Here is a 57,671-nt window from a genome sequence, read left to right as displayed (position 1 = left end):
ACTTGATCCGCGGGCGCTCAGGGCGCAACTTGAACCTTTGTGGCAGGTCGAAAGTGAAAGCGGCATACGTGTTTTCCATGACTACATGCCCAAGGAATTCCAGGACCGCGCCGAGCTGCTGGACGTGCTGGAAATGGAGCTCGCTCACCGCCGCCATCCGAGTTTCGCCGGCCTGGGCCGTTACCTGCATTGGGTCTGTCGCCCACGTTGACCTGCCGTGAGGAGCAAGCATGCCGTACCGTCTGTTGCCACTGGCCCTGCTGGCTTTGGTTCTGACCGGGTGCCAAGGGACCAATCCCTACGTCGCCAGCAGCCGCCCACTGCCACCGGCCCCGCCTCAGGCAGCGACCACGTTCGACGCAAGCGCTTATCCCGCACCTGCAAGGGACTACGGCCGCTACCGCAGCTGGAGCTGGCGTGACGGGCGCCTGCCCAGCGGTTCGGCCAATGCCGACCCTGCACAGCTGGCCGATGCCGTGGCCGCAGCGCTCGATCAGCAGGGCTTGCGCCCCGCCCGCAGCGGCGTTGGTGACCTGCTCGTCGGCGCCGATATCCGCCTGGAAAAACGCCTGCGCCAAGTGCGCGACTACGACAGCTACGACCCTTACCATGGGCCCTACGGCAACGTGGGCTATGGCGGTTACCGCAACGGATACGGGGGTTACGCCAGTGTTCCGGTCGTACGCACCTATCAGGTTGAGGTCATGGTAGTGCGCATCGACCTGTACGACAGCCGCAGCGGCCAGGCCATCTGGAGCGCAAGTGCCGAAAGCGGCAACGACCAGGGTTCACCGCGGGACCGTGAAAATGCCGTGCGCGACGCCGTGCGCAAGGCCCTCAGCGGCTATCCTCCCAGTTAACGCCTAACGGAGAATCATCATGTTGCGCCGCCTGTTACTCGTGTCGTTTGCGGCCTTGCTGGCTGCCTGCTCAAGCCATAACGTGCAGCAGGACTACGACGCGAGTCGTGATTTTGCCGCCTACCGCAACTGGGCCTGGCAGGAGCCCGGCCTGCAATATCGTCCTGACGATCCACGCATCAAGAGCGACCTGACCGAGCAGCGCATCCGCCAGGCGGTCAGCGACCAGCTTGATCAGCGGGGCCTACGCCCAGCGCCCCCTGGCACGCGTGCTGACCTCAATGTGCGCACCTACCTGATCGTGGAACAGCGCCAGCAACAGGTCACCACCAACTATGGCGGCGGTTGGGGTGGCTATTGGGGAGGGTACTGGGGCGGGCCGATGTACAACGAAACCCGCAGCGTCGACTACAAGGTCGCAACCATTCAAGTCGACTTGCTTGATGGGCGCGATGGCAAGCTGGTCTGGCGCGGCAGTGCCGAGCAGATCATGAACAACTACCCGCCAAGCCCGCAGGAACGCAACGAGGCTATTCAGAAAACGGTGGCTCAGGTGCTGGGCAACTATCCACCTGGCAGCAAACGCTAGCAGAGGCCCCGCAACAGACGACGACTGCGACAAAACCCATTCTCCCAACGCCTTTTCCTTGCGGCACACGGCCGTCACGCAGGTTCCGGTCTATCTTGACTAAGGAAACCTGACTGCACGGGTAAGTGTTCATCTACTAGGAAAGGCGACCTGTCGATGCAAAGCATTGTTCTTCTTCTGTGGCTTGCCTTGTGTACCGAACAGGATGTGCGCCAGCGCCAGCTCCCGGACCTGTTGACGCTGGGCGTAGCTGTAGGGGCCCTGCTGTGGCTGTTCGCAACCGGCCACACCTGGCTTGGCGCCGATCCCAGTTCGGCAGGCTGGGGCCTGGCCATCGTCATGCTGCTCACCTTGCCCGGCTACATGCTCGGCCACTTCGGCGCCGATGACGTCAAACTGATGGGCGCGCTGGCATTGGCCACCGGCACCGATCATGTGCTCGGGACCTTCATCGGGGCCGGGGTCGCGCTGTTGATCTGGCTGACCACCCGAAGGCGCTTGTGGACGCTGCTCAACCCCAAGGTGAAAAAACGCCTCCAGGCCTTGACCGAAGCCATGGGCGACAAGCAGGCATTCGTCCCCTACGTGCTGGCAGGCTACCTTCTGACAGCTGTATGGATCCAATGAAGAATCCAGCGGTCCCTAACCTTGTACACACCTTGTACAACTACGAGAGGTACGGCTACTTTTAATCTGCCAGAGCGTCTAGCCCGGGAGCAGGGCCGTATATTCACAGGGAGTTGATCGTGTCCAAACCTGTAAGTGAAATGAAAGTGCTGGTAGTCGATGATCAGCCAGTCATCGTCGAACAGCTATGCGAGTTCCTGGAAGCCAAGGGATACAGTTGCGTATCGGCACTCTCCACAGATGAGGCGGTAAAACGCTATGAGGCCGACCCCGCCATCGGTCTGATCATCTGCGACCTTCACATGCCCGGACGCGATGGCATCGAGCTGATGCGCGCCCTGAAGCAGATCGACGGTAGCCACCGCATGTTCGAAGCCATCATGCTGACCGGCCGTGCCGAAAAGCAGGACGTCATTCGGGCGCTGCGCGAAGGCTTTGCCGACTACTACCAGAAACCGATGGATCTCGACGAGCTGCTCGAAGGGGTACGCCGCCAGGAGCAGGTGCTGCAGGAACGTCAGCGCGACTTCCACGACTTCAGTGGGCTCAATCAGCGCCTGCAGGATCTGGCAGAGTCCGTCGACGAGTTGTATCAAGACCTGGAAAAAGCCCGCGGACAAGGGGCTCACCGGCGCGCCGGCGACATGGAGGAAGCCGAGGCCGAGCTGCCCTCGGTATTCGAAAAGCTGTCGCCACGTCAATTGGAAGTGGCGCGGCTGGTGGGCAAGGGCAAGACCAATTACCAGATCGCCTGTGAACTGGGTATCACCGAAAACACGGTGAAACTGTACGTGTCCCAGGTGTTGCGCCTGACCCATATGCACAACCGCACGCAACTGGCCTTGGCACTGACACCAGGCTCATCCCCGGTGAATCAACGGTTCACGGCGCACTGACAGGTGCCGGTGCCACGGCACCGGCACACCGCCATACTACTCATTGACCTGAAACACCACCCGCGCCGTTTCACCACTTTCGTCCAACGCACTCAACTCGGCCTGCCCTGCCTGCGGCAGGCGCACCATCAGGCTGTCCTGCCCTTGGGTTTCGCCCAGCGGTTGTCCATTGAGGAACCACCAACGCCGCCCACTACCGCCCAGCGCCGACACCGCCACTTGCAGCGGTTCCCCACTGGTGGCGGGGCGACGCAGATGGTCGCCAGAACGAATACCGACGATGGCCAGCGGCGGGGCACTGACCGGGCCTTGCGGTGGGCATGTGGGGTCCATGGCCGGTAGACGGGCAGCCCGCCGTTCAGTCCGAGGCAACCAGGGTTCCAGGGGGGCGGGCCACAGGGCCACCTCGCGCGCCTGAGCGCCTGGGCAATTGCTGTCCACGCGCAAGCCGCGGTCGTTGACCCAGATGTGTTCGCGCAAACCCAGGCCCAGCGGCTGATCGGCCGCCTGCAACGTGGGAGGAACAGTGCCGTCCAGGGTCCAGGCAAAACGCTGGCGCCTGCAATTGCCGTCCTGGCGGCTCATCGCCTGCCCCAGAGGCCAGCAGATCGCCGCCACCCCGACATTGGCAGGCGTTCGCTGCACCGGGGCCTCTAACCCGCGCTGGCTGTCCCGGTTGCTGAGCAGGTCGTGCACTTGCAGCATCAACGGGGCGGCCGAGGCCAGGCCGAACTGCCCGGCCACAGGGGTGCCGTCGGGCCGACCAATCCATACCCCGATCAGGTAGCGAGGGCCGACGCCAATCGACCAGGCGTCTCGAAAGCCGTAGCTGGTGCCGGTTTTCCAGGCCAGCTGGGGACGGCGTACCAGTTCGGCATGCGGGTCGCGGTCGGGCCGAGCCTGGCCGCTGAGAATACGCCGGATGATCCACGCTGCGCCCGGAGACATGAGCCGGTGCTCCACCAGGGGTGCCTGGGGCTGCAACCGCACCTGGGCGCTTCTACCCTCCCGGGCCAAGGCCGCGTAGCCACCTACCAGGTCTTCCAGACGGCTACCGGCACCGCCCAGGATCAGCGAAAGATTGGGCTCGGCCAACGGAGGTAGCGTGAGCGGCAAGCCGCCCATGCGCAGTTGTGCGGCGAAGCGCTTCGGGCCGTACGCTTCGAGCAGTTGCACGGCGGGCAAGTTGAGCGACAGGGCCAGTGCCGAACTCGCTGACACCGGCCCACTGAAGCCGCTGGAAAAATTGCCCGGACGGTAGTCACCGTAACGCCGTGGTACGTCCTGCAACAGCGACTCGGAATGAATGAGCCCATCGTCCATCGCCAGGCCGTACAGAAACGGCTTGAGCGTGGAGCCAGGCGAGCGCAACGCCCGCACCATGTCCACGTGCCCGAAACGCCGGGCGTCCGTGAGGTCGACCGAGCCCAGATAAGCGCGTACAGCCATGGTTTGCGCATCGACCACCAGGATGGCGGCAGACGTACGCTCCGGCAGACGCGCGCGCCATCCCAGCAGCAAGTCTTCCAGCCGGCGCTGCAACCCTGCATCCACGGTGGTACGGATCAACGGCGGGCTACCCGGGGTGTTCAGACGGCGGGCCAGCAAAGGCGCCAGTGCCGGCTCCTGACGCGGCGCCAGCACCAGCGGCTCTTCGGCCGCTTCACGCAGGCGCTGCTCGGGCCACACCTGATACTGCGCCAACCGTTGCAGCACCTTGTTGCGTGCGCGTTCGGCGCGCTCGGGGTGGCGGTCAGGGCGTAGCCGGCTGGGGGCTTGCGGCAGTACCGCCAGCAGGGCTGCCTCCGACGGCGTCAGATGCAAGGGCGACTTGCCCAGATAAGCCCAGCTGGCAGCGGCAACACCTTGCAAGGTGCCGCCGAACGGCGCGCGGTCCAGGTAAATTTGCAGAATCTCCCGCTTGGACAGGTGCCACTCCAGCTGCAGTGTGCGCCACAGCTGCCGCAGCTTGCCCGCCACGGTGCGATCATGGGGATCGAGCAGGCGTGCCACCTGCATCGACAACGTGCTGCCGCCTGACACCACACGCCCTCCCCGCGCGTTCAGCCACGCCGCCCTGACCAGGGCCATCGGGTTCACGCCCAGGTGCCGGTAGAACCAGCGGTCCTCGTACGTCAGCAACGCTTGCAGGTACAACGGCGAGACCTGCTCGGGGCTCACCGGATAGCGCCACACCCCGTCGGCATCGGCGAATCGCCACAACGGTGTGCCATCTTCTGCCAGCACGACCCGGGCCAGGTCGTCGGACGGCATGGGCAAAGGCCAGATGCGGTCGGCCAGCCACAGCAGGCCCATCAAGGCCACCACGCCAATCACCAGGGCACGCACTGCTTTGCATGGTCGCGATCGCCACCAGCGGGCTAAGCTTGGCATCGGGAACCGACCTGCCCTGAAAAGGGCCAAAGCACTGGAAACGGCAAGAACGCCGCCATGTTGATCAGGAAGCAACTATGCATGTAGAAGGTTTTTTCGAATGGCTGGGGCAAGCACTGGGATCGCTGATCCGCATCGTCGTCGACGCGCTGAGCGGGTTGTTCAACCTGTTGGCCAATGCCGGCGGCAATTTCGTCGATGGCCTGTCGCGCACCTTGGGCATGGACACCTCGCTGGTCAGCATCCTGGCCCTGATCGTTGGCCTGATGCTGCTGTTCTCGGCGATCCGCGCCTTCATGCGTGCCTCGATCATCCTAGGCATCATCTGGCTGGTATTGGGCCTGTGGGTAATGAGCTGGGTGATCCATTGAGTGGCCGTGCGACGAACAGGTGAAAGCCTCTGCTCGTCGCACAAGGCCTGCCTCTAGCGAGGCTTGACCGTCATCTCACCCTGCCCTTCCCCCACGGCCTGCAGATTCGGGCGGTACATCGACTCGACCTGCGGCGGTGGTACCCGGTAGGTGCCAGGGGTCACCGCTCGCGCCAGGTACAGCAGATGCGTAGTTGCGTAGCTGTCCAGCTTGAGCGCTGCGACGTAACGGTCGTCGCGATACTCCTGGTGAACCACGTTGGCATTTTGCATCGATTCGCGCCATTGCTTCACGACGCCGCTGGCGTTATCCAGGCTGGCTGCACTTTGCGCAAGGTTCTGGTTTTCGAGCTCCAGGCCCGCAGGCAATAGATCGACCACCAAGGCATCGGGAACGCGCTCATCGGCCTTGAGGGCAAGGTGTACGAGTACCAGGTCGCCGCTACGCAGGTTCGCCAGGTCCAGCGGCTGGCCCTTCATGCCCAGGTACTCGCGGCGGATTTGCATGCCATTGCTACTGGCAGGCGGCGCCTGACGCGGGTAACCCGACAGGGTCAGCTGCTGGTAGACGGTCTGGCTGCCCTGGTTCTGCACCGTCAGCGGCGATGCCAGCAGTGGCCCTTCCAACTTCATGCCGGCTTCGGCGTTATTGAAGTCACGCAGCTCACCGGCGCTGTCCAGGCGGGCCTGCCACTTGACTTCCGGCGTGCCCAGCAGGCCACGCCCGGCCAAGAACAAGGCGTTGCGCTCCTGGGTGGACAGCCAGCGATTGGCAGCCACTTCATCGGACAGGGCGAAGAGCCGCTGGTCCACCTGGCCACTGGCAAGCTTATTCTCCTGCAGCAGTGCCAGGATCAACGCCTGGTCACGCAGGGGGCTGCCGTAATCTGCCATCCAGTTCTTGCCGCGGCTGACGGCAAGCCCTGCCTGCAGGGCCTGGTCGGCACGAGGCTTGTCACCCATCTTGTCCAAGGCCACGGCCAGTTGCACCAACGGCAGACCTGAACGCGCGTCGGCGCGGCGCTCGAACAACCCGCGCAGCGCGCCCAAGGGCGCCTGCTGACTGCGCGACAGCACCAGCGCGGCGTAAGCCTGCACGGCAAAACGGGTGTGATCGGCATCGTCGCTGTAGTCCACGTCGATCAGGTTGCGCTCCTGCAGGTAGCGCAACAACCGCTCGTTGGCTTTCTTCAGCGCCTCGGCGGGTACGCCATAGCCTTGGTCGCGCGCGCGCAGGAGGAAGTCGGTGACATAGGCCGTCAGCCAGTATTCCTCTTCGCTGTCGGCACTCCACAAGCCAAAGCTGCCGTTGTAGCGCTGCATGCCCAACAGGTGCTCGATGCCCATTTCGATCTTGCGCTTGCGCACCTCGGCCGGTTCACCCTCGATGCCGAGCCGCTTGAGGGTATCGGCGTCCGCATACAGCGACGGGTACAGCCCGCTGGTGGTCTGCTCAAGGCACCCATACGGGTAAGCCTTCAGCGCCCGGATCTGTTCGGCGAGGTTGAGCGGGGGTCGGCTCGACAGGGCCAGCGTGCCCTCGAGGCCGGCAGGCTCGAAGGCCGCGAGGTCCGCCTCGGGCAGCGTCCAGGGCTGATCCTTCAAGGCCACGCGGAATTGCTTGAGCATGGCGGGATAGGCCGGACGCACGCCCAGCGTCCATTCGCGCTCGAACGTGGTCGGCGCCTCGCCGGCCAACTGCAGGCCGGTCACCTGCACATGCACCTTACCCTGCCCCAGGCCACCTTGGGCCTGCACCGGAATCATCAGGGTCGACCGCTGGCCTTCGGCCAGCGCTACAGACTGCGTGGCATTGCCGGTCATGCTCACTTGTCCTTCGGTGGTCACCTGCACGGTCAGCTGCTGGGCAGCTCCCGACAAGTTGGCCAGGTCCAGCGCCAGGCGCGTCTGATCGCCGCCTGCCAGGAACCGTGGGGCCGAGAGTTCGGCAATCAGCGGTGCGGCCACCACGGTCTTGCCCTCTGCCATGCCGAAGTGATCCTCGGTCCAGGCCTGAGCCATGAGCCGCAGCTCGCCGTTGAAATCAGGGATATCGACCGTGGCCTGCCCTTCTCCCTTGTCGTTCAGGGTCACCGGCAGGCTCTGCTGGGCCACGATGGTGACGGTGGTATTGGGGCGTTTGCCACCCTTGGCCATGGCCGCATCACCACCGAATGCCAGGCTGGCCAGACGCCCTTGCCCGGCTTCGATCAGTTGCCCGTAAATGTCGAGCTGGTCGGCACCGTAGGCCTTGCGGCCAAACAGGCTTGCGAATGGATCCGGGGTCTTGAAGTCGGTGATATTGAGAATGCCGACGTCCACCGCCGACACCAGCACCCGTATCTGTGCAGGCACGCTGCCGTCGGCGTTTGCCGCCTTGATTTTGACCGTCAGCGGCTGCTTGGGACGCATTTTTTCCGGTGCCTGCAAACTGACTGCCAGCTTGCGATCGGCACGGTCGAGCGGCAGGTGCAACACGCCTACCGCACGCTTGGGCGTGGCATTGGCTTTGCGTTCACCTGGGCGCACCACCAAGGTGCTGAGGTAAAGGTCGTGGCGTGCCCAGGCTTTGTCCAGCGGGATATCGAAGGTCTTGCCTTCTGCAGGTACCTGGATTTCCTGCCACCACAACGGGCCGTCGCTGGACTCGATCATCAAGTAACCACTGCCTGCGGCCGGCGGCGTAACCGTGACCTTGGCCGTTGCACCGTCGGCGTAGGAGGGTTTGTCCAAGGCCAGCTTGACCTGGTCGGGGCGTACAGCTCCGCCTTCGGCATTGTCCTGGGCGCGGTAGCCTGCCCAGAAGCGCTGACTGGACACCAAGCCGGTCTGCGGGTCTTCGACTTCCACGCGATAGGGGCCCCACTCGACCGGGAAGCTCAGCTTGGCCGTGGCGTCGGCCTTGACGCTTACCGTCTCTTCCACTTGGGTCAGGAATTTTTCGTTGTAGGCGTAGCTCCAGCCGTCATCTTGCGAGTAGTTCCAGTAGTAATCGCGTCGCTCGCGGATCAGCCTGACCTTGAGGTCGTCGGCGGCCAGTTTCTTGCCCTCGCGGTTAGCGACCAGAAACTCGAATTCCACCGGGCCTTCACTGTCAGCTTCATCGCCGTCGAACAGGCCACGCAGGCCTGGCAGGCGTTCGGCCGGCCAAACAGGTTGCTCGAGGCGGCGCGTAATGGGCCTGCCGCCGGACTCCTGCAAACTTGCCTGCACGGTCAGTTGCAACGGCGAACGCGCCTCTGCCCAGCGGCTGGAAATATCCAAGACCGCCTTGCCCGCCTGGTCGAGGGTGACTTCATCGAGCTCCAGGTCCTGCTCCAGTTCGCCTTCGGTAACCGACCCGAACTGGTAGCCCGGCAGTGCAGGTACCGCTTCACGCAGCGGGCGCACATAGGCCTGGCCACTCAGGCGATTGCCAGCGGCCGGCGCACCGTACAGGTAGCGGCCAGTCACCTCGATGCGCGCGTCCTGCTCAGGGGCCAGGGGCTTGCTGCTACCCTTGAGGTCGAGGGCCAGCCGCTCAGGCAGAAAGTCCTCGACCAGGAACTCGTAGACCTGCTTGCGTCCACCGCCCAGGTCGAGCAGCAGTTGCCAGCGGCCGGTCGGCGCCTCGGTGGCCAGTTGCAGCTGGTACTGGAACAGACCCTTATCGTCTGCTTCCCAGACGAACTTGCGGCTGACTTGTTCATCCGGCCTGCGTACTTCAACGTTCACCGGCTGAGCCTTGACGGGCTTGCCGTCCTGGTCGCGCAGCAGGCCGTTCAGCAGCACCGTTTCGCCTGGGCGATACAGGTCGCGCGGGCCGAAGATAAAGAGTTGCAGCGGATTGGCCTGGGGGCCGGTGATGTCGAACTCTGCCAAGTCCAAGGCCGCAGTATTGAGCTGCAGCAAGGTCGTGTGCACGCCTTGGGTGGCGATGAGGGTATCGGCCTTGGACGTGATCGGCAGTTCAGCATGACCTTTTCCATCAGTGCTGGCCTGGGCCAGCAGCTTGCCTTTCTTGTCGTGGAGCTCGATGTTCACGCCATCCATCGCCTTGCCCCCTTCCAGGGCCTGGGCGAATACATCGATGCGATCACGGTAGCGATGGGCCGATATGCCAATGTCGCTCAAGGTGAACAGGGTGGCTGGCTGGGAGTAATTGTAGGTTCCCGAGGCGCGCATTACGGCCAGGTACACACCGGGCTCCTGCAGCGGCTTGATGCCGGCAATGGGCAACAGCACGGTTTCGCGCGTGTTGCGTGCAGGGTTGAGGTCGAAGCGGCCGCTGTAGACCAGTTCGGCCATGCTCAGCGTGTCCTTGGACTGGTAGTACTCCAGGCTGCTGCTGCGCCCCCAGTTGGCCATGAACGAGGAAATCATGCCGGGTTTGACGCGGAAGAATTCCACATCCACCTTGTTCACATTCAATGCGATGACCGGCAGGCCCTCTGCCAGCCGCGTCGGCAGTAGCGAGCCCCTGCTGGCGAAGCCAACGGTGGGTTGCATGTCGCGGGTTTCAAGGCGAGTGATCGACTCTTCCTGCAACGCCTTGCCGTTGACGGCCAGCAGCCCCTTGTCCACCGTCAGCACCAGCTTGCGCTGCGGTTCCAGGTGACGCAGGCGCAGCTCCATCTGGCTGTCGGACAGCTCCCAGGCGCCGTCCAGCTTGCCCTTGACCGTGTCCACCAGGTGGACCTTGTTGGTGAAATCCTGGTCGGCATCCAGCGGCGCCGAGAAACTGACCGACAGTGTGGCCGCGCCATCGAGCTGTACTTCCGACACATCCAGTACCGTCAGCTCACGGCCCTCGTAGCGTTTGGCAAGCACCGCAGGATCTTCGCGCTGTGGCGTCTTGGCGGCGGCGCTGGCGCTGGCGGTTGGCTTCTGGGCAGGCGCTGGGGCGTCAGGCGTTGAGGAGTCACAGCCGCTGAGCAAGGCCAGCGCGCAGGCCAGCAACAATCCTTTGTTGAACATGGAGTAGACACTCGAAGGCAGGGTGTAGATGAAGGCAGCAACTATAGCGCAAGGCCAGGTGCTACACCCAGCGTTGTGCGCCAGATGAGACCTTGGTCGCACGCAATGGTTGCGTGGCCTTTACACTGTCGCCCTTGGCTTGCATTGCCGCCCGGCGGGCGCCCCGATCAAGCGCTTGCAGTCCTCGTTTTCGCTGGAATGAACATGCCCCGATTCTTCGCCGACTGGCACCACCGCCCCACCCACCGCAAGGTGTGGGGGCTGGCCGCGCCCATGATCCTGTCCAATGTCTCGGTGCCACTGGTGGCGCTGGTCGACAGCACCGTCATTGGCCACCTGCCCCATGCCCATCAGCTGGGCGCAGTGGCCGTGGGCGCTACGCTGTTTACCTTCATGGTCGGCTTGATGGGCTTCTTGCGCATGGGCTCGACAGGCTTCGCCGCCCAGGCCGCGGGCCGAGGCGATGGCGCCGCCCTGCGCCAGGTGTTGGTTCAGGGCCTGTTGCTGGCAGTAGGCTTCGCATTGCTCATCGGCCTGCTGGCCCTGCCCTTCAGCCAGTTGGCCCTGCATGCCATGCAGCCCAGCGCGGCCCTGGGGCAAGCCACACAAACCTTCTTCCACACCCGGTTGCTGGGCCTGCCGGCGGCACTGGCCAGTTACGCCTTGGTCGGGTGGTTTCTGGGGACCCAGAATGCCCGGGCGCCCTTGGCGATCCTGCTGACCACCAACCTGCTCAACATCGTGCTGAACCTGTGGTTCGTGCTCGGCCTGGACTGGGGCGTCCTGGGCTCGGCACGCGCGTCGGTGATTGCCGAATGGTGCGCGGCCCTGCTGGGCCTGGCGCTTACCCGCCCGGCCCTGCGCGCCTATCCGGGCCACATCGCCTGGGCAGCACTCAGACGCTGGCAGGCCTGGCGCCCGCTGTTGGCAGTGAACCGCGACATCTTTTTGCGCAGCCTTGCCTTGCAGCTGGTTTTCCTGCTGATCGCCGTACAGGGCGCACGCCTGGGCGAGGCGACGGTAGCGGCCAATGCACTGCTGCTCAACGGCCTGCTGCTGACGGCCTATGCCCTCGATGGCCTGGCCCACGCGGTCGAGGCGCTGTGCGGTCACGCCATTGGCGCTCGGGACCGCGGCACCCTGCGCCGTGCGCTGGTGGTAGCCGGTGGATGGTCGCTGATTGCAAGTTCGGTCTTTGCCGTTCTGTTCTGGGTGGGGGGACACCTGTTCATCGATCTGCAAACCGATATCGACAGTGTCAGGGCGGCGGCTTATCCGTACTTGCCCTATCTGGCGTGCCTGCCGTTGATCGCCGTGTGGAGCTATTTGCTCGATGGGCTGTTCATCGGGGCCACACGCGCCCGGGAAATGCGCAATGCCATGCTGACATCGCTCGCCATTGCATTGCCGTTGGCCTTTGCCCTGAGCGGGCTAGGCAACCATGGGCTGTGGTTGGCGTTTCTCGGCTTCATGGGCGTGCGCGCCATGACCTTGGCCTGGGTGGGGTGGCGCCTGCAAGGCAAGGACGCCTGGGTGGCGTGAGATGACTGGCATGGGCCAGCGAGCAACCCAAGGCGGTGCTCACCGCCGCCACGCTGCGAAGGCGTGACGGCGATGAGCCCCCTCAGGGGCTGAGGCTTCTCAGGACGAGAGGTAGGACGAACGGGTCAAGCCCAGGCGCAGCGCATCAAGGTACTGGGTACGCTCGCGCGCGGTGATCTTGGCGCTGGCCACCTTGTCGCGGTAGTGAGTCATCAGTTCCTCGGGAGACAGGTGCACGTAGCGCAGCATGTCCTCGATGGTGTCGTGGGTCTCGATACCGGCGTGGTACACGCTACCATCGGCATTCTGGTAGATGTTCACCGAGTCGGTGTCACCGAACAGGTTGTGCATGTCGCCCAGGATCTCCTGGTAGGCCCCGACCAGGAACACGCCCAGCAGGTAGTCCTCGCCCTCGTTCAGGGCATGCACCGGCATGCTGGTCTCGATGCTCTGCTCATCGACATACTGGTTGATCTTGCCGTCGGAGTCGCAGGTCAGGTCTTGCAACACGGCGCGCCGCAGGGGCTCTTCGTCCAGGCGGTGCAGCGGGATGATCGGCAGCACCTGGCCGATGGCCCAGGTATCGGGCAGGCTCTGGAACACCGAGAAGTTGCAGATGTACTTGTCCGCCAGCTTGTCGTTCAGCTCATCGAGTACCTGGCGGTGCGAGCGCTGGCGAGCCTTGAGCGAGTTGTACAGGCGACGGCACACCGCGTAGTAGCACTGCTCGGCCAGGGCTTTCTCGGCCAGGCTGATCTTGCCGTCGGCATACTGGGCGGCCACGTCGCCCATGTAGTGGGTGGCGCGCCAGTAGGTTTCGGTCACCATCTCAATGTCGGTGGGCCCCAGCAGATCGGCTAGCCACTGCACGGTTTCCGGCAGCGCGTCCTTGTTCTCGATGGTCGGCACCTGGTCGTTGTGGCGCTCTACATCAGTGACCTGGATGACCAGCATGGCATGGTGAGCCGTCAGCGAACGGCCGCTCTCCGAGAAGATGTGCGGGTGCGGCAGGCCCTGCGCGTCGCAGAACTCCTTGAGCATGCCCACCACCACGCCGGCATAGTCATCCATGTCGTAGTTGATCGAGCTGGCGTTGCGCGAGTGGGTGCCGTCGTAGTCCACACCGAGACCGCCGCCCACATCGATGTGGTCCACCGGCAGGCCCAGGGCGCGCAATTCGCCGTAATAGCGGATGGCTTCCTTGAAACCGTGCTGGTAGTCCGCCAGGTTGGCGATCTGCGAGCCCATGTGGAAGTGCAGCAGGCGGATACCTTGGTCGAGGCCGGCATCGCGGAAACGCTGCACCACGGAAATCAGCTGCGCGGCAGAAAGCCCGAACTTGGACTTCTCGCCCCCGGTGTCAGCCCATTTGCTCGATGCCAGCGACGACAGGCGCACGCGTAGGCCTACTTGCGGCTTGACCTTCAGGTCGGCCGCTTCCTCGATCACCAAGGCTACTTCGGACTCTTTCTCGATGACGATGAAGACGTTGTGGCCCAGCTTCTGCCCCATCAGCGCCAGGCGGATGAACTCACGGTCCTTGTACCCGTTGCAGACGATGGTGCCGCCCTTGGGCGCCAAGGCCAGCACTGCCAGCAATTCAGGTTTGGAGCCGGCTTCCAGCCCAATGGACACGTTCTGAGTGGCGATGATGTTTTCGACCACCGCCTCCTGCTGGTTGACCTTGATCGGGTAGAGCGCGGTGTACTGGTTCTGGTATTCCAGGCGCGCAATGTTGGCGTCGAAGGCGCCGGTCAACTGGCGCACGCGGTCCTGCAGAATGTCGGGAAAGCGTACCAGCAAAGGCAGCGACAGGCCGCTCTGGCGCAGCTGATCAACCTGCTCGTACAGGTCGATCGGCGAGCTGTCAGGGCCGTTGGGGCGTACTTCGACGCGCCCGGCTTCATTGATGGCGAAATACCCTGCGCCCCAATGGCGGATGCCATAAACACTGCGGCTGTCGGCCACGGTCCATTGGCTACCATCGTCTTTGCGTGTGCGTCGTACGGACATTCAAGTCCCCTATAAATTGAGTCAAGACACTGCTGGGCAAACCGGGAAGGCAGTGTAGAAGCCAAAAATGACGGTTCGTCCGTGCTCTGGGGTAGACCCTGGTCACTGCGACGAGTTTAGAAAGCGCAGGACGAAAACCTGCCGAGCGACTCAGCCGCCCGACTTTTTCGCCTTGAAGCCCTGCTTGATAAGCTCGTCGATCAGCAATTGCACATGATCGCCCTGGATCTCGATGACGCCGTCCTTGAGCGCGCCACCGGTACCACAGCGGCGCTTGAGGGTGGCAGCCAGCTCCTTGAGCTGATCGGGCGGCAACGGCACACCCGTGACGGTGGTCACGGTCTTGCCGCCACGGCCTTTGCTCTCGCGGCGCACGCGGGCGATGCCATCACCCTCGGGGATGACCTGCTGCTTGCAGGTACAGGCATCCACAGGCTGGCCACAGTCAGGGCAATGACGACCGGCATCGGTCGAATAAACAAGACCGCCGAGGGCGGAGAGGGAAGAAGCTTTCTTGGCCACTTTTGTGCCTCGGTGCTGAGGACAAAAACTGGTCGTACCTGCACATGAGGCCGACCGCGAAGCCCCACTCTGGCAGGGGCGGCGCTACTGCCGCAACACGTGCGGCAGCCCGAAAAGGCCGCGCAGTGTAACGATAAACGGTGCAGTTGCTAAGTACCGGATTGCGCCATTTTGCGAATGTTTTGCGACCCTACGTGAATGGGTTAGACAAGGCGGTTCCTGTAGCGCATCAACGCGGCCATCGAGTCGGGGCAATAAGGCCTGAGCCGACTGTCCTCTAGCGCTTGGTCCACATCGATGAACCGTGCCTCGATCACTTCCTCAGGCTGCAGCCGCAGCGGCGCATCGGAGACTGCCGAGTACAAGGCGCACCACAGGCGATTGTCAGGCTGATCGAAGAAGAATCGCTCGTGAAAACGCAAGTTTACGTCAGCTATGCCCAGTTCCTCGGCCAGCTCGCGCGCGGCCGATTCGGCGTAGGTTTCACCGGCGGCCACCATGCCGCCGGCGGCAACGTCCCAATAGCCGGGATATAGCGCCTTGCTCAGGGTACGCCGGTGCACGCACAGTTCACCGGCACCATTGAACAGCAGAATGAACGTGCAGCGCCCGATCAGCCCGCGCTCGCGCAACTGTGCCCTGGGCAATGCGCCGAGCACTTGGTCGTGCTCGTCTACCCAGGTGACCCGTTCCCGGTCCGAAGCCGCCCGGTGGGCGGCTTCATCAGGGCTGAAGGTCATCTCAGCCCTGCGACAGCAGCTGGCGCAGGTCGATGACCGCCGCGTTGGCGCGGGAGATGTAGTTGGCCATGACCAGCGAGTGGTTGGCCCACATGCCGAAACCACTGCCGTTGAGCACCATCGGGCTCCACAGGGGCTCTTGCGAGGCCTCCAGTTCCCGGATGATCTGACGCACACTCACGGTCGCGTTCTTCTTGGCCAGCACGTCGGCGAAATCGACTTCGATCGCACGCAGCAGGTGCGACAGTGCCCAGGCCTGGCCACGGGCTTCGTAGAACACGTCGTCGATCTTCAGCCATGGGGTTTCCACGACTTCCTCGTCCACCTGCGGCGCCTGACCAGCCACCACGGACTCGGTCTTGAGCGTGGTGTTGAGCTTCACGCGGCCTACGCTGGCCGAGAGGCGTTGCGACAGCGAGCCCAGGCGGGTAGCGACGTCGCCCAGCCAGTTGTTCAGGTTGTCTGCGCGGGTATAGAAGATCGCGCCCTTGTCACCCGAAGCCAGGCGAGCCTGGTAGCGCGTCAGCGACTTGATGCCTTCTTCGAATTCCGATTCGCTGGACGGCAGGATCCAGCTCTTGTAATCGAAGTTGAAGCGCGGCTCGGCCTTGGCCAGGTCGGCATCTTCGGTCGATTGCGACTGGGAGCGGGCGAAGTCCTTGCGCAGCGCGCGGGAAAGGTCACGCACCTGGACCAGTACGCCGTACTCCCAGTTGGGCATGTTGTCCATCCACAAGCCAGGCGGGAGACGGTCGTTGGCAATGTAGCCACCTGGCTTGTTCAGCAAGGTGCTCGCCACGGTCTTGAGCGTTTCGACAGTGGTGTAGCCCACTACCATCTGCTGGCCATTACGCTCGGCTGCGCTCTGCGCGCTCTGCTGAACCGGGAACAATTCGGGCTCCTGGCTCCAGTACCAGGAAAGGCCGATACACACCAGCAGGTAAAGCCCAACCAGGGCTAACAGTGAGCGGCCCAACAGGCCACCAAAATAGCTACGGGCGGCAGCGCCGCGGCCGTCGACACGCTCGCGGGGCTCGGCTTTGGCCTCGCGGTTTTTCCAGTCCAGCATGGCTATATCCTTGATCAGTCACGACGGTTCAGGGGCTTTGACCACAGGCCTACGCCAGGGTGCCACGGCAAGCCCGCCTGACAGCACTATAAAGCAGACACCGCCTTACGCATAAGCGACCCCTTGGTCGGTAACTGAATAGTCATTCAGCCCACTTTGTTGAAAGGGGGCACGCCTACGCAGCTCAAGAACTGCTAGCATAGAGCCATCACTGCCCCTGCATACCCCTAACGACAAGTAGCCAGGACATGAGCCAAGCAGTTGAGCCGAGCCCGCAGTGCCCCCCTGAGCATCTTGTGCGTAGCGGCCTGCGCAAGGACGACCCACGCGACCAGTTGCTGCTGGCGCCCCAGCGCAGGCCGGTCTATATCCTCTTGCAGGACCACGACCGCGCCGAACGCCTGGCCCAGCAACTGGAGTTCTTCGGCCTGGGCGTACAGGCCTTGCCCACTGCCGATGCCTTTCGCGCATCGGTAGGCGAATGCCCGCCTTCGGCGGTCATCATGGACGTCGACTTCAATGGGGTCGGCCAGGGCCTGGCGTTGGCGGCCGAAGTCCAGGCGCGGCAGGCCAAACCCCTGCCGCTGCTGTTCTTCAGCCACCACGAAACCGACACTCCCACGCGCTTGGCCGCCGTGCGGGCCGGCGGGCGCGATTTCCTCACCGGCACACTGGAGGCTTCCAGCCTGCTGGAGAAGGTCGAGCGCCTGACCGATGCCGCGCCGTACGATCCCCTGCGCGTACTGATCATCGATGACTCACGCACCCAGGCCCTGTTCACGGAACGGGTGCTGGCAGGCGCCGGGATGATCACTCGCAGCCTGACCGACCCGATCGCCACCATGGCCGAGCTGGCTGATTTCCAGCCTGACCTGATCATCCTCGACCTGTACATGCCGGCGTGCACCGGCCCTGAACTGGCCAAGGTGATTCGCCACAACGACCGCTACGTCAGCGTACCGATCATCTATCTGTCGGCCGAGGATGACCTGGACAAGCAGCTCGAGGCCATGAGCGAAGGCGGCGATGATTTTCTGACCAAGCCGTTTCGCTCGCGCCACCTGATCACCACCGTGCGCAACCGCGCTGCCCGCGCTCGGCATCTGAAGGCGCGCATGGTCCGCGACAGCCTGACCGGGTTGTACAACCATACGCATATTCTGCAGTTGCTCGAGGATTGCAGCTTCCGTGCCCGCCGCGAACAGCAGCCGCTGAGTTTTGCCATGCTCGACATCGACCGGTTCAAGAAAATCAACGACCGCCACGGCCACCCCATGGGCGACCGGGTGATCAAGAGCCTGGCGCTGTTTCTCAAGCAACGCCTGCGCAAGACCGACTTCATTGGCCGCTACGGCGGCGAAGAGTTCGCCATCGTCATGCCCAATACCGCTCTGGAGGCGGCGTACAAGGTGCTCGATGACATCCGCGGGCGTTTTGCCGAAATCCTCTACCCGGCCCAACCCCATGACCTGCGCTGTACGTTCAGTGCAGGCGTCGTGCAACTCGATGACGGGCTCGATGCCCTGACCATGGCCAGCGCGGCCGACGAGGCGCTATACCGGGCCAAGCATGCAGGACGTAATTGCGTGGTGCGTGTGGAGCCCTGAAGGGGTGGGCAAAGAATAAAGGCACTTTGCCATTCAATTGCGTGCCGCCGTCATCATCGCGTCACACGAACGCAATAACTTCAGGCCCCTGACTCTTCCCTCCCCCGCAGGAAGCACGCGGCTATGCGCCTGAAATGGCTAACCAATTTGAATACATTGTTGCTGGTGACGGTGTGCATTGCTCTGGGCGTCACGCTGTGGTGGTCGCAGCGGGCGCTGGAGCGTCCCTACCAGATGATGGAGCGCTACCTGACCCTGTCGCGCCATTTTCAGACTGAGGCTGCCCAGAACATTCAGGCTTATCTTGGTAGCGGCGATGCCGTGCGCCATGCGGCGGCACTGCAGGCCACGGAGCAACTGCAAGCTTCGCTGGCCGACTGGCCCGAGGCGCTGGCCAGCCAACTGCGCCCCAGCCTGGACCACCTCCAGGCCTTCAGCGCGGGCGAGTTGCTGGCAGCCGGAAAGCTGGCCGGTGACCCCCAGGCGCTGTTGCTGCAAGCCGAACGCGAGCTGGGGGCCAACCTGGAGCAACTGACCACCTATGCGCGCGACAGCACCAACCCCGACGCTGGGCGCTATCTGCTGCCGCTTGTTGAGGCAACCCTGCACCTGAGCAGGCTGGGCCTGGCGCGGGAGAAGCTGGTGGGCAGCGGCCGGCCCGAACTGGCGACTGAGCTGGAGCGCGAGCTGCAATCGATCCAGGCCCAGGCGCAGGTCATCGAAGGCTTGCCGCTGCTGGGCGTGACCCGTATTGCCGAATCGGACGCGGATGACTTTGCCGCGCTGATGGGTTTGCAGAACGATACCCGCGCCCAGCAAGAAGACGTCGCCGTGGGCCTCAAGCGCGAGCTGCAAAGCCTGGTTGGGCGCTACCCGGCCGAGCTGCAACGTACCCGTGCCCAGATCGCCCAGCGCGCCGCCCTGGCGACCCGCGCCACGCAACAGCTGGAGGCAGTGCGCCAGGCCATCGCGGCCCTGGAGCCACAAGTGCGCAGCCTGCATGGCACCATCGCGGGGGAAGTGCGCATCCTGCAAGGGGCGATGATCGTGATGATCCTGCTGATCGCCCTGCTCATCGACACCCTGCAACGTCGCCTTGCACGCACCCTCACCGGCTTGGTGCCTGCGCTGTCGCGCTGGGCCGAGGGCGATTTTACCCAGCCTGTCGAAATGGGCAGGACCAACCGCGAGCTGCATGACATCCAGGCTTCGCTCAATCGCCTGCGCCAGTACCTGGTCGAACTGGTAGGCGCCTTGCGGCACAACGCCGAGCAAGTGGCCGGCAGCAGTCATGCGCTGGCCGACATGAGTGCTGCCTTGCACGATGGCGCACAACGACAGGCCGGGGATACCGGGCAGATTCGCGACGCGCTTGGGGAACTGGAAGCGACCATCCAGCAGGTGGCTGGCGACGCCAGCGCTGCGGCCCTGGCCAGTCGTGACGCAGGCCGGGCAGTGGAACAGGGCCAGGCTGTGATCGGGCAGAGCCTGTCGGGTCTACGCACGCTGGTCGACGAGGTACAAGGCAACGCCCGCATGATCGAGCAACTGGCAGAGGAATCGGCCACGATCGGTGGCGTGCTGACGGTGATCCGGTCCATTGCGGAACAGACTAACCTGCTGGCACTCAATGCCGCCATCGAAGCCGCCCGCGCTGGCGAGATGGGTCGCGGGTTCGCCGTGGTGGCCGACGAAGTCCGCACCCTGGCCCAGCGCACCACCGGCGCCACTGGGGAAATCCAGACCCTGATCGACAGGTTGCAGCAGGCAGCCAAGGGCGCCGTGGACGGTACGCGGGTACAACTGGAGCATGCCGAGGCCACTGCCAACCAGGCCCAGACTGCCGATGGCGCATTGGACGAAATCGTGTGTGCGATCCGTACTATCGCCGACACTGCCCTGCGCATTGCCGAAGTGACGGCGCAACAAAGTGATGCGGTCAGCGATATCCGTGACCACAGCGAGCGGATTCATCAGCTGGGTGGCGATAACCTGCAACGCATCGGTGAGGGGCGTGAGCAAGGCGATCACCTGCTCAGCCTGGGCAGCGCGCTGAACCAGGCGGTGGGTGCCTTCAGGGTCTGAACCGGCCGCCCGCCCTGGCTCCACGAAATAGCCTTAGACCATCACCGGCAAGGCGGGCGGGCCCACACATGGTTCCTTGAGCGCCAACTCCGTTATGATGCGCGGCACGTTCGATCTTGCGAGTTCACCATGCGCCGCCTGTTTTTCCTGTTGTGCCTACTGCTGGCCAGCCCGGTGTTCGCCACGGGGCTGCTGGACAATCGCCCCAGCGCTACCCTCGGGGCCTCCTCACTGGCCGGCAACGCCGATTTCCTCCCGGTGCACGAAGCCTTCAAGCTGAGCCTGATCCAGGCCAACGCCCATGCCATCAAGCTGCGCCTGGTGGCCACCGACGGCTACTACCTGTACCGCCACCGCTTCGTGTTTCGCACCGAGCCGGCCGACATCGCACTGGGCACGCCGGTCATCCCGAAGGGCGAGGCCAAACATGACGAGTTCTTCGGCGATGTGGAGGTGTATCACGGCATCGTCGACATTGAATTGCCACGCAATGACCCCAGGGCCTTCACCTTGCAGGTGGGTTACCAGGGCTGCGCTGACAAAGGCTTGTGCTACCCACCTGAAACCGAACACCTGAGCATTGAAGGTGAAGGTGCGCCGAGCAGCCAGGCCGCACACGCCTGGGAGTGGAAAGCGCTCTTGCTGTTCTTCATCGCCGGCGTGGGCCTGACGTTCACGCCGTGCGTGCTGCCCATGCTGCCCATTCTCTCGGGGGTGGTTTTGCGCGGTCAGGCAGGTGGGCTGCGTGGGCTGTCGTTGTCACTGGCCTATGTGCTGTCCATGGCCGCCAGCTTTGCCGCCCTTGGGGCCTTGATGGGCCTGTTCGGCGCAGGCCTCAACCTGCAGGCGCGCCTGCAGTCGGCCTGGGTGCTGGTGCCTTTCGCGCTGTTCTTCGTGGCTTTCGCCTTGGCCATGTTCGGCTTGTTCGAACTCAAGCTGCCCCAGGCCCTGAGCAACCGCCTGGACGGGGTCGCCAATCGCACCCAAGGCGGCTCGCTGCTGGGCGCGGCGGCCTTGGGCGTATTGTCCAGCCTGTTGGTTTCACCTTGCGTTTCGGCGCCGCTGGCGGGTGCGTTGCTGTATATCAGCGCCAGTGGAGACGCCTTGGGCGGTGCGCTCAAACTGTTCGCGCTGGGCCTGGGCATGGGTGCCCCGCTGCTGCTGGTCGCCACCGGTGGCGCCGCCTGGTTGCCGAAAAGCGGCCCATGGCTCAACAGCGTGAAGAACGCCATCGGCGTCCTGTTGCTGGGGCTGGCCATCGGTTTGCTCAGCAGGGTCTTGCCAGGGCCTGTCACCCTGGGGCTGATCGGTTTGCTCGCTGCCGGGGTGGCCGTGTTCCTGGGGACCCTGGAGTTCGTCGTGAAGACGCCTCGCCAACGCCTGGCCCAACTGCTTGGCCTGGCACTGCTGGTCTACGCCCTGGCCTGCTGGTATGGCGCCCTCAGCGGCCAGGGTGATCCGCTGCGACCGTTGCCCCCTACAGGAGGGAGCACGGCTGGTCAGGCTGCGTCCCCTGCCCAGGCGTGGCGAACACTGACCACCGCCCAGGCGCTCGATGCTGCACTGGCCGATGCCAAGGCCGCAGGCCAGCCAGTGCTGCTGGACTGGTACGCAGACTGGTGCATCAGCTGCAAAGTCATCGAGCACGAGGTGTTGAATGCACCTCAGGTGCTGCCCCAGCTGGCGGGTTTCAAACTGTTGCGCTTGGATGTGACGCGCAGCGATGCGGCCCAGCGTGCCCTGCTGGACCGCTATCGATTGTTCGGCCCGCCGGCATTGATGTTCTTTGCCGCCAACGGCAGCGAACTGACCGCTGATCGGGTGATTGGCGAGATAAATGCCGAGAACTTTGCGTCCATTTTGTCCCGCGTTCGCGGCCAGGCAGGCCTGTAACGGCCCGCTGGCATGGGAACATGTCGGCGATCAGTGACCGGATCCTGCTATCTGGTCACATACTTCGCGCGAATCTCGCTCATCGTGCTGGCTATTGCCGGGAACTGGACACTTGCCGTCGCTTTAGGCACACTCGCCGCGCTGTGTCGAATTGCCCTACAAATCCAAGGAACTCGCAGATGGCAACGCTACTGGTGCTTCACGGCCCCAATCTGAACCTGCTCGGTACGCGCGAGCCCGGCCATTACGGCGCCGTGACCCTGGCCCAGATCAACCAGGACCTGGAGCAACGTGCTCGCGCCGCGGGCCACCATTTGCAGTATTTGCAGAGCAACGCCGAATACGAGTTGATCGATCGTATTCATGCGGCACGCAACGAGGGTGTGGATTTCATCCTGATCAATCCGGCTGCATTCACCCACACAAGCGTTGCATTACGTGACGCATTGCTTGCGGTGAGCATCCCATTCATCGAAGTGCACCTGTCCAACGTGCACAAACGCGAACCGTTCCGTCATCACTCCTACTTTTCCGATGTAGCCGTAGGAGTGATCTGCGGTCTGGGCGCCAGCGGTTATCGCCTGGCCCTGGATTCCGCGCTGGAACAGCTGGCTGCCAACGCACAGCCCAAATGATGAAAGCCCTGGCCTCGGTGGCCAGGGTCAAGAGAAGCGTGTCGACACGCTTTAACAATTTCGCCCCCTGACCGAACCTTTGGGAGTTGATGATTAATGGATATCCGTAAAGTCAAGAAACTGATCGAGCTGCTGGAAGAGTCTGGCATCGACGAGCTGGAGATCAAGGAAGGCGAAGAGTCGGTTCGCATCAGCCGTCACAGCAAGACCCCAGCTGCCCAGCAGTTCTACGCACCTGCCCCGATGGCTGCGCCTGCCGCTGCCCCGGTCGCCGCTGCCGCACCTGCTGTCGAAGCTGCCGCCGCGGCACCGGCCCTCAAGGGCACCGTCATCCGCTCGCCAATGGTAGGCACCTTCTACCGCAAGCCTTCGCCGACCTCGCCGAACTTCGCTGAAGTGGGCCAGAGCGTGAAGAAAGGCGACACCCTGTGCATCGTCGAAGCCATGAAGATGATGAACCACATCGAAGCCGATGTCGGCGGTGTCATCGACGCCATCCTGGTAGAAGACGGCCAGCCGGTTGAGTTCGACCAGCCGCTGTTCACCATCGTTTGAATCGCGGAGAGCCAACGATGTCTGGGAAGCTCGAAAAAGTCCTGATCGCCAACCGCGGGGAAATTGCTCTGCGGATCCTGCGTGCCTGCAAAGAGCTGGGTATCAAGACCGTCGCCGTGCACTCCACCGCCGACCGTGAACTGATGCACCTGGGCCTGGCAGACGAGTCGGTCTGCATCGGCCCTGCGTCGTCCAAGGATTCGTACCTGCACATCCCGGCGATCATCGCCGCTGCCGAAGTCACCGGCGCGACCGCGATTCACCCCGGTTACGGCTTCCTGGCGGAAAACGCCGATTTTGCCGAGCAGGTCGAGAAGTCCGGCTTTGCCTTCATCGGCCCCAAGGCCGACACCATTCGCCTGATGGGCGACAAGGTCTCGGCCAAGGACGCGATGATCAAGTCGGGCGTACCGACCGTGCCGGGCTCCGACGGCCCGCTGCCGGAAGACGAAGAAGTCGCGCTGGCCATCGCCCGCGACGTCGGCTACCCGGTGATCATCAAGGCCGCCGGTGGCGGTGGTGGTCGCGGCATGCGTGTGGTGCACAAGGAAGAGGATTTGATCGCCTCGGCCAAGCTCACCCGTACCGAAGCCGGTGCAGCCTTCGGCAACCCGATGGTGTACCTGGAGAAGTTCCTGACCAACCCACGTCACGTGGAAGTACAGGTCTTGTCCGACGGCCAGGGCAATGCAATCCACCTCGGTGACCGCGATTGCTCCCTGCAACGCCGCCACCAGAAGGTGCTGGAAGAGGCCCCGGCCCCAGGCATCGACGAGAAAGCACGCCAGGAAGTATTCAAGCGCTGCGTAGACGCGTGCATCGAGATCGGCTACCGCGGTGCGGGGACGTTCGAGTTCCTGTACGAAGATGGCCGCTTCTACTTCATCGAGATGAACACCCGTGTGCAGGTTGAGCACCCGGTGTCGGAGATGGTCACAGGCATCGACATCGTCAAGGAGATGCTGAGCATCGCCGCTGGCAACAAGCTGTCGTTCCGTCAGGAGGACGTGGTGGTCCACGGCCATTCGCTGGAATGCCGTATCAACGCCGAAGACCCGAAGAAGTTCATCCCGAGCCCTGGCAAGGTGAAGCACTTCCACGCACCGGGCGGCAACGGCGTGCGTGTCGATTCGCACTTGTACAGCGGTTATTCGGTTCCGCCGAACTATGACTCGCTGATCGGCAAGCTGATCACCTGGGGCAAGGACCGTGACGAAGCCATGGCCCGCATGCGCAATGCCCTGGACGAGATCGTCGTCGATGGCATCAAGACCAACATCCCGCTGCACCGTGACCTGGTGCGTGATGAAGGCTTCTGCAAAGGCGGCATCAACATTCACTACCTCGAGCACAAACTGGCCAACCAGGACTGATCGCGTAGTGTGAAGTACAAGAACCCCGGACTGGCTCCGGGGTTTTTTATTGCCTGTTTGGGCTTGATCAATGGCTGATGCGGCCCTTCAGGGTGCTTGTGGCCAAGTCCGACCTAGCAGAGCAATCTGCGCATCCCCGTGACCCTCTCTGACTGGCGTGAATTAATGATCTGGCTTGTATGTTCAATCTGAAGACCGCAGGAGTCCGAACGCAGGTTCTGTGTAGAAAGGCCCCCCTGAAGTCGCGATCAGCGGTGCCTGAACTGTCGCGCGGGCAGAAGCCACAACAAGCGCAGCTGCGACTCTACCCCTTCATACGAGGCATCTCGATGCGGTGCTCGTGCACCCGGCGATACAGCGTCGCACGCGAAATACCCAACGCCTGGGCAGCCTCGGCGGGCTTCCAGCGATGGCGTATCAACGCATCCAGCAACCGTTGCCGCGCCGGGCAGGACGCCTCGCTCGTTACCCGGCCAACCTCCTGCCCACGAACCTCCTCCGGCAGGTCAAGCAGGCGCAACTGCCCTCCCTCGTTCACGGCGCAGGCATAACGCAACACCTGCCGCAATTGGCGCAGGTTCCCCGGCCAGCGATACTCCAGCAATGCCTGCAAGGCATCATCGGCCAGCGCCACGCTCACCCCACACGCATCGGCCTCTTCGGCCAGCAACTGGTGAATGAGCCCCAGCCGGTCTTCGCGCTCGCGCAGCGCCGGCAACGCGAAGCGGGCGTTGGCCAGGCGAAAATACAAGTCCTCACGAAACTGCCCCTGCTCCACCCTCGCCGCCAGGTCGCGGTGCGTAGCGCAGATCACCTGAATGTCCACGCGCTGGCGCCGCGCAGCCCCCAAAGGTGCTACCTCACCCTCAGCCAGCACCCGCAACAGGCGGGTCTGCAGGCTCAGTGGCATGTCGCCAATCTCGTCCAGAAACAGCGTGCCGCCATCGGCCTGGTGTACAAGCCCTTGCATACCCTTGCTCGACGCCCCGGTGAAGGCTCCCGCGACATAACCAAACAGCTCGCTCTCGATCAGGTTCTCGGGGATGGCGGCGCAGTTGAGCGTGACGAACGGGCCGTTGCCGCGCTTGCTTTGCTGGTGCAGCTGGCGAGCGAAGACTTCCTTGCCTGTACCCGTCTCGCCCTGCACCAGCACGGCAAGGTTACAATCCTTGACCCGCGTGGCCAGGCGCAAATGTTGTTCGATGCGTCGGTCCAGGCCTTGCAGCAAAGGCTCGACCGGCGGCTTGCGCTGTGGGGCGCTGACCCGGCCATACAGCTCGCCCAACCCTGGCAGACGTTGCGCCGACGCGTTGCTGACACGTCGCAATTGCACCTGGTCGAACAGCTCACCAATGTGCGCAGGCAAGCGCCCCAGGCGTTGCATCAGGCGTTGCCGTGTCAGGCTGTTCATCGCCTGCAGGCGGCCGTCGGCGTCCCAGGCCAGCAGGTAGTCAGGCTGGCTTTCCACATAGCCTGGTGTGCCGTGGGCACGCATCACCCAGTGGCCCTGGGCGCTGTGCATGAAAAAGGCGTTTTCGATTTCGCGTGCGGTCTGCTCGACCAGTTGCCGGATCAGGTGCTGGCTGCGGCGGTCGTCGGGCGAGCGCAGGGCAGAGACGTCCAGCACCCCCAGCAACTCGCCAAAGGGGTCGAAAACAGGCGCCGCGCTACAGGTCAGGCCGATGAAGGCAGCGCGAAAGTGATCGCGCTTGTGCACGGTGACCGGTGCCTTGGCGGTCAGTACTGCCGCTACCCCGCAGGTACCCTCCTCCCCCTCCGACCAGCAGGTGCCCAGGTACAGACCGGCCTTGCGGCAGTCAGTGCGAATGGTCGATTCGACCCGGTAATCGATGGTGCGGCCCTGTGCATCGGTCAGTAGCACGCAGTAGTCGGCCTCACGCACCTGTTCGTGCAGGCGCGCCACGGCGTCCCCGGCAATGCGCAGGAACAGCTCCGAGCGCTCTCGGCATTCATTGAGCAGCGCCTGGGAAAGAATACGCGGCCCTTGCTCGGAGGCGGGATCGAGACGGTACAGCTCCATGGAGCGACGCCAGGAATCGAGGATCAACGGCGGTACTGGCGCCTGGGGCAGACGGTCGGCGTTCTTCAGTACCCTGCTGACGCAGTCGACGTGAGCGCGGGAGTTCGCGGCAAGCATTCAGGCCCTCCGGTTCTCGTTGCTGTTCTTGTGGTTGTGCAGCCATTAAGCGCCTGCGCGCAGGCCTGGACAAGCACGGTGTGATCAAAGGTGTGGTTGAGACGCAGCGTCTCAACGTCTCGCCGCACAACGCCCAGGCCGGCACCTGGCGTCTCAGCACGGTAGCCCGCCTGGCAGCGTTAAAGACCATGCAAGGCCTCTGCGACGGGCCTTTGCGAGGTTTCGTGCAAAGCTGGCACCGCGCTTGCTCTGGTCCTTGCAAACAAGAACACGAGGTGCGCCATGCCGCTACCTGCCCCACTGGTCGGCATCATTGCCAACCCTGCTTCAGGCCGAGACCTGCGTCGCCTGACCGCCACTGCCGGGTTGTACTCCAGCACCGACAAGGCCGCCGCCATCGCGCGCCTGCTCGCCGCATTCGGCGCCACGGGTGTCGGCCACGTGCTGATGCCCAGCGACATGACCGGCATCGCCGCTGCCGTGGTCAAGGCCTGCGCCGGGCCGATGGCGCGCGATCAGCACTGGCCTGCCCTCGAGATACTCGACCTGCCCCTGACCCAGACCGTCAGCGACACCCGGCTTGCCACGCGCAACATGGTCGCGCGGGGGGTGTCGCTGATCGCTGTGCTGGGGGGCGACGGTACCCACAAGGCCGTGGCGGCAGAAGCTGGCGACGTACCCCTGCTGACCTTGTCCACCGGCACCAACAACGCCTTCCCGGAGCTGCGCGAAGCGACCAGCGCGGGGCTTGCAGGCGGCCTGATCGTCGGCGGCAAGGTGCCAACCTCCATCGGCCTGCGCCGCAACAAACGCTTGCTGGTCAGGGTGCCCCAGCAGCAACTGAGCGAATGGGCGCTGGTGGAGGTAGCGGTGTCGCCTCAGCGTTTTATCGGCGCGCGGGCGCTGAGCCGCAGTGAAGACCTGAGCGAAATCTTCGCCTGCTTCGCCGAGCCCCACGCCATCGGCTTGTCGGCACTGTGCGGCCTGTGGAATCCGGTCTCGCGGCAAGCGCCCCACGGCGCCTGGGTGCGCTTGGACGAGAACGCCGGGCAGGCGCTGCTGGCCCCTGTGGCCCCTGGCGTGCTGCAAGGCTGCGGCATCACCGCCTCCGGCCACATGGCGCCCGACGAATCGTACCGCCCGGCCCTCGTCCAGGGCACCTTGGCCCTGGACGGCGAGCGGGAAATCGAATTCTGCGCCCATGACACCCCCACCATCACCCTCGATCACCTAGGCCCGTTGAGTGTGGACGTGCAGGCCGTGCTCACGCATGCCGCCCAGCATCGTCTGCTGGCTGTACCCCTGGGCCACCCGCTGCACCCCGCGACCCGTTGAGACAACCCCGGAGAACAACAAGATGTCCAATCAACCGAGTTCCGCACAACTGCTGCATGCCTATGAAGTGATGCGCACCATTCGTGCCTTCGAAGAACGCCTGCACGTCGAGTTCGCCACAGGCGAAATACCCGGCTTCGTTCACCTTTACGCCGGTGAAGAGGCCAGCGCTGCGGGGGTGATGGCCCACCTGCGCGACAGCGATTGCATTGCCTCCAACCATCGCGGCCATGGCCACTGCATCGCCAAGGGCGTGGATGTGTACGGCATGATGGCCGAGATCTACGGCAAGAAGACCGGAGTCTGCGGCGGCAAGGGCGGCTCGATGCACATTGCCGACCTGGGCAAGGGCATGCTCGGCGCCAACGGTATCGTCGGCGCTGGCGCACCTTTGGTGGCAGGCGCTGCGCTGGCAGCCAAGCTCAAGGGTCGCGACGATGTGTCCGTGGTCTTCTTCGGCGATGGCGCCTCCAATGAAGGCGCAGTGTTCGAAGCCATGAACATGGCTGCGATCATGAACCTGCCGTGCATCTTCGTCGCCGAGAACAACGGTTATGCCGAAGCCACCGCGTCCAACTGGTCAGTGGCCTGCGATCACATAGCCGACCGCGCCGCCGGCTTCGGCATGCCAGGGGTCACCATCGACGGCTTCGATTTCTTCGCGGTTCACGAGGCCGCCGGTGCCGCCATCGAGCGCGCACGTGCCGGCCAGGGGCCGTCGCTGATCGAGGTCAAGCTCAGCCGCTACTACGGCCACTTCGAGGGCGATGCGCAAACCTACCGCGCCCCCGATGAAGTGAAGAACCTGCGCGAAACCCGCGACTGCCTGCTGCAGTTCCGCGACAAGACCGTGCGCGCGGGTCTGCTCGAAGCAGGCCAACTGGACAGCATCGATGCCCGCGTCGAGGACCTGATCGAGGATGCCGTGCAACGCGCCAAGTCCGACCCCAAGCCACAACCTGCCGACCTGCTCACCGACGTCTACGTCGCCTATCCCTGAGCCGCTCAAAACAAGAACAACAGGAGAACCACCATGGCAAGAAAGATCAGTTACCAGCAGGCCATCAACGAAGCCCTGGCCCAGGAAATGCGCCGTGACGATACCGTGTTCATCATTGGTGAGGATGTGGCCGGCGGTGCAGGCGCGCCTGGCGAAGACGATGCCTGGGGTGGCGTGCTGGGCGTGACCAAGGGCCTGTATCACCAGTTTCCAGGCCGCGTACTGGATGCGCCGCTCTCGGAGATCGGCTACGTAGGCGCCGCCGTCGGTGCGGCCACCCAGGGCCTGCGCCCAGTCTGCGAACTGATGTTCGTCGACTTCGCCGGCTGCTGCCTGGACCAGATCCTCAATCAGGCGGCCAAGTTTCGCTACATGTTCGGCGGCAAGGCCGTGACCCCGGTGGTCATGCGCACCATGTACGGCGCCGGGCTGCGTGCCGCGGCCCAGCATTCGCAGATGCTCACCTCGCTGTGGACGCACATCCCGGGCCTGAAGGTGGTGTGCCCGTCCTCGCCTTACGACGCCAAGGGCCTGCTGATCCAGGCCATCCGCGACAACGACCCGGTGATCTTCTGCGAGCACAAGCTGCTGTACGGCATGCAGGGCGAAGTACCGGAGGAGGTGTACACGGTGCCGTTCGGCGAAGCCAATTACCTGCGCGATGGCAGCGATGTCACCCTGGTGACGTATGGCCGCATGGTGCATGTGGCCATGGAAGCCGCCAACAACCTGGCCCGTCAGGGCATCGACTGCGAAGTCCTGGACCTGCGCACCACCAGCCCGCTGGACGAAGACAGCATCCTTGAAAGTGTCGAAAAGACCGGGCGCCTGGTGGTGATCGACGAAGCCAACCCCCGGTGCTCGATGGCCACGGACATCAGCGCCCTGGTTGCGCAGAAGGCATTCGGTGCGCTGAAAGGGCCCATCGAAATGGTGACGGCACCGCATACGCCCGTTCCGTTTTCCGACGCTCTGGAAGACCTGTATATCCCCGACGCTGCCAAAATCGAAACAGCCGTGCGCACCGTTATCGACGCTGCAAGGAGCGCCGCATGAGCCAGATCCATACCCTGACCATGCCCAAATGGGGCTTGTCGATGACCGAGGGCCGGGTGGACACCTGGCTCAAGCAGGAAGGCGACGTCATCACCAAGGGCGACGAAGTGCTGGACGTGGAGACGGACAAGATCAGCAGCAGCGTCGAGGCGCCGTTCAGTGGCGTGCTGCGCCGCCTGGTGGCCAGGCCGGACGAGACCCTGCCGGTGGGCGCGCTGTTGGCCGTGGTGGTAGAAGGCGAAGCCGACGACGCCGACATCGACGCTGTGGTACAGCGCTTTCAGGCCGAGTTCGTGGCCGACGGTAGCACCGACCAGGCCCAAGGCCCGGCGCCGCAGAAAGCCGAGGTGAAGGGGCGCTTGTTGCGCTGGTTCGAATTGGGCGAAGGCGGGACGCCCTTGGTGCTGGTACATGGCTTTGGCGGCGACCTCAACAACTGGCTGTTCAACCACCCTGCCCTGGCCGCCGAGCGACGGGTAATCGCCCTCGACCTGCCGGGCCATGGCGAGTCGGCCAAAGCCTTGCAGCGCGGTGACCTGGAGGAACTGAGCGAAACGGTGCTGGCCCTGCTCGATCACCTGGACATTCCACGTGCTCACCTGGTCGGTCACTCCATGGGCGGCGCGGTTTGCCTGGGCCTTGCGCGCCTGGCACCGCACCGGGTGGCCAGCCTTGGCCTGATCGCCAGCGCGGGTCTGGGCGAGGCCATCAATGGGCAGTACCTGCAAGGGTTCGTCGCGGCCAGTAGCCGCAACGCCCTCAAGCCGCAGATGGTGCAACTGTTCGCCGATCCGGCCTTGGTCACGCGGCAACTGCTCGAAGACATGCTCAAGTTCAAGCGCCTGGAGGGCGTAGACCAGGCGCTGCAGGTGCTGGCCTCGGCCCTGGCCGACGGCGACCGGCAACGCCACGACCTGCGCAGCGTCCTGGGCCAGCACCCGGCCCTGGTGATCTGGGGCGAGAAGGACGCGATCATTCCGGCCAGTCATGCCCAGGGTCTGGAGGCCCAGGTGGTCGTCGTGCCGGAAGCTGGCCACATGGTGCAGATGGAGGCCGCCGACACGGTCAACCAGCACCTGCTCGCTTTCCTGCGCAGCCATTGACCCTTCCTGGCTTCTGGAGATTCCTATGAACGACTTGAGCAATCCACACATGCGCGCGGCGGTCTGGCACGGGCGCAACGACATCCGGGTCGAGCAGGTGCCCCTGCCGGTCGACCCTGCACCTGGGTGGGTACAGATCCAGGTGGACTGGTGCGGCATCTGCGGCTCGGACCTGCACGAATACGTGGCCGGGCCGGTCTTCATACCGGTCGACGCTCCACACCCGCTGACCGGTATTCAAGGCCAATGCATCCTCGGCCATGAGTTCTGCGGCCGGATCGCCAAGCTCGGCGCAGGCGTCGAGGGCTATGCCGTGGGCGATCCGGTGGCGGCAGACGCCTGCCAGCACTGTGGCACCTGTTATTACTGTACCCACGGGATGTACAACATCTGTGAGCGCCTGGCGTTCACAGGCTTGATGAACAATGGCGCCTTCGCCGAGCGGGTCAACGTGCCGGCCAATCTGCTCTACCGGCTGCCGTCCGGTTTCCCGGCCGAGGCAGGGGCCCTGATCGAACCGCTGGCGGTCGGCATGCACGCGGTCAAAAAAGCAGGCAGCCTGCTGGGCCAGACCGTGGTGGTGGTGGGCGCCGGTACGATCGGGCTGTGCACCATCATGTGCGCCAAGGCGGCAGGCGCGGCGCGGGTGATCGCCCTGGAGATGTCTTCGGCGCGCAAGGCCAAGGCATTGGAAGTGGGCGCCAGCGTGGTCCTGGACCCCAACCAGTGCGATGCGTTGGCCGAGATTCGTGCGCTCACCGCCGGGCTGGGGGCTGACGTGAGCTTCGAGTGCATCGGCAACAAGCACACGGCCAAGCTGGCCATCGACACCCTTCGCAAGGCCGGCAAGTGCGTGATGGTGGGAATTTTCGAGGAGCCGAGCGAATTCAACTTCTTCGAACTGGTGTCCACCGAGAAGCAGGTGATCGGTGCGCTGGCCTATAACGGCGAGTTCGCCGACGTGATCGCCTTCATCGCCGACGGTCGGTTGGATATACGCCCGCTGGTGACCGGCCGCATCGGGCTGGAGCAGATCGTCGAACTGGGGTTCGAGGAACTGGTGAACAACAAGGAGGAAAACGTGAAGATCATCGTGTCGCCGGGATTGGGTCGCTAGGCGCACGGTATCGAAGTTCCCCTGGGGCGGCCTGATCAGGCCGCCCCTACCCGAGGCCCCATCGCTTGCAAACGTGGCGCAAAGCCCCCTCGCCCCACCCGCCACTCGCTGTTTCAGGCGCTCGATCTGAGTCATAATCGGCACACTCACTGCCCGGTCCTCGCCATGCGTCCACTGCTTCCCCTGACCCTGCTCCTGTTGCTCGCTGCCTGTGGTGATGGCGAATCCCTGAGCCCACCCGATGCCCGTCTGCCAGACGGCGGTCGCTACCGAGGCCAGGTCGTCGACGGCTTGCTGCAGGGCCAGGGCCGTATCGACTACCCCAATGGCAGCTGGTATGCCGGCGGTTTCAAGGATGGCCAATGGCACGGCCAGGGGGAATGGCACGGGCAGAACGGCGAAGTCTACCGCGGCCAGTTCGTTGCCGGCCTGTTCGAAGGGCTTGGCGACCTGACCACACCAGGTAGCCACTATGCGGGCACCTTCCGCCATGGACGGCGCGATGGCGAAGGCACCCTCAAGCAGACTGGGCAAACCTACCGCGGGCAGTTCAAGGACGACCTCTACGAAGGGGCAGGCGAACTGGAGCTGGCCGACGGCAGTCGCTACCGGGGCCTGTTCGCCAAGGGCAAGCCCAACGGCGCCGGCGTGCGCAGCGATGCTAGCGGTAATCAGTTCAGCGGCAGGTTCGTGGACGGCCAACTGCAAGGCACTGGCACCTACGACAGTGTCGAAGGCGAGCAGTACATCGGCGAGTTCAAGGACAACCGCCTCGAAGGCCGCGGGCGCTACGAAAACGCCGAAGGCGATGTGTGGATCGGCCAGTTCAAGGACGGTTCGCTCAACGGCGAAGGCGAAATGCTGGGCAGCGACGGCAGCCATTACAAGGGGACTTTCCTCGACTGGCGCATGTCGGGCCAGGGCAGCCTGCAACTGGCTGATGGCAGTCAGTACGTGGGCCATATGCTCGATGATGCCTACCACGGGCAAGGGCGCCTGACACTGGCTGACGGCAAGGTACAAAGCGGTACCTGGGCCAATGGCGTTCGGGTTCGCGATGAGCGTGGCACCTTGCTGCCGGACCCGCTCGATATGGCACTGCTCAATCAAGGGCGCTTGCTCAAGGAAGCCTTGGCCACCGTGCCCCGGTCCCAGCCGGCAATCGAGCTGTACAGCCTGGTGGTGGGGGGCGACGGGCAGCAGAGCGTTTTTCTGCGCGAAGCCGATTACGTGAGCAACCTGCTGAAGGTACGCTTCGGTGCCAAAGGCCAGGTCACGCTGGTCAACCATCGTGACTTCATGGCGACGCGCCCCATGGCCACGCGGCAGAGCATCACCCGAGCCGCCAGCACCCTGGCCGAGCGCAGCGGCCCGGAAGACCTGCTGTTCATCTACCTCACCAGCCACGGTAGCCAGGACCACCAACTGGTCCTCGATCAACCACGCCTGCAGTTGGCCGACATTTCCGCCGACGAGTTGGCCGATGCATTGGCCCCCTTGAAAAATCGAGACAAGGTCATCGTCATTTCCGCGTGTTATTCCGGTGGCTACATCAATGCCCTGAAAGATTCGCGCACGCTGCTCATGACAGCCGCCCGAGCCGACCGGGTGTCCTTCGGTTGCTCGGAAGAAGCCGACTTCACCTACTTTGGCGACGCCCTTTTCGCCCAGGCCCTGAATCAGACGGACGACCTGAAACAGGCGTTTGAACTGGCGCGTACCCATGTTGCCGAACGTGAACGAAACGAAGGCTTCGAAGCGTCCGAGCCGCAGCTGTGGGCACCGCCAAACGTGCTGGAGCACTGGCAGCGCCTACGCCGGAACCAGGCCGAAGAAGCCTTGCGCAATACGACACAGGCAGCGGTGGGGGCACAGGCAAAAACGCCGCGCAGCCACTAAGCTTGTGTGTAACAAGGGAGAGACATCATGTACTTGACGCCTCAGCATGTCCTGCTTGCCGGAGCGACCGGCCTGACTGGCGAGCACCTGCTCGACCGCCTGCTCAATGAGCCCACCATCACCCGCGTGCTGGCGCCTACACGCCGCCCTTTGGCAGAACATCCCCATCTGGATAACCCCGTAGGCGATCCGGCTGTATTTTTGCCCCAGCTGGAGGGCCGCGTAGACATCGCGTATTGCTGCCTGGGCACGACATTGAAGCAGGCAGGCTCGGAGTCCGCATTCAAAGCCGTGGACCTGGACATGGTAGTGGCCTTCAGCAAGCGAGCCCGTGAGATGGGGGCCAGGCACTTGCTGGTGATCAGTGCCGTGGGCGCCGACCCGACATCCTCGATCTTCTACAACCGCGTCAAAGGCGAGATGGAAGAAGCCCTCAAAGCCCAGGACTGGCCTCAACTGACCATCGTCCGCCCGTCGCTGTTGTTGGGAGAACGCACCGAGCCAAGGCTCACCGAAACCCTCGCCGCTCCCTTTTCCAAGCTGATGCCTGGCAAGTACCGGGGTATTGAGGCCTGCACATTGGCCCGAGCGCTGTGGCGCCTGGCGCTGGAGGAAGAGGACGGCATCCGGATCGTGGAGTCGGACGAGTTGCGCAAGCTGGGGAAAAACTGAGCCGCTGCCGGGTTGCTAGCGGCTGCATGCAGCACTCAAAAGCCGCCGCTGCCGTGATAGTAGATGCCGGCGGCAGCTGGCAGGGTCAACGGCAGTAACAAGGTATCGAGAATAAAACTGACCGGCAGATCGAGGGAGGCGAACCGGGGCGCGTCGACACCGAAGCGCGCCTGGGGGCAACAGCCACCGCTGATCGCATACCAATCCAGACGGGTGCCTGCATACACCACCGGCGCCCCTGGCTTGGTGCCATCCAGGGTGCGTACCGTGGCGCAGCCACCGAGCATCAACACAGCCAGCGTACCGGCCAGCCCTCTTTTCAATCATCCACCCCATAATGATGCTCACCCCAACGCGGCAGCATGTCCTGTGGAATGTTCAGCAGGTTGAGGATGCGCGCCACCACGAAGTCGACCAGATCGTCGATGGTCTGTGGCTGATGATAAAAACCAGGCGAGGCCGGTAGCATCACCGCACCCATCTGCGACAGCTTGAGCATGTTTTCAAGGTGAATGGTGGAAAACGGCGCCTCACGAGGCACCAGGATCAACTGCCGACGCTCCTTGAGGGTGACATCGGCAGCCCGTTCGATCAGGTTGTTGCACGCACCCGTGGCAATCGCCGACAGCGTGCCGGTAGAACACGGCACCACCACCATGGCCGCCGGTGCGCCGGACCCCGACGCCACGGGCGACATCCAGTCTTCCTTGCCGTACACCCGAATCTGCCCGTCGGCAGCGCCAGTGTATTCGGTCAGGAACGCCTGCATCGCCTGCGGCTTGGCAGGCAGCAGTACGTCGGTTTCGGTCGCCATGACCAGCTGTGCGGCTTTGGAAATCAGAAAGTGCACCTCCCGATCTTCGCGCACCAGGCAATCGAGCAAGCGCAGCCCATACTGCGCACCCGATGCCCCGGTCATGGCCAGGGTAATGCGTTCCGGCCCGCTCACTTGAGCGCCTCGGCCAGCTTGCCGTGCAGGCCGCCAAAACCACCGTTGCTCATGATCACCACCTGGGTACCTGGCCGCGCCTGGCGCTTGACCTGCTCGATGATCGCCTCGAGACTGTCGGCCACTACGCTAGGCACCTTGCATTGCGCGGCCGTGGCTGCCAGGTCCCACCCCAGGTTGGCCGGGGCGTACCAGATCACCTGGTCAGCATCGTTGACGCTCTCAGGCAGGCCATCGCGATGTGCGCCCAGTTTCATCGAATTGGAGCGCGGCTCGATGACGGCAATCACCGGTGCATCACCCACGCGCTTGCGCAGGCCGTCCAAGGTGGTGGCAATGGCCGTGGGGTGATGGGCAAAATCATCGAAGATGGTCACGCCTTGCACTTCGGCGACCTTTTCCATGCGCCGCTTGACGCTTTTGAACGCACTGAGACCTTCGATACCCATCGCCGGTGCCACGCCAACGTGACGGGCGGCCGCCAGGGTCGCCAAGGCATTGGCCACGTTGTGCTGACCGGTCAGGGCCCAATCCACCACACCCTGCACGTGCCCGTCGAACAGCACCTCGAAGCGCGACCCATCCGGGCTGAGCAGGCGTGCCTGCCACTGCCCGCCGTCGCCTGTTGTCTGCACGGGCGTCCAGCAGCCCATGTCGATGACCCGCGCCAGCGCGTGTTCGGACGTGGGATGGATCACCAGGCCTTCGCTGGGGATGGTGCGTACCAGGTGATGAAATTGTCGCTCGATGGCAGCAAGGTCAGGGAAAATGTCCGCGTGGTCGAATTCCAGGTTGTTCAGGATCGCCGTGCGCGGGTGGTAATGCACGAACTTCGAGCGCTTGTCGAAGAAGGCACTGTCGTACTCATCCGCTTCGACCACGAAGAACGGCGTATCACCCAACCGCGCCGATACGGAGAAATTTTGCGGCACCCCACCGATCAGGAAGCCAGGGCTCATGCCGGCATGCTCAAGCACCCAGGCCAGCATGCTGCTGGTGGTGGTCTTGCCATGGGTGCCGGCGACTGCCAACACCCAGCGGCCCTGCAGCACATGGTCGGCCAGCCATTGCGGGCCCGACACATAGGGCAGGCCCTTGTTGAGCACATGCTCCACCGCCGGGTTGCCACGGGACATGGCGTTGCCAATGACCACCAGATCGGGAGCCGGCTCCAGCTGGGCAGGGTCATACCCCTGGGTCAGCTCGATGCCCTGGGCCTGGAGTTGGGTGCTCATCGGCGGATAGACGTTGGCGTCCGATCCGGTGACGCGGTGGCCAAGTTCCTTGGCCAGCACCGCCAGCGAACCCATGAAAGTGCCGCAAATACCGAGAATGTGAATATGCATGGTCGACCTCGCAAAACATCGAGGCAGGGTAGCCCAGGGCGCGACAAATCGCACCCGCTGTTTCGTCAGTCGGGCCGGGTGATGCCATGCTTGCGCAGTTTGCGATACAGCGTGTTACGGCTGATGCCCAGGTGCTCGGCGACCCGGGTGAGCTGCCAATGCCGGGCTTCGAGAACGGCCAGCAGTGCCTGGCGTTCGGCCGTCTCCAATGCGGTGTTGCTCTCAGGTACCGGTGAACCCTCATCCGGCAAGACCGCCGTGGCCACTGGCGCTGCGTCTTGGCGACGCGCCGTGCGCACCACGGCAGGCAGGTCTGCCAGCGTGACGCGGCCCTCGTCACACAGGGCAGCCAGGGTGCGCAGCACGTTGCGCATCTGCCGCACGTTACCAGGCCAGGGGTAGTCCAGCAGTACCTCACGCGCCTGGGGCTCGAGCTCAATCAACTGGCCTTGGGTTTCCTGGCGCAGCAGCAAGTCCAGCAACTGCGCTTTGTCGCTGCGCTCGCGCACGGCAGGCAAAGCCACTTCAAGCCCGTTGAGGCGGTAATAAAGATCTTCACGGAACATACCCTGGGCAACCCGTTGCAGCAGGTCCCGGTGGGTGGCACTGATGATGCGAACATCCACGGCCTGCGGCTCGCCGCCGATTGGCACCACCTGCCGCTCTTCGAGCACGCGCAGCAGCCGTGTTTGCAGATCCAGCGGCATGTCGCCGATCTCGTCCAGCAACAAGGTGCCGCCGTCGGCCTGCAGCAACTTGCCGCGCATGCCTTCCTTGCGTGCCCCGGTAAAGCTGCCGGCCCGATAGCCGAACAACTCGCTTTCGATCAGGCTCTCGGGGATGGACGCGCAGTTGATGGCCACGAATGGCTTGTCTCGACGCTCGCTGGCCTGATGCACGGCCTGGGCGAAGGCTTCCTTGCCGCAACCCGTCTCACCGCTGAGCAACAGCGGCACATTGCGCTCGAATACCCGCACACTGCGGCGAAAATCCTGTTGCAGTGCAGGGTCCAGCAGGCAGACCTGCGGTGGCTGCCGGACGACGCGGCGCGAATGCCCGGCGGGCACGGTCCAGACCGGCGTACGTGCCTGGCCACGCAGGCTGGCGAACACCTGCCGCCCGTCCAGGGTCAGCAGCGGCCAGGCTGCGCTGCCATCGGGCATGGCACGGCTGAACAGCTCGTCGTGGGTGCAGGCGAAAAACTGCTCCAGGGTCTGCCCTTGCACATCGGCGCGCACGCGGCCCAGCAGGTTCAGCGCACTCTGGTTGGCCGCGCAGATACGGCCATCGCCGTCGACCGCCAGCAGCCCCTCGCTGAACAGCCCGACCGATTCGGCCTGCAGGTGAAAACGCAGCAGCCAGTGATGCTCGAACTGGCGCATGAAATAACAGCTTTCGATCATCTTGGCCGACAAGGTCACCATGGCCATGGTGTGGAATTCGCTTTGGCGCGAAACGTCGGGCCGCGCTGAAGACACGTCCAGCACGGCCAGCAAATGCCCCTGAGGGTCGAACACCGGGCTGGCCGAGCAGGTCAGCCCCGTATGCCGCCCACGAAAGTGTTCGTGCTGGTGGATGGTCAGCGCCTGACGTTCGACCAGGCACGTGCCGATGCCGTTGGTGCCCTCTCGCGCCTCGCTCCAGTCAGCGCCCAGCCACAGCCCGGCCTGTTCGAAGCTGCGCCGTTCGGTGGGGGCGGTGACGCAGTTGAGGATCACCCCGCGGGCATCGGTGAGCAACACCGCATGGCCAGCACCGGAAAGCTGCTGGTGCAGGCTGTTCATTTCCTGATCGGCGATTTGCAGCACCTGGCGCATGCGTTCGCGGCTTTCCAGCAGGCGGCCATGCTCCAGGACCACCGGTGCTTCGGCCAGCGCCGGATCCAGGTGGTAGTCCTCCAGGCAGCGCAGCCAGGAGCGGGCAATGGACGGGTCGCTGCCGCCTTCGACACGCCCGCCATGGGCGACCGTGTGCACTTGCCGGGCATGCTGGGTGAATGGGTTGCTCTGCATTATTGTGATTCTCCGCAGATAGAGGCTCAAGCCAGCATCCTCTACAGCAGGCCGGTTTGCAATGCACCCGCCACGAGGCGTGCCACCGGCGGTACACACTGTCACCCAAGCCTGTATCGAGCACGGTACATCGCGGGTCGCCAGAAAGCGTCGGTACCCGTCAACTGCTTGATTTCATTGAAGTGCAAAACGATGGCCCAACCTTTGCTCTACGCTTTGCACTCCACACAAACACAATAGCCAGGAGACACACCATGCGTTATGCACATCCCGGTACCGAAGGCGCAAAAGTTTCCTTCAAGAGCCGCTACGGCAACTACATCGGTGGTGAGTTCGTTCCTCCGGTAAAGGGTGAGTACTTCACCAACACATCGCCCGTGGACGGGCAACCGATTGCCGAATTCCCCCGTTCCACCGCCGAAGACATCGACAAAGCCCTGGACGCTGCCCACGCGGCTGCCGATGCCTGGGGTCGCACGTCCGTCCAGGACCGCTCCAACGTGTTGCTGCGCATTGCCGACCGTATCGAGCAGAACCTCGAAGTCCTGGCCATCACCGAAACCTGGGACAACGGCAAGCCCGTGCGAGAAACCCTCAATGCCGACATCCCGCTGGCGGTCGATCACTTCCGCTACTTCGCCGGATGCATCCGCGCCCAGGAAGGCGGCGCTGCGGAAATCAACGAAAACACCGTTGCCTACCATATCCATGAGCCGCTAGGCGTGGTGGGCCAGATCATCCCGTGGAACTTCCCGATCCTGATGGCCGCCTGGAAACTCGCGCCAGCGCTGGCAGCAGGCAACTGCGTGGTGCTCAAGCCCGCCGAACAGACGCCCCTTGGCATTACCGTGCTGGTGGAGCTGATCGGCGACCTGCTGCCCAAGGGCGTGCTGAACGTGGTGCAGGGCTACGGCCGTGAAGCGGGCGAGGCGCTGGCCACCAGCAAGCGCATCGCCAAGATTGCCTTCACAGGCTCCACGCCCGTGGGCTCGCACATCATGAAGTGCGCGGCCGAGAACATCATCCCGTCGACGGTGGAACTGGGCGGCAAATCGCCGAACGTGTATTTCGAAGACATCATGCAGGCCGAACCGAGCTTCATCGACAAGGCTGCCGAAGGCATGGTCCTGGCCTTCTTCAACCAGGGCGAAGTGTGCACCTGCCCATCCCGTGCGCTGGTACAGGAGTCGATCTATCCGCAGTTCATGGAAGTGGTGATGAAGAAGGTGCTGCAGATCAAGCGCGGCGACCCGCTGGACACCGACACCATGGTCGGTGCGCAGGCCTCGCAACAGCAATTCGAAAAGATCCTGTCCTACCTCGAGATCGCCCAGCAGGAAGGCGCCGAGCTGCTGACCGGGGGCAAGGTCGAGAAACTCGAAGGCGCGCTGGCCACCGGTTACTACATCCAGCCGACCCTGCTCAAGGGCAACAACAAGATGCGGGTGTTCCAGGAGGAAATCTTCGGGCCTGTGGTGAGCGTCACCACCTTCAAGGACGAGGCCGAAGCCCTGGCCATTGCCAACGATACCGAGTTCGGCCTGGGCGCCGGGGTCTGGACCCGCGACATCAACCGTGCCTACCGCATGGGCCGCGGCATCAAGGCCGGGCGTGTCTGGACCAACTGCTATCACCTTTACCCGGCGCACGCGGCCTTCGGTGGTTACAAAAAGTCCGGTGTAGGCCGTGAAACCCACAAGATGATGCTCGATCACTACCAGCAGACCAAGAACCTACTGGTGAGCTACGACATCAACCCGCTGGGCTTCTTCTAAGCCCTGCGCCGGTCTTTTCGCCGGTCACGATGCAAAGGCCGGCGTTGACTGGCCCTTTGTCCAGGGCGGTTGTCATGCACCAACCGCTCTGGCTCGCTTCCTGCAGTACAGATCACCAGCGGCCCGAACTCCTTGCGGCCATCAAGAAAAAGAACAGGTGAAACCATGCCAAGCGAACACCCAGCCGGTAGCCCGGCAGGCTCTTCCGTAGATTTCGAGAAAGTCGGTTCAGACTATTTCCAACAACGTGAACTCAAGAAAGGCGCCGCCGGCTGGGTGCTTCTGGTCGGCCTGGGCGTTGCCTACGTCATCTCCGGCGACTACGCCGGCTGGAACTTCGGCCTGGCCCAAGGCGGTTGGGGCGGCATGTTCCTCGCCACCCTGCTGATGGCCACCATGTACCTGTGCATGTGCTTCTCCCTGGCCGAACTGTCGTCGATGATCCCTACTGCCGGCGGTGGCTACGGGTTCGCCCGCAGCGCCTTCGGGCCCTGGGGCGGGTTCCTGACCGGCACCGCCATCCTGATCGAGTACGCCATCGCGCCGGCGGCCATCGCCACCTTCATTGGCGCCTATTGCCAATCGTTGTTCGGCATCGGCGGTTGGATGATCTACCTGGCGTTCTACGTGGTGTTCATCGGCATCCACATCTTTGGCGTGGGCGAGGCGCTCAAGCTGATGTTCATCATCACCGCCATCGCCGCCGTTGCACTGGCCGTGTTCCTGATGGCCATGGTGCCCCATTTTGATGCAGCCAACCTGTTCGACATCGCCGTCACCGATGCCGCAGGGGCCAGCAGCTTCCTGCCGTTCGGCTATGTAGGCGTGTGGGCAGCCATCCCCTATGCGATCTGGTTCTTCCTGGCGGTTGAGGGCGTGCCATTGGCCGCCGAAGAAACCAAGAACCCCAAGCGCGACCTGCCACGCGGCCTGATTGGCGCGATGCTGGTGCTGGTGGCGTTCGCCCTGCTGATCCTGATCGTCGGCCCCGGCGGTGCAGGCTCCGAAGCACTCAAGGCCTCCGGTAACCCCCTGGTCGAGGCGCTGGCCAAGGCTTACGGCGGTTCCACCTGGATGGGCAGCTTCGTCAACCTGGTGGGCCTGGCAGGCCTGATCGCCAGCTTCTTCTCGATCATCTATGCCTACTCGCGCCAGATCTTCGCGCTGTCGCGGGCCGGCTACCTGCCGCGCAAGCTGTCCGAGACCAACAAGAGCAAGGCGCCGGTCATGGCGTTGGTGATTCCGGGCATCATCGGTTTTGCCCTGTCGCTGACAGGTCAAGGCGACTTGCTCATCCTGGTTGCCGTGTTCGGGGCTACCTTGTCTTATGTACTGATGATGGCGGCGCACATCACCCTGCGCATCCGTCGCCCGAAAATGGAGCGCCCTTACCGTACCCCAGGCGGCATCTTCACCTCGGGCCTGGCCCTGGTGCTGGCCTGTATCGCTGTGGTCGCCGGCTTCCTGGTCGACCCACGCGTGGTGATCGGTGCTGCCGTGATCTATGCGGTGCTGATTGCGTACTTTGCTTTCTACAGCCGTCACCACCTGGTAGCGGGCACGCCAGAAGAGGAATTCGCCGCGATCCAGAAGGCCGAAGAGGCCTTGCACTGATCGACGACACTCGCCGCGGGCCACCCCGCGGCCTTGGAGAATCTGCATGGCAAATTTCGTACACACCGTGGGCAACCTGGTCTATCGCTTCGACAGCCTCAGGGAGGTGATGGCCAAGGCCAGCCCCGCACGCTCCGGCGACTACCTCGCCGAGGTCGCGGCTTCAAGCGATGGCGAGCGCGTGGCTGCGCAAATGGCATTGGCCAATATTCCGCTGTCGCATTTTCTGAGCGAAGCACTGATCCCCTACGAAAGCGACGAAGTCACCCGCTTGATCATCGATACCCACGATGCACAGGCTTTCGCACCGGTCAGTCACCTGACCGTAGGCGGCTTGCGTGACTGGCTGTTGAGCGAGCAGGCCGATGAAGACAGCCTGCGCGCATTGGCGCCGGGGCTGACGCCGGAAATGGCCGCCGCCGTGTCGAAGATCATGCGCATCCAGGACCTGGTGCTGGTGGCCCAGAAGATCCGTGTCGTTACCCAGTTTCGCGGCACCATGGGCCTGCGCGGGCGCCTGTCGACCCGACTGCAGCCCAACCACCCCACCGACGAACCGGCCGGTATCGCGGCGAGCATTCTCGACGGCCTGCTGTATGGCAACGGCGATGCCATGATCGGCATCAACCCAGCCACGGACAGCACCGCTTCCATCTGTGCGCTGCTGGAAATGCTCGATGCCATCATCCAGCGCTACGACATTCCGACCCAGTCCTGCGTGCTCACCCATGTCACCACTTCGATTGAGGCGATCAACCGGGGCGTGCCCCTGGACTTGGTCTTCCAGTCCATCGCCGGCACCGAGGCGGCCAATGCGGGGTTCGGCATCAACCTGAACGTGTTGCAGGAGGGGTACGAAGCAGGGCTATCGCTCAAGCGCGGCACCCTGGGGCAGAACCTGATGTATTTCGAAACCGGCCAAGGCAGTGCGCTGTCGGCCAACGCTCATCATGGTGTCGACCAACAGACGTGCGAGACCCGCGCCTATGCCGTCGCACGCTACTTCAAGCCGTTCCTGGTCAATACCGTGGTCGGTTTCATTGGTCCGGAGTACCTGTACAACGGCAAGCAGATCATCCGTGCGGGCCTTGAAGACCACTTCTGCGGCAAGCTGCTGGGCGTGCCAATGGGCTGCGATATCTGCTACACCAACCATGCCGAAGCCGACCAGGACGACATGGACACGCTGCTGACGCTGCTGGGGGTCGCCGGGATCAACTTCATCATGGGTATCCCCGGCTCGGACGACATCATGCTCAACTACCAGACCACCTCGTTCCATGATGCCCTGTATGCCCGCCAAACCCTGGGCCTCAAGCCTGGGCCTGAGTTCGAAGCATGGCTGGCGCGCACCGGCATCTTCACCCAGGCCGACGGCCGGATACGCTTTGGTGACAACCTGCCGCCAGCCTTCCGGCAGGCCCTGGCACAGCTTGCATAGGAATCGCCGATCATGGACAACCGTACCCCCACCCCCGAAAACCCCTGGCTGGCCCTGCGCAACCTGACCCCCGCCCGTATCGCCCTGGGGCGCGTGGGCACCAGCCTTCCGACCAGTGCGCAACTGGACTTCCAGTTCGCCCATGCCCAGGCTCGGGACGCCGTGCACCTGCCCTTCGACGTGACTGAACTGACGGAACAGCTCGATCAACGGGGGCGCGATAGCCTGGTGTTACACAGCGCCGCAAGCGACCGTCATCAATACCTGCAGCGGCCCGATCTGGGCCGGCGTCTGAACGAGCATTCGGTCGCCACCTTGCGCCAGCATGCCCAGGCCAACCCAGGCGGGGTCGACCTGGCAATCGTGGTGGCCGACGGACTCTCCGCCTTGGCGGTACACCGGCATACGCTCCCGTTTCTGACCCGCCTTGAGGAGCAGGTCAACGCCGAAGGCTGGACTTGCGCGCCCATAACGTTGGTCCAGCAAGGACGCGTGGCGGTGGCAGATGAGGTGGGCGAGCTGCTCGGCGCTCGCATGACCGTGATGCTGATCGGTGAGCGGCCAGGGCTCAGTTCGCCGGACAGCCTGGGGCTTTATTTCACCTACGCCCCGAGGGTCGGGCTGACCGACGCCTACCGCAACTGCATTTCCAATGTGCGCCTGGAGGGGTTGAGCTATGGCATGGCCGCGCATCGGCTGCTGTACCTGATGCGGGAAGCCTGTCGGCGCCTGCTGTCAGGCGTGAACCTGAAGGATGAGGCTGAAGTTCACAGCCTGGAAAGTGACGAACTGGCCAGCCAGAAAGATAACTTTCTTCTGGGCAAGGGCTGAGCACCTGCGTAGGAGGGTGGTGCTGCACCGGCTGCCCTGCTGCGCGCTACAGGCGGGCCACTGAACACGCTCGCCGTATCCTCCGTGCGGCGAGCGTGGACGATGAACGATGTCCACGACCTCAGTGTCTGTCTGCCGTACTACAACGCAGCTCACGCCTTCCTACTGCCGTAACCCCTCGCTACAAACTCTGCGGGCGTGATCCTGACTTCGCCGTATAATGGCCCACTTGTCATGTGTGAAATTTCACTCCTCCAGGTCACCGAGCCTTCGACCCAGACCACAGGTGCTGTACATGGATTTCAACCCGCTGGACCTCATCCTCCATCTTGATGCGTACCTTGATCTGTTGGTCACCAATTACGGGCCCTGGATCTATGCCATTTTGTTTGCTGTGATTTTTTGTGAAACCGGGCTGGTGGTGATGCCTTTCCTGCCAGGTGATTCCCTGCTGTTCATCGCCGGTGCAGTCGCTGCGGGCGGCGGCATGGACCCTGTCCTGCTGGCCGGGTTGCTGATGATTGCCGCCATCCTGGGCGACAGCACCAACTACGTGATCGGGCGAACGGCCGGCGAGCGCCTGTTCAATAACCCGAACTCCAAGATCTTCCGCCGCGACTACCTGCAGCGCACCCACGACTTCTATGAGCGTCACGGCGGCAAGACGGTCACCATGGCGCGTTTTCTGCCCATCCTGCGCACATTCGCGCCGTTCGTGGCCGGTATTGCCCGCATGCACTACCCGCGCTTTCTCGGTTTCAGTATTGCCGGCACGTTGCTCTGGGTAGGCGGCCTGGTCACGTTGGGGTACTTCTTCGGCAACGTGCCGTTCATCAAGCAGCACCTGTCGCTGATGGTGGTGGGTATCATCCTGCTGTCGCTGGTCCCGATGATTCTCGGCCTGCTGCGCACCCGCCTGGGTCGCACGGCCAAGGCGCACTGAGGCGCCTGATCGGGCATGTGGTCGTTCAGCGCCTGGCGGCGTAAGCGCACGTTGGCGCGCTTCCCGATCAGCGTCCAGCAATGGCAAGCCGTACGCGAGCGCTTGCCCATACTGGACGGTATCGACGACGCCGAGGACCAATGGTTGCGCGAGGCCAGCATCCTGTTCCTGAACGAAAAGCACCTGACGTGCCTGCCAGGCGTCGAGCTCGACGATGAGCAACGCCTGGTGCTGGCGGCACAAGCTCAGCTGCCGTTACTGCACCTGGGTGACCTGAACTGGTATCAGGGCTTTCACGAAATCATCCTCTACCCCGACGATTTCAAAAGCCCGCAGCGCCACCGGGACGCCAGCGGCGTGGAGCACGCCTGGGACGGCGAACACAGTGGCGAGGCCTGGCAGCAGGGCCCGATCATCCTGGCCTGCAATGGCGTGTTCGGCAGTGGCGGCTGGGAAGCCTACAACCTGGTCATCCATGAGCTGGCGCACAAGCTGGACATGCTCAACGGCGATGCCAATGGCCTGCCTCCCCTGCACAGCGACATGGCTGTGCAACGCTGGGCGAACGCCATGCAACAGGCCTTCGACGACCTCAACCGACAACTCGACCTGGATCCGGAAGCCGAAACGCCGATTGACCCCTATGCCGCCGAAAACCCCGCCGAGTTCTTCGCCGTGACCAGCGAGTACTTCTTCAGCGCCCCCGACCTGCTGCACCAGGCCTACCCCGAGGTCTACCAGCAACTGTCGCTGTTCTACCGGCAGAACCCGCTTGCACGCCTGGCCCGGTTGCAACGCGAGCATCCCGACTATCGCCATCCCCCCGTGTAGCGCCCGGTTCATTGGGCCAGACGTGGCATGCCCCGTCGGAATATGCCTATAATCGCCGCCACTTTTTTGGTCAAACACGGGGGCACTGCCCAATGAGCTACAGCAAGATTCCGGCGGGCAAAGACCTGCCGAACGACATCTACGTCGCCATCGAGATCCCGGCCAACCACGCGCCGATCAAATACGAGATCGACAAGGACAGCGACACGCTGTTCGTCGACCGTTTCATGGCCACCCCTATGTTCTACCCGGCCAACTACGGCTTTATCCCCAACACCCTGGCTGACGACGGTGATCCGCTGGACGTGCTGGTGGTTACCCCTTACCCAGTGGCCCCAGGTTCGGTCATCCGCGCCCGTCCGGTAGGTGTCTTGAACATGACCGACGATGGCGGCGGCGACGCCAAGGTCATCGCAGTGCCCCACGACAAGCTGTCGCAGCTGTACGTGGACGTGAAGGAATACACCGACCTGCCTGCCCTGCTGATCCAGCAGATCGAGCATTTCTTTGCCAACTACAAAGATCTCGAGAAGGGCAAGTGGGTCAAGATCGAAGGCTGGGACGGCGCCGACGCCGCCCGCGCTGCGATCACCAAATCGGTCGAAGCCTACAAAGGCTGATCCTGATTGCATGGAAAAACCCGCTTCGGCGGGTTTTTTTTTGGCGCGCGATAGGCTTCACAGCCAATCTCGGCTTAAGCGTTCTACAACGTCCTACACCCGCGTCTGACTGCTCCTACATCTCCCCTTCCGCGCATCAACATCCTGTTCATACCTTTGGTGGCACCGTGCCGCTACACTTTCTCCATGAACACATCTGGTGAACGTTTAAGAGCCCTTCTTCAAGAATGCGGCCTGACCCCTGCAAACTTCGCAGCCCAGCGCGGCGTGACGCCTCAGCACGTCAACAACTGGTTCAATCGCGGGGTCCCGCTGGCTCGCCTGGACGAGCTCGCCGACCTGTTCTGCGTGCACCGTCGCTGGCTGCGCACCGGCGAAGGCGCCAAACATCCCAATGCCATCCTGCGCACCTGTCCGCCACGCCCGGTGCCGATAGACGCCCCCATTCCGCGTGCAGTTCATCGCGGGCGCGTGGTACATGTGCCGTTCCACGAGGTGCGCAATGGCCTGCTGTGCAAGGTGTCAGGGCGTGCCCTGCGCCTGCCTGCCAACGCCCTGCGAATGCTGGGCGTCAAACACGACACGTCCATCTGCATGGCCATGCCAGGCGGCAACATGACCCCTTTGATCCCCGTCGAAGCGACCCTGGCCATCGACATGAGCATGACCCAGATCGTCGAGGGCGAAACCTATGCCCTGCTGATCAATGGCGCGTTGCGCGTGCATAACCTGACCATGGGCGAGCACGGCACGCTTTACCTGCATAGTCATGACCGGCACAACTACGCCGTTGAGCGCTTGACCCCCAGCCAGCGCCAGGCGCAAGGGCTGGAGATCTTGGGGTGGGTCTATCACTGGTCGCATTTTCGCCGGCAACGACCCGGTTGAAACACCCTGTGCCATTTTTTGCTGGGCATCAGGTGCGTGCCCTTGTATGCTACGCGCACATCAGCCCCGACCGGCGCAAGCCCCAGTCCAGAGGGCTCGGCGATACCCCATACGGGCATCAGCCATCTCTTTCAGGCCTCTTTTGGCCACACCGTTAAGGCGATTGCGGCTTACCATAAATTAGTCGGAAGCGTCCCCGAGAAGCCGGCCACAAGCCGGCTTTTTAATGCCTGTCTTTCAGCCAGAACAAAGCGGCGAGACCCTATAGGCGCCGCCGAATTGTCCTTTAGCACACGCCTTTAGAAATCGTAACGCGCACCCACCAGCACGCTGCGCGACGGGCCGTAGAAGTTGAACGTGGATGTCGAACCCACCCGCGACAGGTAATCGCGATCGAACAGGTTGTTGACGTTGACGGTGGCAGTCAGTTTGGAGGTCACCGGGTAGGAAAGCATGGCATCCACGGTGGCATAACCTGGCGCATCAATGCGTACCCCGCCGTTTTCCGAGTGGAAATTGCTCATCGCCGAGACGCCGCCACCGATGGCCAGCCCGGTGAGCGCGCCTTGGCTGATGGTGTATTTGCTCCACAGCGACGCCTGGTGGCGCGGCATGATGAAGAACGTGGTTTCGGCATCGCCCTTCACGGTTTCGGTATCCATCCAGGTGTAACCGCCCAGCAGCTCCCAGTTATCGGTCAGCTTGCCGCTGACTTCCACTTCTGCCCCCTTGACCCGTGTCTTGCCGGCAGCTACCGAGTCCTTGGTCGCGACGCCTTCGCTGTCGTAACGGGTGGTGGCGCGGTTTTCGTCGGTCAGGCGAAATGCCGACAGGCGCGTATTGAGTGCGCCGCCAAAATAGCTGCTCTTGATACCCACTTCGTACTGCTCGCCTTCACGTGGCTTGAGTACTCGGCCGTCGCCATCGGTCGCCGACTGCGGCTTGAACACCTGCGAATAGCTGGAATACAGCGCATGGTTTTCGGACAGGTCGTAGACCGCACCGGTATAGGGTGTGAAATGACCATCGACCTGCTTGCTATCGTCCGCAGTGACACCGGTCTTGAGGGTCGTGGTGTAGAAATCGCCACGGTACCAACTGAACCGCCCGCCGGCGATCACTGCCAGGCGCTCGACCGGGCGGAAGGTGACCTTGGAATACAAGCCGTATTCCTCTTCCTGCATGCCCGTCTCGGTCGTGTAGTTCGCAGCGGGTTTGGCGAACTGCTTGGGTGAGTAAGTGTTGACGTTGATGTTGCCCAGCGTCGTGGCCCCGTTCAGGTACTCGGTGTCGTAGTTCTTGTAATCGCTGCCAACGACGAACTCACTGACCTGGCCAAAGGTTTCGAAGGGCTGGCTGTAGCTGGCATCGACCGCGTAGGTGTCCTGGGTGAAATCGCGCGCACTGGCGCGTTCGGAGTTTTTGCCCGTCGTGGGGTTTGTAGCCGTGAACGCGTAGAGATAGTTGGTATCGCGGTGCGATCCGCGTGCAGCGATGCGGCCATAGCCACCGTTGTCGAAACGATGGGTCAGCTCAGCGACCAGGTCGGTGGTCTTGCCGTCGAACGCGTTCCAGTCTGCGCCCAGAAAACGGGAATGGCTTAAGTCAGGCACCTTGCCGTCCAACGTTGCCGGGTAACCATTGTGCGGCGTAATGTTCTTGACCTCGTGGATCAGGCCGAACGACAGGGTAGTGGCCTCGTCCAGGTCGACATCCAGCGCGCCGTAGTAGCTGTTGCTGGTATTGGCGTTGTAATCGACTTCGCCATTGGTGTCGTCGCGCGAGGCGATGAAGCGCCCACGCACCCGCCCGTTTTCGTCCAGCGGCCCGCTCAGGTCCAGTTCCTGGTGATTGGTATCCCAGGTACCGTAGTAGCCCTCGACATGCCCCTGAAAGTCGGCCGTGGGCCGCTTGCGCACCATGTTGACGATACCGCCCAGTTCGCTGGTGCTGCTGAACAGCCCGGCCGGGCCACGCATGATCTCGACACGGTCGAATGCCACAAGCGATGGCACGGTCCCGAAGATGCTCGCCATCGGTGCTGGCAGGCCGTCGATGTTGAATTCGCTGTACTCATAGCCACGGGCGTAGATTGATGACCGACCACTGTCGTTGGTCAGGGTACGCAGGCCGGCCGTGTATTTGGCCAGGTCATCGAGGTGGACGAACTGCCGATCCTTGACGTAATCCTGGGTATAGACGGTGATCGACTGTGGGATGTCCTTCAAGGCCGCTGGCGTCTTGGTGCCCACGGTGGCGGCGTCCACGCTGTACCCGCCAGTGGCCTCGGAGGGCAGCATGTCGTACAGCCGATTGCCCTCGATGGTCAATGCCGGCAGGTCGAGGGGATCGTCAGCGTTCACCACCATGGCTACGTCTTGCGCCAATGCCGTAAGTGAAAACGGCGCCACCAGCCCTGCCACCAGCCATCCCCGCACGCGTCGCGCGCGCCCTGCCCCACTGAAAACGTTCATGCCGCACCCTTTGCCCATATGATAGTAATTCGCAAACGAAACATATTGCTTTTTGCGAACGATACCGGAGCAGGTACAGGGCATGCAGCAGCATTAACCTTCTTAACACATTGGGCCATTGCCTAGGGTCGAGTCCGGTGGGATGATTTGCAACTGATATAAATTCTCATTCAAGGCTCGCCGTGCCCACCTCCCTGCTGCTGGTCGAAGACGACCCACGCTTACGCCACGACCTTTACCGCCATTTCATCGACCGTGGCTTCGAGGTACACGCATGCGCGACGGGCGACGCGGCGCTGGCCGATGCCCACCGATGCGTATTCGACCTGGCGCTGCTGGATATCATGCTGCCAGGTCTCGACGGGCTGAGCCTGCTCGATGCACTGCGGCGCAAGCAGGCAGTACCGGTGATTCTCATGTCGGCATTGGGTGCCGAGCAGGACCGCATCACCGGATTTACCCGGGGTGCCGACGATTACCTGCCCAAGCCCTTCAGTCTGGCGGAACTGGATGCACGGGTCGATGCACTGTTGCGTCGGGTCGCCTTCCACAGCACGCCGCCCGTGGCGACGCGTACTGATGAGCCCGTATTTGATCACACTGCACAGGATGTCATGCATAACGGCCTGCCGGCTGGGTTGACTGGCTCGGAGTTCCGCTTGTTGATCACCCTGCACGCCCATGCCGGGGAGCCGCTGAGCAAGCCTTTCCTGTACCAGACCGTCCTGCACCGTGGCTACACGCGCCTGGATCGAGGCCTGGATGTGCATGTGTGCAACGTGCGCCGCAAGCTGGCGGACATCGGCATACAGCATCTGCTCATCCAGGCTGTGCGTGGCCAAGGCTATGTCCTGGTCGTGCAGAGCCCGGCCTGATGCGGCGACATCCGCTGCTGTGGAAGCTGGCCCTGCTGCAGGTCAGCTTCTGCCTGCTGCTCACCTGGTTGATCTGGACCTGGGGCCTGACGGTGGAGCGCAGCACCTATTTCCTGGCCCAGGCCGACCAGGACTACCTGGCGCGCTATGCCCGGCAGGCCGAGCTCGCCTGGGAGCAAGGGGGAGCCATGGGCGTCGAGACCTGGCGCAAGCAGGTGCAAATGACCGAGGACACCTGGGCAGCGGTCGTCGGCCCTTACCTGCAAAGCCTGGGCACCACACCGCTCACAGCCGAGGAGGCAGGTCACCTGACCTTCATGCGCAAGCTGAACTGGCCCATGAGCCGCCGCCTGCAAGGCGAACTGCCTTACGTCAGCATTGCCTTCCCGCGCCACCCCGAACACGGGCGCCTGGTCATGCAACTGCCCGAGCGGCTACTGCCCACCGGGCTGACACCCTGGACTCACCTGGTCACCCACGGCGTGGCGCCGGCGTTGCTGGCCCTGCTGATGGGGCTGGCACTGTACCGTCACCTTGTCGCCCCGTTGAACCGCCTGCGTGACCGCGCCGACGCGCTGCGGGCCAATGACCTGGACAGCCCAGGCCTGCCCCTGCAAGACCGGCGCGATGAGCTGGGCGAGCTGGCGCAGGCCTTCGATCACATGGCCAATCGCTTGCGCCAGAGCCTGGAACAGCAGCGGCTGCTATTGCGCACACTGTCCCACGAATTGCGCACGCCGCTGGCACGCCTGCGTATTGCCCATGACAGCAACTTGCCTGCCGCCCAGCTACGCGCGCGCATGGATTATGAAACCAGCCATATGCAGAAACTGCTGGAAGACACCCTCGACCTGGCCTGGATGGACACCGAACAGCCCGTCCTGGCCACCGAGCCGGTCCTGATGACATCGCTGTGGGAGGCGCTGTGCCAGGACATCTGCTTCGAAAGTGGCTGGAGCCTCGCGCGCCTGCCATGCACGCTCGGGCAGGACTGCGTGGTCCAGGTGCACCTGGACAGCGTGGCCCAGGCGCTGGAGAACCTGCTGCGAAACGCCATCCGACACTCTCCGCCCGATGGAACCGTCTGTCTGGAGGGCTGGCGCGAAGGCGCGCATTGGCACTTGTGCGTGCGCGATCAAGGCCCCGGCGTGCCCGAGGCAGCGCTTGAGCGTATCTTTCAACCCTACCAGCGGCTGAGCGCCAGCGGCGCAGGCTTTGGACTGGGCCTGGCCATCGCCCGGCGCGCCGTGCAATTGCAGGGTGGCCGACTCTGGGCCTGCAATGCTCACCCAGGCTTGCACCTGCACCTGACCCTGCCGGCCAGCGCCAACGGTTTAGAAAGTTAAGGCGCTTTACGCGTGTTGGAGGCTGACTATCATCTGGCTGCTTGAGTTGCAGTGCCTGCAATGCCGTGAAGAGATGCCTGATGAACAGAATGATCCGGGGCCTGGCGTTTGCGCTGGCCCTTGTGACCGGTGCCGCCACGGCCCAGCCTGAGCATGACCAGCCGATGAATACGACGCTGCTGGCACGCAAGGACCTGGCCTACCGATTCACCCAACTGGACCTTGACTCGGCAGACGGCGCGCGTCATTACCGACTATGGGTAGGGCTGCCCAAGCGCGCCGCCCCCGCAACCGGCTACCCGGTGTTATGGATGCTGGACGGCAACGCAGCCCTGGGCGCCCTGGACCGGCAACGCCTCGACGCCTTGGCCGCCGGCCAGGCCCCCGTACTGGTCGCCGTGGGTTACCAAACCCACCAGCGCATCGACAGAGCCAGCCGAACCTACGACTACACGCCGGCGCTTGCCGGAAAGACCGAGCAGCGCGACCCTCTCACCGGGCAGCCCAGCGGCGGGGTGGATACGTTTCTCGACCTGCTGGAGACGCGCATGCGCCCGAGGCTGGCAGCGCTGGTGAGCATCGATCCCCGGCAGCAGACCCTGTGGGGACACTCCTATGGTGGCCTGGCCGTGCTTCATGCCCTCTTCACCCGTCCCAAGTCATTCGCCGTCTATGCGGCGGCCAGCCCCTCGTTGTGGTGGCACGACGGCGCAATCCTGCGCGAAGCGGCAGGCCTGCCGTCGCAGTTGGGGGATGCCCAGCCACGCGTGCTGTTGATGCGTGGCTCACTGGAGCCGGCCAGCCCCCGCGAACCGGCCCAGCCCCACGCCGATCAGACGGCACGGAGCCTCGCCGCCAGCCTGGCCCAGGTCAACGGCGTGCAGGTGTCCTTCAAGCAGTTCGACGGCCTTGGGCATGGGCCGATGCTTCCGGCATCGCTGCACTGGCTGATCGATAGCCTGAGCAAAGCAGCACCGCAGGGCACCTCGTCCAGCCGCTGACAGCGGCCCCGATCATGACGGCGGGTTGCCAACCCAGGCACCGGGTGCGGTATGCTTGCCCGGTCTTCAGGGCGGGGTGAAAGTCCCCACCGGCGGTAAATCGAAAGATGAGCCCGCGAGCGCTCCGGCTGTGCCGGAGGTCAGCAGACCTGGTGAGATTCCAGGGCCGACGGTCATAGTCCGGATGAAAGAAGGCGTCAGGCAGGGGCCCCATGGGCACCCCTGCGCACGCATTTTGCTCGCCCCGAGACGTTCATCGATCACTTACGAGGAGCGTTTCATGTCTACTTTGCACCCTGTGCACTTTCCCAATGTCACTGCCGCCATCGCCGCGTTCAAGGCCGGCCGCCCCGTGCTGCTGCTTGACGATGACGACCGTGAAGATGAAGCGGACATCATCGCCGCTGCCGAGAACATTTCGTTGCAGACCATGGCCATGATGATCCGCGATTGCAGCGGCATCGTCTGCCTGTGCCTGGACGAGGCAACGGTCGATGAGCTGCAACTGGCACCCATGGTCCAGAACAACCAGGCCCGCCACGGCACCGGGTTCACGGTCACCATCGAAGCTGCCGAGGGCATCACCACTGGCGTAAGCGCCCAGGACCGGGTCACCACGATCGCCGCTGCACTGCGCTCTTCGGCCGAGCAACGGCATATTGTCAGCCCTGGGCATGTTTTTCCGCTGCGCGCGCGCAATGGCGGTGTGCTCACGCGTCGCGGCCACACCGAAGGGTCGGTTGACCTGGCGCGCCTGGCCGGGCTGCGGCCGGCAGCGGTCTTGTGCGAATTGATGAACCCTGATGGCACGATGGCTCGCGGCGAGGAAGTGGCCGTCTATGCGCGCCAGTACAACCTGCCCACGCTGACCATCGATGAGTTGGCGCAGTATCGCCTGGCGCTGCAGGCGCAAACGGCTCCGGCGATCTGATCGACCTGGCCATCCAAGGCCTGGACGGCGGCGCCAACCCGGCGCTGCCGTGCCAATGGCGGTTTGCTCACCCCGCCCTGCTCTGCTAGTGTCGCGGCGTTCAGACTACCGCCGAGACTGCCGCCATGGCCCGCAAAAAAGCTTCCCTTGATTTCGAGCAATCCCTTGCCGAGTTGCAGGCACTGGTCGAGCGCCTGGAGAACGGCGAGTTGTCCCTGGAGGACTCACTTGCCGCTTTCGAACAAGGCATTGCCCTGACGCGTGATTGCCAAGGCGCCCTGGCTCAGGCCGAACAGAAGGTGCAGGTGCTGCTGGAGCGCGATGGCGAACTGACCGCCCAACCCTTCGACGTGGAACCCGAGGCATGATCGGTGCCTATCAGTCCGCCTGCCAGGCCCGTGTCGATGGCGCACTCGAGCCGTTGTTCATCGCCCCCACTCCCGAACTCGAGCGCCTGTATGCCGCCATGCGCTACAGCGTGATGAACGGCGGCAAGCGCGTACGCCCGCTGCTCGTCTATGCGGCCTGCGAGGCCTTGGGCGCTCCGGCGGAGTACGCCAACGGCGCCGCTTGCGCAGTCGAGCTCATCCACGCTTACTCGCTGGTCCATGACGACTTGCCGGCCATGGACGACGACGACCTGCGTCGCGGCCAGCCGACCACACACAAGGCGTTCGACGAGGCCTGCGCCATTCTGGCCGGTGACGGCCTGCAAAGCCTGGCCTTCAACGCATTGCTCGACCCCCACCTGAGCCCTCAGACCGACGCACTTCGCCTGGCCATGGTGCAGGCCCTGGCCACGGCCGCCGGTCCCGCTGGCATGGTGGGCGGGCAAGCCATCGACCTGGGTTCGGTGGGCATGAAGCTGGACCAGCAGGCCTTGGCGTTCATGCACCGGCACAAGACCGGTGCCCTGATCGAAGCCAGCGTCCGCCTGGGTGGGCTGGCCAGTGCCCGTGCCGACCAGACGCAGCTCGATGCCTTGCAGGTGTATGCGCAGGCCATTGGCCTGGCCTTCCAGGTTCAGGACGACATCCTGGATGTGGAAAGCGATACGGCTACACTGGGTAAACGCCAGGGCGCCGACATCGCCCGCGACAAGCCGACTTACCCTGCCCTGCTGGGCATGGAGGCGGCCAAGGCCTACGCGATCGAACTGCGCGACCAGGCACTGGTCGCATTGGAAAGGTTCGACGAAAAGGCCGAACCACTGCGAGCCCTGGCGCGCTATATCGTCGAACGCCGCAACTGACCTGGTGAGTACCGCGCGATGGCTGCGAAGCCGCCCGCGCGTCACCCGTCTGAATGGGCAGCTTTTCCTACAATGGGGTAAACTGCCGCGTCTTAATACACCTATAACGACTCGCCTGATGCCCACGACGTTTCAAGAGATCCCCCGCGAACGCCCGGTCACGCCGCTGCTAGACCGAGCTGACACGCCAGATGGCTTGCGCCGCCTGGCCGAAGCCGACCTGGAGACCCTGGCCGACGAGTTGCGCCAGGAGCTTCTGTATACCGTGGGCCAGACCGGTGGGCACTTCGGTGCCGGCCTGGGCGTCATCGAGCTGACCATCGCCCTGCACTACGTCTTCGATACCCCCGATGACCGGCTGGTATGGGACGTGGGTCACCAGGCCTACCCGCACAAGATTCTGACCGGGCGCCGCAACCGCATGCTCAGCCTGCGCCAGAAAGACGGCGTAGCCGCCTTCCCGCGCCGCAGCGAAAGCGTGTACGACACCTTCGGCGTCGGTCACTCCAGCACATCGATCAGCGCGGCACTGGGCATGGCCATTGCGGCGCGCCTGCAAAACAGCGCTCGCAAGTCCATTGCGGTCATCGGCGACGGCGCACTCACGGCGGGCATGGCCTTCGAGGCGTTGAACCACGCCCAGGAAGTCAACGCCGATATGCTGGTGATCCTCAACGACAACGACATGTCGATTTCGCGCAATGTGGGAGGCTTGTCCAACTACCTGGCCAAGATCCTCTCCAGCCGCACCTACACCAGCATGCGCGAAGGCAGCAAGAAAGTGCTGTCGCGCCTGCCAGGTGCGTGGGAAATAGCGCGGCGTACCGAAGAGTATGCCAAGGGCATGCTGGTCCCCGGCACGCTGTTCGAAGAGCTGGGCTGGAACTACATCGGCCCCATCGATGGTCACGACCTGCCCACGATGATCGCCACCCTGCGCAACATGCGCGACCTCAAGGGTCCGCAGTTCCTGCACGTGGTGACCAAAAAGGGCAAGGGGTTCGCCCCGGCCGAGATCGACCCGATCGGCTACCACGCCATCACCAAGCTCGAGCCCGTGGACAAGCCGGTTGCGCCGAAACAGGCCAGCGGACCGAAGTATTCCGCCGTGTTCGGCCAGTGGCTCTGCGACATGGCCGCTGCCGACGATCGCCTTGTCGGCATCACGCCGGCCATGAAGGAAGGCTCCGACCTGGTGGCGTTCAGCGAGCGCTACCCTGAACGCTACTTCGACGTGGCGATTGCCGAACAGCATGCCGTCACCCTCGCGGCGGGCATGGCTTGCGAAGGTAGCAAGCCGGTGGTGGCTATCTACTCGACCTTCCTGCAGAGGGCCTACGACCAGTTGATTCATGACGTGGCCGTGCAGAACCTGGACGTGCTGTTCGCCATCGACCGCGCCGGTCTGGTGGGTGAAGACGGCCCGACCCATGCCGGCAGCTATGACCTGTCCTACCTGCGCTGCATCCCTGGCAT

The 57,671-nt window shown here is 63.6% G+C and carries 47 protein-coding genes and 1 riboswitch (2 of these 48 cut by a window edge); of the genes, 35 read left to right on the top strand and 12 right to left on the bottom strand.

Annotated elements, in window-relative coordinates:
• The 5 genes from ACF8R3_RS10200 to ACF8R3_RS10180 all read left to right on the top strand — a co-directional run.
• A protein-coding gene (locus ACF8R3_RS10200; RefSeq protein ID WP_058638401.1) for a methyltransferase domain-containing protein crosses the window boundary here: on the top strand, nt 1–211 show its end. Its footprint begins 539 nt before the window's first position; only the last 211 of its 750 coding nucleotides appear in the window; the start codon falls outside the window, past its left edge; its stop codon occupies nt 209–211.
• 19 nt (nt 212–230) lie between these two features.
• Nucleotides 231–860, top strand: a complete 630-nt coding sequence (locus tag ACF8R3_RS10195; RefSeq protein ID WP_078479162.1) for a DUF4136 domain-containing protein — start codon at nt 231–233, stop codon at nt 858–860.
• Between the two features lie 19 nt (nt 861–879).
• Nucleotides 880–1,449 carry a DUF4136 domain-containing protein gene (locus ACF8R3_RS10190; RefSeq protein ID WP_078479163.1) on the top strand — a complete coding sequence of 190 codons (570 nt, stop codon included), beginning with the start codon at nt 880–882 and terminating at the stop codon, nt 1,447–1,449.
• Between the two features lie 156 nt (nt 1,450–1,605).
• The gene (locus ACF8R3_RS10185) at nt 1,606–2,076 is read left to right on the top strand and encodes an A24 family peptidase (protein WP_058605282.1); all 471 of its coding nucleotides are present in this window, start codon (nt 1,606–1,608) and stop codon (nt 2,074–2,076) included.
• Between the two features lie 140 nt (nt 2,077–2,216).
• Entirely contained in the window at nt 2,217–2,972 is a 756-nt protein-coding gene (locus ACF8R3_RS10180; protein ID WP_392515566.1) for a response regulator, read from the top strand.
• Nucleotides 2,973–3,008: 36 nt separating this feature from the next.
• On the opposite strand, the gene pbpC is transcribed toward ACF8R3_RS10180, so the two are convergent.
• Complete coding sequence (gene pbpC, locus ACF8R3_RS10175; RefSeq protein WP_078479165.1) at nt 3,009–5,366, bottom strand: peptidoglycan glycosyltransferase PbpC; 2,358 nt, start codon at nt 5,364–5,366, stop codon at nt 3,009–3,011.
• A 77-nt stretch (nt 5,367–5,443) separates the two neighbouring features.
• Here pbpC and ACF8R3_RS10170 point away from each other — a divergent pair, with 77 nt between their 5' ends.
• Entirely contained in the window at nt 5,444–5,737 is a 294-nt protein-coding gene (locus tag ACF8R3_RS10170; protein ID WP_023535173.1) for a hypothetical protein, read from the top strand.
• Nucleotides 5,738–5,790: 53 nt separating this feature from the next.
• Here ACF8R3_RS10170 and ACF8R3_RS10165 read toward each other — a convergent pair whose 3' ends face one another.
• Nucleotides 5,791–10,692 carry an alpha-2-macroglobulin gene (locus ACF8R3_RS10165; RefSeq protein ID WP_392515561.1) on the bottom strand — a complete coding sequence of 1,634 codons (4,902 nt, stop codon included), beginning with the start codon at nt 10,690–10,692 and terminating at the stop codon, nt 5,791–5,793.
• Nucleotides 10,693–10,896: 204 nt separating this feature from the next.
• On the opposite strand from ACF8R3_RS10165, the gene ACF8R3_RS10160 reads away from it, so the two are divergent.
• Complete coding sequence (locus ACF8R3_RS10160) at nt 10,897–12,234, top strand: MATE family efflux transporter (protein ID WP_058639413.1); 1,338 nt, start codon at nt 10,897–10,899, stop codon at nt 12,232–12,234.
• A 99-nt stretch (nt 12,235–12,333) separates the two neighbouring features.
• Here ACF8R3_RS10160 and speA read toward each other — a convergent pair whose 3' ends face one another.
• From speA to ACF8R3_RS10140, 4 genes are all read right to left on the bottom strand, one after another.
• Complete coding sequence (speA, locus tag ACF8R3_RS10155; RefSeq protein WP_058605287.1) at nt 12,334–14,247, bottom strand: arginine decarboxylase; 1,914 nt, start codon at nt 14,245–14,247, stop codon at nt 12,334–12,336.
• 150 nt (nt 14,248–14,397) lie between these two features.
• Nucleotides 14,398–14,769, bottom strand: a complete 372-nt coding sequence (locus ACF8R3_RS10150; RefSeq protein WP_058605288.1) for a translation initiation factor Sui1 — start codon at nt 14,767–14,769, stop codon at nt 14,398–14,400.
• 203 nt (nt 14,770–14,972) lie between these two features.
• Nucleotides 14,973–15,509 carry an NUDIX hydrolase gene (locus ACF8R3_RS10145; RefSeq protein WP_182140554.1) on the bottom strand — a complete coding sequence of 179 codons (537 nt, stop codon included), beginning with the start codon at nt 15,507–15,509 and terminating at the stop codon, nt 14,973–14,975.
• Between the two features lies 1 nt (nt 15,510).
• On the bottom strand, nt 15,511–16,578 hold the full coding sequence (locus ACF8R3_RS10140) for a DUF2333 family protein (protein WP_392515560.1): 1,068 nt from the start codon (nt 16,576–16,578) through the stop codon (nt 15,511–15,513).
• Nucleotides 16,579–16,826: 248 nt separating this feature from the next.
• On the opposite strand from ACF8R3_RS10140, the gene ACF8R3_RS10135 reads away from it, so the two are divergent.
• The 6 genes from ACF8R3_RS10135 to accC all read left to right on the top strand — a co-directional run bounded on the left by ACF8R3_RS10135 (nt 16,827) and on the right by accC (nt 24,726).
• Nucleotides 16,827–18,185, top strand: a complete 1,359-nt coding sequence (locus tag ACF8R3_RS10135) for a diguanylate cyclase (protein ID WP_078479170.1) — start codon at nt 16,827–16,829, stop codon at nt 18,183–18,185.
• Nucleotides 18,186–18,308: 123 nt separating this feature from the next.
• On the top strand, nt 18,309–20,270 hold the full coding sequence (locus ACF8R3_RS10130) for a methyl-accepting chemotaxis protein (protein WP_392515559.1): 1,962 nt from the start codon (nt 18,309–18,311) through the stop codon (nt 20,268–20,270).
• A gap of 129 nt (nt 20,271–20,399) precedes the next feature.
• Complete coding sequence (locus tag ACF8R3_RS10125; protein WP_392515558.1) at nt 20,400–22,163, top strand: protein-disulfide reductase DsbD; 1,764 nt, start codon at nt 20,400–20,402, stop codon at nt 22,161–22,163.
• Between the two features lie 179 nt (nt 22,164–22,342).
• Nucleotides 22,343–22,798 carry a type II 3-dehydroquinate dehydratase gene (gene aroQ / locus ACF8R3_RS10120; RefSeq protein WP_078479173.1) on the top strand — a complete coding sequence of 152 codons (456 nt, stop codon included), beginning with the start codon at nt 22,343–22,345 and terminating at the stop codon, nt 22,796–22,798.
• A 96-nt stretch (nt 22,799–22,894) separates the two neighbouring features.
• Complete coding sequence (accB, locus tag ACF8R3_RS10115) at nt 22,895–23,353, top strand: acetyl-CoA carboxylase biotin carboxyl carrier protein (RefSeq protein ID WP_023535179.1); 459 nt, start codon at nt 22,895–22,897, stop codon at nt 23,351–23,353.
• A 17-nt stretch (nt 23,354–23,370) separates the two neighbouring features.
• Complete coding sequence (gene accC / locus ACF8R3_RS10110) at nt 23,371–24,726, top strand: acetyl-CoA carboxylase biotin carboxylase subunit (RefSeq protein ID WP_058639420.1); 1,356 nt, start codon at nt 23,371–23,373, stop codon at nt 24,724–24,726.
• Between the two features lie 304 nt (nt 24,727–25,030).
• Here the strand turns inward: accC and ACF8R3_RS10105 are convergent, their stop codons facing one another.
• Nucleotides 25,031–26,884 carry a sigma-54-dependent Fis family transcriptional regulator gene (locus ACF8R3_RS10105; RefSeq protein ID WP_392515557.1) on the bottom strand — a complete coding sequence of 618 codons (1,854 nt, stop codon included), beginning with the start codon at nt 26,882–26,884 and terminating at the stop codon, nt 25,031–25,033.
• A 282-nt stretch (nt 26,885–27,166) separates the two neighbouring features.
• Here ACF8R3_RS10105 and ACF8R3_RS10100 point away from each other — a divergent pair, with 282 nt between their 5' ends.
• The 7 genes from ACF8R3_RS10100 to ACF8R3_RS10070 all read left to right on the top strand — a co-directional run bounded on the left by ACF8R3_RS10100 (nt 27,167) and on the right by ACF8R3_RS10070 (nt 35,066).
• Nucleotides 27,167–28,219, top strand: a complete 1,053-nt coding sequence (locus ACF8R3_RS10100) for an NAD(+)/NADH kinase (protein WP_392515556.1) — start codon at nt 27,167–27,169, stop codon at nt 28,217–28,219.
• Nucleotides 28,220–28,241: 22 nt separating this feature from the next.
• Nucleotides 28,242–29,219, top strand: coding sequence for a thiamine pyrophosphate-dependent dehydrogenase E1 component subunit alpha (locus ACF8R3_RS10095; RefSeq protein WP_145256290.1), 978 nt, complete (start codon nt 28,242–28,244; stop codon nt 29,217–29,219).
• Between the two features lie 33 nt (nt 29,220–29,252).
• Complete coding sequence (locus ACF8R3_RS10090) at nt 29,253–30,275, top strand: alpha-ketoacid dehydrogenase subunit beta (RefSeq protein WP_392515555.1); 1,023 nt, start codon at nt 29,253–29,255, stop codon at nt 30,273–30,275.
• Entirely contained in the window at nt 30,272–31,378 is a 1,107-nt protein-coding gene (locus ACF8R3_RS10085) for an acetoin dehydrogenase dihydrolipoyllysine-residue acetyltransferase subunit (RefSeq protein ID WP_078479175.1), read from the top strand. Before ACF8R3_RS10090 ends, ACF8R3_RS10085 begins: the two co-directional genes overlap by 4 nt.
• A 49-nt stretch (nt 31,379–31,427) precedes the next feature.
• Nucleotides 31,428–32,495 (top strand): 2,3-butanediol dehydrogenase, encoded by a 1,068-nt coding sequence (locus ACF8R3_RS10080; RefSeq protein WP_241493174.1) that lies wholly within the window; start codon nt 31,428–31,430, stop codon nt 32,493–32,495.
• Nucleotides 32,496–32,660: 165 nt separating this feature from the next.
• On the top strand, nt 32,661–34,394 hold the full coding sequence (locus ACF8R3_RS10075) for a C13 family peptidase (protein WP_058639679.1): 1,734 nt from the start codon (nt 32,661–32,663) through the stop codon (nt 34,392–34,394).
• 27 nt (nt 34,395–34,421) lie between these two features.
• Nucleotides 34,422–35,066: an oxidoreductase gene (locus ACF8R3_RS10070; protein ID WP_058605301.1), complete on the top strand. Its 645-nt coding sequence runs from the start codon at nt 34,422–34,424 to the stop codon at nt 35,064–35,066.
• A 35-nt stretch (nt 35,067–35,101) separates the two neighbouring features.
• Here the strand turns inward: ACF8R3_RS10070 and ACF8R3_RS10065 are convergent, their stop codons facing one another.
• The 4 genes from ACF8R3_RS10065 to ACF8R3_RS10050 form a co-directional block, all read right to left on the bottom strand.
• On the bottom strand, nt 35,102–35,389 hold the full coding sequence (locus tag ACF8R3_RS10065; protein ID WP_058639680.1) for a YceK/YidQ family lipoprotein: 288 nt from the start codon (nt 35,387–35,389) through the stop codon (nt 35,102–35,104).
• On the bottom strand, nt 35,386–36,015 hold the full coding sequence (gene ubiX, locus ACF8R3_RS10060) for a flavin prenyltransferase UbiX (protein WP_058605303.1): 630 nt from the start codon (nt 36,013–36,015) through the stop codon (nt 35,386–35,388). The genes ACF8R3_RS10065 and ubiX overlap by 4 nt, the downstream gene beginning before the upstream one ends.
• Nucleotides 36,012–37,361 carry a UDP-N-acetylmuramate:L-alanyl-gamma-D-glutamyl-meso-diaminopimelate ligase gene (gene mpl, locus ACF8R3_RS10055; protein ID WP_058639681.1) on the bottom strand — a complete coding sequence of 450 codons (1,350 nt, stop codon included), beginning with the start codon at nt 37,359–37,361 and terminating at the stop codon, nt 36,012–36,014. Before mpl ends, ubiX begins: the two co-directional genes overlap by 4 nt.
• 65 nt (nt 37,362–37,426) lie before the next feature.
• A complete protein-coding gene (locus ACF8R3_RS10050) occupies nt 37,427–39,373 on the bottom strand; it encodes a sigma-54-dependent Fis family transcriptional regulator (protein ID WP_392515554.1) in 1,947 nt (648 codons plus the stop codon).
• Between the two features lie 254 nt (nt 39,374–39,627).
• Between ACF8R3_RS10050 and ACF8R3_RS10045 the strand changes: the two genes are divergently transcribed.
• From ACF8R3_RS10045 to ACF8R3_RS10010, 8 genes are all read left to right on the top strand, one after another.
• Nucleotides 39,628–41,148: an aldehyde dehydrogenase family protein gene (locus ACF8R3_RS10045; protein WP_028687655.1), complete on the top strand. Its 1,521-nt coding sequence runs from the start codon at nt 39,628–39,630 to the stop codon at nt 41,146–41,148.
• A gap of 165 nt (nt 41,149–41,313) precedes the next feature.
• A complete protein-coding gene (gene eat, locus ACF8R3_RS10040; RefSeq protein WP_392515553.1) occupies nt 41,314–42,762 on the top strand; it encodes an ethanolamine permease in 1,449 nt (482 codons plus the stop codon).
• Between the two features lie 46 nt (nt 42,763–42,808).
• Nucleotides 42,809–44,203, top strand: a complete 1,395-nt coding sequence (locus ACF8R3_RS10035; protein ID WP_392515552.1) for an ethanolamine ammonia-lyase subunit EutB — start codon at nt 42,809–42,811, stop codon at nt 44,201–44,203.
• Nucleotides 44,204–44,215: 12 nt separating this feature from the next.
• On the top strand, nt 44,216–45,034 hold the full coding sequence (eutC, locus tag ACF8R3_RS10030) for an ethanolamine ammonia-lyase subunit EutC (RefSeq protein ID WP_392515551.1): 819 nt from the start codon (nt 44,216–44,218) through the stop codon (nt 45,032–45,034).
• A gap of 295 nt (nt 45,035–45,329) precedes the next feature.
• Nucleotides 45,330–45,977 carry a DedA family protein gene (locus ACF8R3_RS10025; protein ID WP_058638659.1) on the top strand — a complete coding sequence of 216 codons (648 nt, stop codon included), beginning with the start codon at nt 45,330–45,332 and terminating at the stop codon, nt 45,975–45,977.
• A 15-nt stretch (nt 45,978–45,992) separates the two neighbouring features.
• A complete protein-coding gene (locus ACF8R3_RS10020; protein ID WP_058603986.1) occupies nt 45,993–46,808 on the top strand; it encodes a zinc-dependent peptidase in 816 nt (271 codons plus the stop codon).
• 92 nt (nt 46,809–46,900) lie between these two features.
• Nucleotides 46,901–47,428 carry an inorganic diphosphatase gene (gene ppa / locus ACF8R3_RS10015; protein WP_023534987.1) on the top strand — a complete coding sequence of 176 codons (528 nt, stop codon included), beginning with the start codon at nt 46,901–46,903 and terminating at the stop codon, nt 47,426–47,428.
• 186 nt (nt 47,429–47,614) lie between these two features.
• Nucleotides 47,615–48,316, top strand: coding sequence for a helix-turn-helix transcriptional regulator (locus tag ACF8R3_RS10010; protein ID WP_100852319.1), 702 nt, complete (start codon nt 47,615–47,617; stop codon nt 48,314–48,316).
• 299 nt (nt 48,317–48,615) lie between these two features.
• On the opposite strand, the gene ACF8R3_RS10005 is transcribed toward ACF8R3_RS10010, so the two are convergent.
• Nucleotides 48,616–50,790 (bottom strand): TonB-dependent siderophore receptor, encoded by a 2,175-nt coding sequence (locus ACF8R3_RS10005; protein WP_392515550.1) that lies wholly within the window; start codon nt 50,788–50,790, stop codon nt 48,616–48,618.
• 182 nt (nt 50,791–50,972) lie between these two features.
• On the opposite strand from ACF8R3_RS10005, the gene ACF8R3_RS10000 reads away from it, so the two are divergent.
• The 7 genes from ACF8R3_RS10000 to dxs form a co-directional block, all read left to right on the top strand.
• Complete coding sequence (locus ACF8R3_RS10000; RefSeq protein WP_058638661.1) at nt 50,973–51,665, top strand: response regulator transcription factor; 693 nt, start codon at nt 50,973–50,975, stop codon at nt 51,663–51,665.
• Nucleotides 51,665–53,011 (top strand): sensor histidine kinase, encoded by a 1,347-nt coding sequence (locus ACF8R3_RS09995; protein ID WP_058638662.1) that lies wholly within the window; start codon nt 51,665–51,667, stop codon nt 53,009–53,011. The genes ACF8R3_RS10000 and ACF8R3_RS09995 overlap by 1 nt, the downstream gene beginning before the upstream one ends.
• 80 nt (nt 53,012–53,091) lie before the next feature.
• Nucleotides 53,092–54,012 carry an alpha/beta hydrolase gene (locus ACF8R3_RS09990; protein WP_058638663.1) on the top strand — a complete coding sequence of 307 codons (921 nt, stop codon included), beginning with the start codon at nt 53,092–53,094 and terminating at the stop codon, nt 54,010–54,012.
• 58 nt (nt 54,013–54,070) lie between these two features.
• Nucleotides 54,071–54,212: riboswitch (FMN riboswitch) on the top strand.
• An 80-nt stretch (nt 54,213–54,292) separates the two neighbouring features.
• The gene (gene ribB, locus ACF8R3_RS09985; protein ID WP_058638664.1) at nt 54,293–54,943 is read left to right on the top strand and encodes a 3,4-dihydroxy-2-butanone-4-phosphate synthase; all 651 of its coding nucleotides are present in this window, start codon (nt 54,293–54,295) and stop codon (nt 54,941–54,943) included.
• A gap of 125 nt (nt 54,944–55,068) precedes the next feature.
• Complete coding sequence (locus ACF8R3_RS09980; protein ID WP_023534977.1) at nt 55,069–55,311, top strand: exodeoxyribonuclease VII small subunit; 243 nt, start codon at nt 55,069–55,071, stop codon at nt 55,309–55,311.
• Nucleotides 55,308–56,195, top strand: a complete 888-nt coding sequence (gene ispA, locus ACF8R3_RS09975; protein ID WP_392515549.1) for a (2E,6E)-farnesyl diphosphate synthase — start codon at nt 55,308–55,310, stop codon at nt 56,193–56,195. The genes ACF8R3_RS09980 and ispA overlap by 4 nt, the downstream gene beginning before the upstream one ends.
• Nucleotides 56,196–56,313: 118 nt before the next feature.
• On the top strand, nt 56,314–57,671 hold the 5' portion of the coding sequence (dxs, locus tag ACF8R3_RS09970; RefSeq protein WP_167339124.1) for a 1-deoxy-D-xylulose-5-phosphate synthase. 538 nt of this gene lie beyond the right edge of the window; 1,358 of the gene's 1,896 nt are visible here — the first part of the coding sequence; its start codon is at nt 56,314–56,316; its stop codon lies off the right edge, out of view.

Source organism: Pseudomonas sp. FYR_7 (assembly GCF_043106155.1).
GTDB classification, from domain to species: domain Bacteria; phylum Pseudomonadota; class Gammaproteobacteria; order Pseudomonadales; family Pseudomonadaceae; genus Aquipseudomonas; species Aquipseudomonas parafulva_B.
The sequence above is the reverse complement of the archived record's forward strand: the minus strand, read 5'-3'. Positions and strand labels throughout refer to the sequence as shown.

What these genes read in the sequence shown, in the direction of transcription:
- eat (WP_392515553.1), top strand. Translation starts at nt 41,314, where the DNA reads ATGCCAAGCGAACACCCAGCCGGTAGCCCGGCAGGCTCTTCCGTAGAT.
- ACF8R3_RS10170 (WP_023535173.1), top strand. Translation starts at nt 5,444, where the DNA reads ATGCATGTAGAAGGTTTTTTCGAATGGCTGGGGCAAGCACTGGGATCG.
- ACF8R3_RS10105 (WP_392515557.1), bottom strand. Translation starts at nt 26,884, where the DNA reads ATGCTTGCCGCGAACTCCCGCGCTCACGTCGACTGCGTCAGCAGGGTA.
- ACF8R3_RS10020 (WP_058603986.1), top strand. Translation starts at nt 45,993, where the DNA reads ATGTGGTCGTTCAGCGCCTGGCGGCGTAAGCGCACGTTGGCGCGCTTC.
- ACF8R3_RS09995 (WP_058638662.1), top strand. Translation starts at nt 51,665, where the DNA reads ATGCGGCGACATCCGCTGCTGTGGAAGCTGGCCCTGCTGCAGGTCAGC.
- ppa (WP_023534987.1), top strand. Translation starts at nt 46,901, where the DNA reads ATGAGCTACAGCAAGATTCCGGCGGGCAAAGACCTGCCGAACGACATC.
- ACF8R3_RS10010 (WP_100852319.1), top strand. Translation starts at nt 47,615, where the DNA reads ATGAACACATCTGGTGAACGTTTAAGAGCCCTTCTTCAAGAATGCGGC.
- aroQ (WP_078479173.1), top strand. Translation starts at nt 22,343, where the DNA reads ATGGCAACGCTACTGGTGCTTCACGGCCCCAATCTGAACCTGCTCGGT.
- accC (WP_058639420.1), top strand. Translation starts at nt 23,371, where the DNA reads ATGTCTGGGAAGCTCGAAAAAGTCCTGATCGCCAACCGCGGGGAAATT.
- mpl (WP_058639681.1), bottom strand. Translation starts at nt 37,361, where the DNA reads ATGCATATTCACATTCTCGGTATTTGCGGCACTTTCATGGGTTCGCTG.
- ACF8R3_RS10185 (WP_058605282.1), top strand. Translation starts at nt 1,606, where the DNA reads ATGCAAAGCATTGTTCTTCTTCTGTGGCTTGCCTTGTGTACCGAACAG.
- eutC (WP_392515551.1), top strand. Translation starts at nt 44,216, where the DNA reads ATGGACAACCGTACCCCCACCCCCGAAAACCCCTGGCTGGCCCTGCGC.
- ACF8R3_RS10025 (WP_058638659.1), top strand. Translation starts at nt 45,330, where the DNA reads ATGGATTTCAACCCGCTGGACCTCATCCTCCATCTTGATGCGTACCTT.
- ACF8R3_RS10130 (WP_392515559.1), top strand. Translation starts at nt 18,309, where the DNA reads ATGCGCCTGAAATGGCTAACCAATTTGAATACATTGTTGCTGGTGACG.
- ACF8R3_RS10075 (WP_058639679.1), top strand. Translation starts at nt 32,661, where the DNA reads ATGCGTCCACTGCTTCCCCTGACCCTGCTCCTGTTGCTCGCTGCCTGT.
- accB (WP_023535179.1), top strand. Translation starts at nt 22,895, where the DNA reads ATGGATATCCGTAAAGTCAAGAAACTGATCGAGCTGCTGGAAGAGTCT.
- ACF8R3_RS10140 (WP_392515560.1), bottom strand. Translation starts at nt 16,578, where the DNA reads ATGCTGGACTGGAAAAACCGCGAGGCCAAAGCCGAGCCCCGCGAGCGT.
- pbpC (WP_078479165.1), bottom strand. Translation starts at nt 5,366, where the DNA reads ATGCCAAGCTTAGCCCGCTGGTGGCGATCGCGACCATGCAAAGCAGTG.
- ACF8R3_RS10070 (WP_058605301.1), top strand. Translation starts at nt 34,422, where the DNA reads ATGTACTTGACGCCTCAGCATGTCCTGCTTGCCGGAGCGACCGGCCTG.
- ACF8R3_RS10190 (WP_078479163.1), top strand. Translation starts at nt 880, where the DNA reads ATGTTGCGCCGCCTGTTACTCGTGTCGTTTGCGGCCTTGCTGGCTGCC.
- ACF8R3_RS09980 (WP_023534977.1), top strand. Translation starts at nt 55,069, where the DNA reads ATGGCCCGCAAAAAAGCTTCCCTTGATTTCGAGCAATCCCTTGCCGAG.
- ACF8R3_RS10050 (WP_392515554.1), bottom strand. Translation starts at nt 39,373, where the DNA reads ATGCAGAGCAACCCATTCACCCAGCATGCCCGGCAAGTGCACACGGTC.
- ribB (WP_058638664.1), top strand. Translation starts at nt 54,293, where the DNA reads ATGTCTACTTTGCACCCTGTGCACTTTCCCAATGTCACTGCCGCCATC.
- ispA (WP_392515549.1), top strand. Translation starts at nt 55,308, where the DNA reads ATGATCGGTGCCTATCAGTCCGCCTGCCAGGCCCGTGTCGATGGCGCA.
- ACF8R3_RS10125 (WP_392515558.1), top strand. Translation starts at nt 20,400, where the DNA reads ATGCGCCGCCTGTTTTTCCTGTTGTGCCTACTGCTGGCCAGCCCGGTG.
- ACF8R3_RS10085 (WP_078479175.1), top strand. Translation starts at nt 30,272, where the DNA reads ATGAGCCAGATCCATACCCTGACCATGCCCAAATGGGGCTTGTCGATG.
- ACF8R3_RS09990 (WP_058638663.1), top strand. Translation starts at nt 53,092, where the DNA reads ATGAACAGAATGATCCGGGGCCTGGCGTTTGCGCTGGCCCTTGTGACC.
- ACF8R3_RS10195 (WP_078479162.1), top strand. Translation starts at nt 231, where the DNA reads ATGCCGTACCGTCTGTTGCCACTGGCCCTGCTGGCTTTGGTTCTGACC.
- ACF8R3_RS10045 (WP_028687655.1), top strand. Translation starts at nt 39,628, where the DNA reads ATGCGTTATGCACATCCCGGTACCGAAGGCGCAAAAGTTTCCTTCAAG.
- ACF8R3_RS10145 (WP_182140554.1), bottom strand. Translation starts at nt 15,509, where the DNA reads ATGACCTTCAGCCCTGATGAAGCCGCCCACCGGGCGGCTTCGGACCGG.
- speA (WP_058605287.1), bottom strand. Translation starts at nt 14,247, where the DNA reads ATGTCCGTACGACGCACACGCAAAGACGATGGTAGCCAATGGACCGTG.
- ACF8R3_RS10165 (WP_392515561.1), bottom strand. Translation starts at nt 10,692, where the DNA reads ATGTTCAACAAAGGATTGTTGCTGGCCTGCGCGCTGGCCTTGCTCAGC.
- ACF8R3_RS10035 (WP_392515552.1), top strand. Translation starts at nt 42,809, where the DNA reads ATGGCAAATTTCGTACACACCGTGGGCAACCTGGTCTATCGCTTCGAC.
- ACF8R3_RS10180 (WP_392515566.1), top strand. Translation starts at nt 2,217, where the DNA reads ATGAAAGTGCTGGTAGTCGATGATCAGCCAGTCATCGTCGAACAGCTA.
- ACF8R3_RS10135 (WP_078479170.1), top strand. Translation starts at nt 16,827, where the DNA reads ATGAGCCAAGCAGTTGAGCCGAGCCCGCAGTGCCCCCCTGAGCATCTT.
- ACF8R3_RS10100 (WP_392515556.1), top strand. Translation starts at nt 27,167, where the DNA reads ATGCCGCTACCTGCCCCACTGGTCGGCATCATTGCCAACCCTGCTTCA.
- ACF8R3_RS10005 (WP_392515550.1), bottom strand. Translation starts at nt 50,790, where the DNA reads ATGAACGTTTTCAGTGGGGCAGGGCGCGCGCGACGCGTGCGGGGATGG.
- ACF8R3_RS10090 (WP_392515555.1), top strand. Translation starts at nt 29,253, where the DNA reads ATGGCAAGAAAGATCAGTTACCAGCAGGCCATCAACGAAGCCCTGGCC.
- ACF8R3_RS10095 (WP_145256290.1), top strand. Translation starts at nt 28,242, where the DNA reads ATGTCCAATCAACCGAGTTCCGCACAACTGCTGCATGCCTATGAAGTG.
- ACF8R3_RS10080 (WP_241493174.1), top strand. Translation starts at nt 31,428, where the DNA reads ATGCGCGCGGCGGTCTGGCACGGGCGCAACGACATCCGGGTCGAGCAG.
- ACF8R3_RS10160 (WP_058639413.1), top strand. Translation starts at nt 10,897, where the DNA reads ATGCCCCGATTCTTCGCCGACTGGCACCACCGCCCCACCCACCGCAAG.